The sequence below is a fragment of the Spongiivirga sp. MCCC 1A20706 genome, from assembly GCF_046524175.1.
Classification (GTDB): Bacteria; Bacteroidota; Bacteroidia; order Flavobacteriales; family Flavobacteriaceae; genus Spongiivirga.
In genome coordinates this window covers 692,056-749,726 of sequence record NZ_JBEFZF010000001.1, presented here as the reverse complement: position 1 = coordinate 749,726, position 57,671 = coordinate 692,056, and the positions used below count along the sequence as shown (strand labels likewise).

The 57,671-nt window shown below is 35.5% G+C and carries 62 protein-coding genes (2 of these 62 only partly in view); 49 read left to right on the top strand and 13 right to left on the bottom strand.

What is annotated here, in order from left to right; all coding sequences use genetic code 11:
- The 10 genes from ABN763_RS03505 to ABN763_RS03460 form a co-directional block, all read left to right on the top strand.
- Positions 1–881: the 3' portion of an aspartate aminotransferase family protein gene (locus ABN763_RS03505; RefSeq protein WP_410484031.1), read on the top strand. 253 nt of this gene lie to the left of the window's left edge; only the last 881 of its 1,134 coding nucleotides appear in the window; its start codon lies beyond the left edge, outside the window; the stop codon is at positions 879–881.
- A gap of 2 nt (positions 882–883) precedes the next feature.
- On the top strand, positions 884–1,837 hold the full coding sequence (locus ABN763_RS03500; protein ID WP_410484030.1) for an N-acetylornithine carbamoyltransferase: 954 nt from the start codon (positions 884–886) through the stop codon (positions 1,835–1,837).
- Complete coding sequence (gene argB, locus ABN763_RS03495; protein WP_410484029.1) at positions 1,834–2,625, top strand: acetylglutamate kinase; 792 nt, start codon at positions 1,834–1,836, stop codon at positions 2,623–2,625. Before ABN763_RS03500 ends, argB begins: the two co-directional genes overlap by 4 nt.
- Positions 2,615–3,679: a M20 family metallo-hydrolase gene (locus tag ABN763_RS03490; RefSeq protein ID WP_410484028.1), complete on the top strand. Its 1,065-nt coding sequence runs from the start codon at positions 2,615–2,617 to the stop codon at positions 3,677–3,679. Before argB ends, ABN763_RS03490 begins: the two co-directional genes overlap by 11 nt.
- 76 nt (positions 3,680–3,755) lie before the next feature.
- Positions 3,756–5,033, top strand: a complete 1,278-nt coding sequence (gene argH / locus ABN763_RS03485; RefSeq protein WP_410484027.1) for an argininosuccinate lyase — start codon at positions 3,756–3,758, stop codon at positions 5,031–5,033.
- Positions 5,034–5,252: 219 nt separating this feature from the next.
- The gene (locus tag ABN763_RS03480; protein WP_410484026.1) at positions 5,253–6,179 is read left to right on the top strand and encodes a gliding motility-associated C-terminal domain-containing protein; all 927 of its coding nucleotides are present in this window, start codon (positions 5,253–5,255) and stop codon (positions 6,177–6,179) included.
- Between the two features lie 165 nt (positions 6,180–6,344).
- Positions 6,345–7,706: a hypothetical protein gene (locus ABN763_RS03475; protein WP_410484025.1), complete on the top strand. Its 1,362-nt coding sequence runs from the start codon at positions 6,345–6,347 to the stop codon at positions 7,704–7,706.
- A 95-nt stretch (positions 7,707–7,801) separates the two neighbouring features.
- Complete coding sequence (locus ABN763_RS03470; protein WP_410484024.1) at positions 7,802–8,809, top strand: sensor histidine kinase; 1,008 nt, start codon at positions 7,802–7,804, stop codon at positions 8,807–8,809.
- The gene (locus ABN763_RS03465; protein ID WP_410484023.1) at positions 8,802–9,833 is read left to right on the top strand and encodes a histidine kinase; all 1,032 of its coding nucleotides are present in this window, start codon (positions 8,802–8,804) and stop codon (positions 9,831–9,833) included. The genes ABN763_RS03470 and ABN763_RS03465 overlap by 8 nt, the downstream gene beginning before the upstream one ends.
- Positions 9,830–10,591 (top strand): LytR/AlgR family response regulator transcription factor, encoded by a 762-nt coding sequence (locus tag ABN763_RS03460; protein WP_410484022.1) that lies wholly within the window; start codon positions 9,830–9,832, stop codon positions 10,589–10,591. The genes ABN763_RS03465 and ABN763_RS03460 overlap by 4 nt, the downstream gene beginning before the upstream one ends.
- 247 nt (positions 10,592–10,838) lie before the next feature.
- Here the strand turns inward: ABN763_RS03460 and leuB are convergent, their stop codons facing one another.
- The 4 genes from leuB to ABN763_RS03440 are packed head-to-tail and all read right to left on the bottom strand — an operon-like array spanning position 10,839 to position 15,126.
- Positions 10,839–11,954 carry a 3-isopropylmalate dehydrogenase gene (gene leuB / locus ABN763_RS03455; RefSeq protein WP_410484021.1) on the bottom strand — a complete coding sequence of 372 codons (1,116 nt, stop codon included), beginning with the start codon at positions 11,952–11,954 and terminating at the stop codon, positions 10,839–10,841.
- Between the two features lie 29 nt (positions 11,955–11,983).
- Complete coding sequence (gene leuD / locus ABN763_RS03450) at positions 11,984–12,571, bottom strand: 3-isopropylmalate dehydratase small subunit (protein WP_410484020.1); 588 nt, start codon at positions 12,569–12,571, stop codon at positions 11,984–11,986.
- Entirely contained in the window at positions 12,571–13,953 is a 1,383-nt protein-coding gene (gene leuC, locus ABN763_RS03445; RefSeq protein ID WP_410484019.1) for a 3-isopropylmalate dehydratase large subunit, read from the bottom strand. Before leuC ends, leuD begins: the two co-directional genes overlap by 1 nt.
- Positions 13,954–15,126 carry a 2-isopropylmalate synthase gene (locus ABN763_RS03440; protein WP_410484018.1) on the bottom strand — a complete coding sequence of 391 codons (1,173 nt, stop codon included), beginning with the start codon at positions 15,124–15,126 and terminating at the stop codon, positions 13,954–13,956.
- Between the two features lie 147 nt (positions 15,127–15,273).
- Here ABN763_RS03440 and ABN763_RS03435 point away from each other — a divergent pair, with 147 nt between their 5' ends.
- Positions 15,274–16,818, top strand: a complete 1,545-nt coding sequence (locus tag ABN763_RS03435; protein WP_410484017.1) for a hypothetical protein — start codon at positions 15,274–15,276, stop codon at positions 16,816–16,818.
- Complete coding sequence (locus ABN763_RS03430) at positions 16,818–17,693, top strand: DMT family transporter (RefSeq protein ID WP_410484016.1); 876 nt, start codon at positions 16,818–16,820, stop codon at positions 17,691–17,693. Before ABN763_RS03435 ends, ABN763_RS03430 begins: the two co-directional genes overlap by 1 nt.
- Here the strand turns inward: ABN763_RS03430 and ABN763_RS03425 are convergent.
- Together ABN763_RS03425 and ABN763_RS03420 are read right to left on the bottom strand one after the other, a co-directional pair.
- Positions 17,690–18,232: a hypothetical protein gene (locus tag ABN763_RS03425; protein WP_410484015.1), complete on the bottom strand. Its 543-nt coding sequence runs from the start codon at positions 18,230–18,232 to the stop codon at positions 17,690–17,692. The two genes, ABN763_RS03430 and ABN763_RS03425, sit on opposite strands and share 4 nt — an antisense overlap.
- Before the next feature lie 18 nt (positions 18,233–18,250).
- Positions 18,251–19,120, bottom strand: a complete 870-nt coding sequence (locus ABN763_RS03420; protein ID WP_410484014.1) for an OmpA family protein — start codon at positions 19,118–19,120, stop codon at positions 18,251–18,253.
- 323 nt (positions 19,121–19,443) lie between these two features.
- Here ABN763_RS03420 and hisG point away from each other — a divergent pair, with 323 nt between their 5' ends.
- Genes hisG through hisIE form a run of 10 tightly spaced genes read left to right on the top strand, consistent with a single transcriptional unit; the run spans position 19,444 to position 27,386 of the window.
- Entirely contained in the window at positions 19,444–20,301 is an 858-nt protein-coding gene (hisG, locus tag ABN763_RS03415; RefSeq protein ID WP_410484013.1) for an ATP phosphoribosyltransferase, read from the top strand.
- Positions 20,302–20,311: 10 nt separating this feature from the next.
- Positions 20,312–21,598 carry a histidinol dehydrogenase gene (gene hisD / locus ABN763_RS03410; protein ID WP_410484012.1) on the top strand — a complete coding sequence of 429 codons (1,287 nt, stop codon included), beginning with the start codon at positions 20,312–20,314 and terminating at the stop codon, positions 21,596–21,598.
- Positions 21,595–22,644 carry a histidinol-phosphate transaminase gene (gene hisC / locus ABN763_RS03405; protein ID WP_410484011.1) on the top strand — a complete coding sequence of 350 codons (1,050 nt, stop codon included), beginning with the start codon at positions 21,595–21,597 and terminating at the stop codon, positions 22,642–22,644. The genes hisD and hisC overlap by 4 nt, the downstream gene beginning before the upstream one ends.
- Positions 22,644–23,783 (top strand): bifunctional histidinol-phosphatase/imidazoleglycerol-phosphate dehydratase HisB, encoded by a 1,140-nt coding sequence (gene hisB / locus ABN763_RS03400; RefSeq protein ID WP_410484010.1) that lies wholly within the window; start codon positions 22,644–22,646, stop codon positions 23,781–23,783. The genes hisC and hisB overlap by 1 nt, the downstream gene beginning before the upstream one ends.
- Entirely contained in the window at positions 23,783–24,364 is a 582-nt protein-coding gene (gene hisH / locus ABN763_RS03395) for an imidazole glycerol phosphate synthase subunit HisH (protein ID WP_410484009.1), read from the top strand. Before hisB ends, hisH begins: the two co-directional genes overlap by 1 nt.
- Positions 24,361–24,783, top strand: coding sequence for a GNAT family N-acetyltransferase (locus ABN763_RS03390; RefSeq protein WP_410484008.1), 423 nt, complete (start codon positions 24,361–24,363; stop codon positions 24,781–24,783). Before hisH ends, ABN763_RS03390 begins: the two co-directional genes overlap by 4 nt.
- Positions 24,783–25,517 (top strand): 1-(5-phosphoribosyl)-5-[(5-phosphoribosylamino)methylideneamino]imidazole-4-carboxamide isomerase, encoded by a 735-nt coding sequence (hisA, locus tag ABN763_RS03385; protein WP_410484007.1) that lies wholly within the window; start codon positions 24,783–24,785, stop codon positions 25,515–25,517. Before ABN763_RS03390 ends, hisA begins: the two co-directional genes overlap by 1 nt.
- A gap of 1 nt (position 25,518) precedes the next feature.
- Positions 25,519–26,031, top strand: a complete 513-nt coding sequence (locus tag ABN763_RS03380; RefSeq protein ID WP_410484006.1) for a DinB family protein — start codon at positions 25,519–25,521, stop codon at positions 26,029–26,031.
- A complete protein-coding gene (gene hisF / locus ABN763_RS03375) occupies positions 26,032–26,787 on the top strand; it encodes an imidazole glycerol phosphate synthase subunit HisF (protein ID WP_410484005.1) in 756 nt (251 codons plus the stop codon).
- Positions 26,787–27,386, top strand: a complete 600-nt coding sequence (gene hisIE / locus ABN763_RS03370; protein WP_410484004.1) for a bifunctional phosphoribosyl-AMP cyclohydrolase/phosphoribosyl-ATP diphosphatase HisIE — start codon at positions 26,787–26,789, stop codon at positions 27,384–27,386. Before hisF ends, hisIE begins: the two co-directional genes overlap by 1 nt.
- 57 nt (positions 27,387–27,443) lie before the next feature.
- On the opposite strand, the gene ABN763_RS03365 is transcribed toward hisIE, so the two are convergent.
- Positions 27,444–27,659 carry a hypothetical protein gene (locus tag ABN763_RS03365; protein WP_410484003.1) on the bottom strand — a complete coding sequence of 72 codons (216 nt, stop codon included), beginning with the start codon at positions 27,657–27,659 and terminating at the stop codon, positions 27,444–27,446.
- 118 nt (positions 27,660–27,777) lie between these two features.
- On the opposite strand from ABN763_RS03365, the gene ABN763_RS03360 reads away from it, so the two are divergent.
- Positions 27,778–28,563, top strand: a complete 786-nt coding sequence (locus ABN763_RS03360; RefSeq protein ID WP_410484002.1) for a tRNA pseudouridine synthase A — start codon at positions 27,778–27,780, stop codon at positions 28,561–28,563.
- Between the two features lie 5 nt (positions 28,564–28,568).
- Here the strand turns inward: ABN763_RS03360 and cysM are convergent, their stop codons facing one another.
- On the bottom strand, positions 28,569–29,456 hold the full coding sequence (gene cysM / locus ABN763_RS03355) for a cysteine synthase CysM (protein WP_410484001.1): 888 nt from the start codon (positions 29,454–29,456) through the stop codon (positions 28,569–28,571).
- Positions 29,449–30,240, bottom strand: a complete 792-nt coding sequence (gene epsC, locus ABN763_RS03350) for a serine O-acetyltransferase EpsC (protein ID WP_410484000.1) — start codon at positions 30,238–30,240, stop codon at positions 29,449–29,451. The genes cysM and epsC overlap by 8 nt, the downstream gene beginning before the upstream one ends.
- A gap of 180 nt (positions 30,241–30,420) precedes the next feature.
- On the opposite strand from epsC, the gene ABN763_RS03345 reads away from it, so the two are divergent.
- The 3 genes from ABN763_RS03345 (at position 30,421) to ABN763_RS03335 (ending at position 32,586) form a co-directional block, all read left to right on the top strand.
- Entirely contained in the window at positions 30,421–31,101 is a 681-nt protein-coding gene (locus ABN763_RS03345; RefSeq protein WP_410483999.1) for a DUF2461 domain-containing protein, read from the top strand.
- 80 nt (positions 31,102–31,181) lie between these two features.
- Positions 31,182–31,850, top strand: a complete 669-nt coding sequence (locus tag ABN763_RS03340; RefSeq protein WP_410483998.1) for a terminase gpP N-terminus-related DNA-binding protein — start codon at positions 31,182–31,184, stop codon at positions 31,848–31,850.
- A 16-nt stretch (positions 31,851–31,866) separates the two neighbouring features.
- Positions 31,867–32,586, top strand: a complete 720-nt coding sequence (locus ABN763_RS03335; RefSeq protein WP_410483997.1) for a DUF3307 domain-containing protein — start codon at positions 31,867–31,869, stop codon at positions 32,584–32,586.
- Here the strand turns inward: ABN763_RS03335 and ABN763_RS03330 are convergent.
- Positions 32,563–32,970, bottom strand: coding sequence for a glyoxalase (locus ABN763_RS03330; RefSeq protein WP_410483996.1), 408 nt, complete (start codon positions 32,968–32,970; stop codon positions 32,563–32,565). The two genes, ABN763_RS03335 and ABN763_RS03330, sit on opposite strands and share 24 nt — an antisense overlap.
- 175 nt (positions 32,971–33,145) lie before the next feature.
- On the opposite strand from ABN763_RS03330, the gene ABN763_RS03325 reads away from it, so the two are divergent.
- The 21 genes from ABN763_RS03325 to ABN763_RS03225 all read left to right on the top strand — a co-directional run bounded on the left by ABN763_RS03325 (position 33,146) and on the right by ABN763_RS03225 (position 51,998).
- Positions 33,146–34,042 carry a DUF72 domain-containing protein gene (locus ABN763_RS03325; protein ID WP_410483995.1) on the top strand — a complete coding sequence of 299 codons (897 nt, stop codon included), beginning with the start codon at positions 33,146–33,148 and terminating at the stop codon, positions 34,040–34,042.
- A gap of 163 nt (positions 34,043–34,205) precedes the next feature.
- On the top strand, positions 34,206–34,631 hold the full coding sequence (locus ABN763_RS03320) for a MarR family winged helix-turn-helix transcriptional regulator (protein ID WP_410483994.1): 426 nt from the start codon (positions 34,206–34,208) through the stop codon (positions 34,629–34,631).
- A gap of 757 nt (positions 34,632–35,388) precedes the next feature.
- Positions 35,389–35,598, top strand: coding sequence for a hypothetical protein (locus ABN763_RS03315; RefSeq protein ID WP_410483993.1), 210 nt, complete (start codon positions 35,389–35,391; stop codon positions 35,596–35,598).
- Between the two features lie 106 nt (positions 35,599–35,704).
- On the top strand, positions 35,705–35,863 hold the full coding sequence (locus tag ABN763_RS03310) for a hypothetical protein (protein WP_410483992.1): 159 nt from the start codon (positions 35,705–35,707) through the stop codon (positions 35,861–35,863).
- A gap of 156 nt (positions 35,864–36,019) precedes the next feature.
- The gene (locus tag ABN763_RS03305) at positions 36,020–36,454 is read left to right on the top strand and encodes a MarR family winged helix-turn-helix transcriptional regulator (RefSeq protein WP_410483991.1); all 435 of its coding nucleotides are present in this window, start codon (positions 36,020–36,022) and stop codon (positions 36,452–36,454) included.
- Positions 36,455–36,891: 437 nt separating this feature from the next.
- Positions 36,892–37,464 (top strand): Crp/Fnr family transcriptional regulator, encoded by a 573-nt coding sequence (locus ABN763_RS03300; RefSeq protein ID WP_410483990.1) that lies wholly within the window; start codon positions 36,892–36,894, stop codon positions 37,462–37,464.
- A 182-nt stretch (positions 37,465–37,646) separates the two neighbouring features.
- Positions 37,647–39,461, top strand: coding sequence for an acyl-CoA dehydrogenase (locus ABN763_RS03295; protein WP_410483989.1), 1,815 nt, complete (start codon positions 37,647–37,649; stop codon positions 39,459–39,461).
- A 19-nt stretch (positions 39,462–39,480) separates the two neighbouring features.
- Positions 39,481–40,254: a glucose 1-dehydrogenase gene (locus ABN763_RS03290; protein WP_410483988.1), complete on the top strand. Its 774-nt coding sequence runs from the start codon at positions 39,481–39,483 to the stop codon at positions 40,252–40,254.
- Positions 40,255–40,271: 17 nt separating this feature from the next.
- Positions 40,272–41,486, top strand: coding sequence for an acyl-CoA dehydrogenase family protein (locus ABN763_RS03285; protein ID WP_410483987.1), 1,215 nt, complete (start codon positions 40,272–40,274; stop codon positions 41,484–41,486).
- Positions 41,487–41,499: 13 nt separating this feature from the next.
- A complete protein-coding gene (locus ABN763_RS03280; RefSeq protein WP_410483986.1) occupies positions 41,500–42,558 on the top strand; it encodes a phosphotransferase family protein in 1,059 nt (352 codons plus the stop codon).
- A gap of 7 nt (positions 42,559–42,565) precedes the next feature.
- On the top strand, positions 42,566–42,946 hold the full coding sequence (locus ABN763_RS03275) for a hypothetical protein (RefSeq protein WP_410483985.1): 381 nt from the start codon (positions 42,566–42,568) through the stop codon (positions 42,944–42,946).
- 49 nt (positions 42,947–42,995) lie between these two features.
- Entirely contained in the window at positions 42,996–43,751 is a 756-nt protein-coding gene (locus ABN763_RS03270; protein ID WP_410483984.1) for an SDR family NAD(P)-dependent oxidoreductase, read from the top strand.
- Between the two features lie 28 nt (positions 43,752–43,779).
- The gene (locus ABN763_RS03265; protein ID WP_410483983.1) at positions 43,780–44,544 is read left to right on the top strand and encodes an enoyl-CoA hydratase/isomerase family protein; all 765 of its coding nucleotides are present in this window, start codon (positions 43,780–43,782) and stop codon (positions 44,542–44,544) included.
- A 66-nt stretch (positions 44,545–44,610) separates the two neighbouring features.
- Complete coding sequence (locus ABN763_RS03260) at positions 44,611–45,615, top strand: NADP-dependent oxidoreductase (protein WP_410483982.1); 1,005 nt, start codon at positions 44,611–44,613, stop codon at positions 45,613–45,615.
- Positions 45,616–45,618: 3 nt separating this feature from the next.
- A complete protein-coding gene (locus ABN763_RS03255; protein ID WP_410483981.1) occupies positions 45,619–46,599 on the top strand; it encodes an NADPH:quinone oxidoreductase family protein in 981 nt (326 codons plus the stop codon).
- Between the two features lie 82 nt (positions 46,600–46,681).
- Entirely contained in the window at positions 46,682–47,419 is a 738-nt protein-coding gene (gene fabG / locus ABN763_RS03250; protein WP_410483980.1) for a 3-oxoacyl-ACP reductase FabG, read from the top strand.
- Positions 47,420–47,440: 21 nt separating this feature from the next.
- Entirely contained in the window at positions 47,441–47,905 is a 465-nt protein-coding gene (locus tag ABN763_RS03245) for a MaoC family dehydratase (protein ID WP_410483979.1), read from the top strand.
- A 12-nt stretch (positions 47,906–47,917) separates the two neighbouring features.
- Positions 47,918–48,991, top strand: coding sequence for a DUF2855 family protein (locus tag ABN763_RS03240; protein ID WP_410483978.1), 1,074 nt, complete (start codon positions 47,918–47,920; stop codon positions 48,989–48,991).
- Between the two features lie 5 nt (positions 48,992–48,996).
- Complete coding sequence (locus tag ABN763_RS03235) at positions 48,997–49,896, top strand: haloalkane dehalogenase (protein WP_410483977.1); 900 nt, start codon at positions 48,997–48,999, stop codon at positions 49,894–49,896.
- Positions 49,897–50,157: 261 nt separating this feature from the next.
- Positions 50,158–51,807, top strand: coding sequence for a hypothetical protein (locus tag ABN763_RS03230; RefSeq protein ID WP_410483976.1), 1,650 nt, complete (start codon positions 50,158–50,160; stop codon positions 51,805–51,807).
- Between the two features lie 8 nt (positions 51,808–51,815).
- Entirely contained in the window at positions 51,816–51,998 is a 183-nt protein-coding gene (locus ABN763_RS03225; RefSeq protein WP_410483975.1) for a hypothetical protein, read from the top strand.
- Between the two features lie 55 nt (positions 51,999–52,053).
- Here the strand turns inward: ABN763_RS03225 and uvrA are convergent, their stop codons facing one another.
- Positions 52,054–54,846, bottom strand: a complete 2,793-nt coding sequence (gene uvrA / locus ABN763_RS03220) for an excinuclease ABC subunit UvrA (RefSeq protein ID WP_410483974.1) — start codon at positions 54,844–54,846, stop codon at positions 52,054–52,056.
- 227 nt (positions 54,847–55,073) lie between these two features.
- On the opposite strand from uvrA, the gene ABN763_RS03215 reads away from it, so the two are divergent.
- The gene (locus ABN763_RS03215; RefSeq protein WP_410483973.1) at positions 55,074–55,655 is read left to right on the top strand and encodes an RNA polymerase sigma factor; all 582 of its coding nucleotides are present in this window, start codon (positions 55,074–55,076) and stop codon (positions 55,653–55,655) included.
- A gap of 225 nt (positions 55,656–55,880) precedes the next feature.
- Here ABN763_RS03215 and ABN763_RS03210 read toward each other — a convergent pair whose 3' ends face one another.
- The gene (locus ABN763_RS03210) at positions 55,881–56,555 is read right to left on the bottom strand and encodes an endonuclease III domain-containing protein (RefSeq protein ID WP_410483972.1); all 675 of its coding nucleotides are present in this window, start codon (positions 56,553–56,555) and stop codon (positions 55,881–55,883) included.
- Between the two features lie 59 nt (positions 56,556–56,614).
- On the opposite strand from ABN763_RS03210, the gene bcp reads away from it, so the two are divergent.
- Entirely contained in the window at positions 56,615–57,067 is a 453-nt protein-coding gene (bcp, locus tag ABN763_RS03205) for a thioredoxin-dependent thiol peroxidase (RefSeq protein ID WP_410483971.1), read from the top strand.
- Between the two features lie 106 nt (positions 57,068–57,173).
- Here bcp and ABN763_RS03200 read toward each other — a convergent pair whose 3' ends face one another.
- A protein-coding gene (locus ABN763_RS03200) for a TonB-dependent receptor (protein ID WP_410483970.1) crosses the window boundary here: on the bottom strand, positions 57,174–57,671 show its end. It continues 954 nt past the right edge of the window; only the last 498 of its 1,452 coding nucleotides appear in the window; the start codon falls outside the window, past its right edge; it ends in the stop codon at positions 57,174–57,176.

Sequence of the window (57,671 nt, the reverse complement as noted above, 5' to 3'; positions counted from 1 at the left end):
GTGATAGCTACCAACTATTCCTTTGTAATAGTGGGGCGGAAGCCAATGAGAATGCATTGAAAATGGCGAGTTTTGTTACCGGTAAGTCAAAGGTAATTGCTTTTGAAAATGGCTTTCATGGTCGGACATCGGCGGCAGTAGCTGCAACACATAACTCAAAAATTCAAGCACCCATTAACAATCAGCAGGATGTGGTATTTTTCCCACTAAATGATGTTGAAAAAGTTAGCAATGAATTAGCTAAGGATGAAACTTGTGCCGTGATAATTGAACCAATTCAAGGTGTTGGCGGATTGGACATGCCAGATGCTACTTTTATAAAGCAAGTGGAGTCTTTATGTAAAAAACATAACACCTTACTGATTTTAGATGAAGTACAATCTGGATTTGGTAGAAGTGGAAAGTTCTTTGCGCACCAATTTTGGGATATAGAACCGGACATTATTTCTATTGCAAAAGGTATGGGAAATGGTTTTCCTGTAGGAGGTATTCTTATTTCTGGCAAAATTGAGGCTTCATACGGTATGTTAGGTACTACTTTCGGGGGAAATCATCTTGCATGTGTGGCAACACAAGCCGTTCTAGATATTATTGAAAAAGAAGACTTAATCAATAATGCAAATGACATAGGAAATTACATGGTTGAAGCAGTTTCTAAAATCGATCAAGTAAAAAAAATAAAAGGAAATGGACTGATGATCGGACTCGAATTTGATTTTGAGATTGCAAATCTCCGCCGGAAATTGATTTATGACTATCAGATATTCACTGGAGGATCATCAAACAAAAAATTACTTAGAATTCTACCTCCTTTAAACATAAGCAAAAAAGAGATCGATCATTTTGTGACTGCCTTGCAGCAAGCATTAAAAACTAACTAAAAATGAAAAATTATCTAAATATTAATGATGTAAACAATTTGGATGACTTGGTAAACGAAGCCATAGCTGCTAAAAAAGCACCATTTTCAAATAAAGAGCTAGGGCAAAATAAAGTACTTGGGATGCTTTTTTTTAATCCCAGTTTGCGTACCAGATTAAGCACCCAAAAAGCAGCAATTAATTTGGGTATGGATGTGATGGTCATCAACTTTAGATCAGATAGTTGGACGTTAGAGTTTGAAGACGGGACCATCATGAATGCAGGAAAGTCAGAACATATTAAAGAGGCTGCTCAAGTAATTTCTCAGTATTGTGACATTATTGCTATTCGTGCTTTTGCCTTGCTTGATAATAAGGAACAAGATTATGCTGAACAGGTCTTAAGCGGTTTCCAAAAATACGCTTCAGTTCCTATTGTAAATATGGAAAGTGCTACAGCACATCCGCTACAGGGACTCACTGATGTTATGACCATTAAAGAGCATAACAGGAAACCTAAGCCAAAAGTGGTGTTAACGTGGGCACCTCATTTGAAGCCATTGCCGCATGCCGTTGCTAATTCGTTCATTAACTATGGTAGTACTATAGACTGTGATTTTATACTAACATGCCCCAAAGGCTATGAGTTAGATATTGCTACCAACAATAACATTACTGTTAGCCATGACCAAGAAGAAGCTTTTAAAAACGCCGATTTTGTTTATGCTAAAAGTTGGGCTTCAAACAGCGAATACGGAAGCTTAACACTACCAGAAAAGGAATGGGAGGTGACGGCAAAAAAAATGAATCTAACAAGCAATGGAAAATTTATGCACTGCCTTCCGGTTAGGCGTAATGTTGTCGTTGCTGATGAAGTGCTAGACAGTGAGCATTCAATTGTCATTGAACAAGCAAATAACAGAACCTATGCGGCTCAAGCCGTTTTGCAAAGCATACTCGAAGATATAAAAGCATGAAACCTACTTTAAAAGTTGTAAAAATAGGAGGAAACATCATTGAAAATCAAGAGGTATTACCACATTTTTTAGCTGATTTCGCAAAACTGGAAGGGCCCAAAATATTGGTGCATGGTGGCGGTAAGGCCGCGAGTAAGCTGTCAGAAAAAATGGGTATTGTTCCCAATTTGGTAAATGGTCGGCGAATTACAGATGCCGAGACCTTAGAAATAATTGTAATGACTTATGCTGGAAAGATCAACAAAAAAGTTGTGAGCCTTCTGCAAAAAAATGGCGTGAATTCAATTGGCTTAAGTGGAGCAGATGCAGGAATCATAAAGGCGGTAAAACGACAGGTTAGAAAAATTGATTACGGCTATGTGGGAGATATTAAAAAGGTAAATGCAGATATACTGCGACAATTTATTGATAATAGTCTAATTCCAGTGATTTGTCCAATTTCAATGTCTGAAGAAGGACAATTACTAAATACTAATGCAGATACGATTGCATCTGAAGTTGCAGCGGCAATGCAACAACATTATGATACCGAACTGATCTACATTTTCGAAAAAAAAGGAGTTTTAGCTTCAATTGATGATGAAAATTCTGTAATTGAACATATTAATGGTGATAGCTATTTTGAATTACTTGAAAAGGGTGTGATAGCAGATGGAATGTTGCCTAAATTAAAAAATAGCTTCGATGCTTTAAAAAAGAATGTTTCCAAAGTGCTTATAGGTAATACATCACTAGTTACAACCAAAAAGGATATACACACGACCATTACGTATGATAATGAAAAATAAAAACCTACATACAAAAGCGATAGAATTACTATTCAATTTAATTGCTACCCAATCATTTTCATCGGAAGAGGATAAAACAGCAGCACTTATTGAACAATGGTTAAAAGGGTTTGATATTTTATTTACCAGAACCAACAATAATGTCTGGGCTATCAATAAGTATTTTGATTCGTCAAAACCCACCATTCTTTTAAATTCTCACCATGACACCGTAAAGCCGAATGGTGATTATACCCGAGATCCTTTCAAGCCTGAGATTATCAATAATAAATTATATGGTTTAGGAAGTAATGATGCCGGAGGGGCTTTAACTTCTTTATTATCAACCTTTGCTCATTTTTATGAAAAAGAGGATTTAGCTTATAATATTGTGATTGCCGCAACTGCCGAAGAAGAGAGTAGTGGTCAAATGGGATTAAATAGTCTTTTGATAGACCTTCCAGAAATTGACTTTGCCATTGTAGGTGAACCGACATTAATGCAACTCGCTATTGCGGAAAAAGGGTTATTGGTTCTTGATTGCAGGTCTATTGGCACGCCTGGGCATGCCGCGCATATCAAGAATGAAAACAATGCGATTTTTAATGCAATAGAAGATCTACAGTGGTTTAATAGTTTTGAGTTTCCTAAAACTTCTGAAGTACTTGGAAAAGTGAAGATGACTATTAGTCAGATTAATGCAGGGAAACAGCATAATGTAGTACCGGAGGCCTGTGATTTTGTAGTAGATGTCCGAGTGACGGATGCCTACACTAACAAAGAAGTTCTCAAAATTATAGAGGAAAACACCAAATGCAAGGTAAAAGCTAGAAGTATGAGATTAAATTCATCCTCTATATCCATTGACCATCCAATTGTGCAATCGGGAATAGGGTTGGGCAGAACAACTTATGGTTCACCAACATTATCAGACCAAGCGGTGTTAAGTTGCCCCTCTTTAAAATTGGGCCCTGGTGATTCCACCAGATCTCATAGTGCAGATGAGTTTATTTATGTTGATGAGATCAAGCGAGGAATTGATTTATATATTAAGATTCTTGAAGGGATTTTGTAAAAGGAAATAAGAATATAAAAGAAGGATAACATATTTTAAGTTGGTAATTCAATCCCCTTCTTTAAAAAATAAGATAATGAAACTTTGGGATAAAGGAATAACAGTTGATAATAAAATAGAAGCATTTACCGTAGGTAAAGATCGAGAATTGGATAAGTTCATCGCAAAATATGATATTATCGCCAGTAAAGCACATGCTACGATGCTTCAAAAAGTAGATTTAATATCACAAACGGATCTTACCAATTTAACTGAGGGTTTAGATGAACTACTAAGACAAGTTGAATCTGGAACTTTTACCATTGAGGAACAATTTGAAGACGTACATTCTAAAATTGAGCATTTTCTGACTGAAAAGTATGGGGAGTCCGGAAAAAAAATTCATACGGCACGATCTAGGAATGATCAAGTACTAACCGCATTGCATTTATATGTTAAAGAGGAGATAGATCAAATTAAAAATCTAACCAAATCGCTTTTTGAAACATTGCTAGTCAAAGCAGAGCAACATGAAAATGACCTGTTACCAGGGTATACACACTTACAAGTTGCAATGCCTTCTTCTTTTGGTTTATGGTTTTCTGCTTATGCAGAAAGCTTTATTGATGACCTCTATTTACTGGAAGCTGCCTTTAAAATCGCCGATCAGAATCCACTAGGAAGTGCAGCCGGTTATGGCAGTTCATTTCCCATAGACCGCGAACTTACTACTACCTTATTAGGTTTTAATCATTTAAAGGTGAATGTTGTTGCGGCTCAAATGGGTAGAGGTAAGCTCGAAAAGTCATTTGCTTATGGTATTTCAAGTCTAGCAGGAACGCTTTCTAAATTTGCGATGGACATTTGCCTATACAATAGCCAAAATTTTGGTTTTATCACCCTAGATGACGCATTTACAACAGGGTCTAGTATAATGCCACATAAAAAAAACCCCGATGTTTTCGAGCTGATTCGAGCGAAGTGTAATGTACTACAAGGACTACCCAATCAACTAATACTTTTAACTACGAATTTGCCTAGTGGTTATCATCGCGATCTTCAGCTTTTAAAAGAATTGCTTGTTCCTGCAATTAACAACATGAAAGACTGCTTGGAAATAGCAGATTATGCAGTAAAAAATATTCAAGTAAACAAGGAATTGATACATGATGAAAAATACGATGATATGTACAGCGTTGAAAATGTAAACAGGCTTGTTTTGGATGGATTATCATTTAGAGAGGCTTATAAAAAGGTTGGAAATGAAGTTTTTTCAAAAAAAAATAAACCTTCAAAGCAACTCGCTCATTCTCATATAGGTAGCATAGGTAATTTATCTTTAAATCGTATAAAAGATAAACTTAACATATTGTAAATATCTGTTATTCAGTAAATTAAATTTTGTTTTTAATCGATATACTCTTCGCTTAAAACGAATAATTATTTGGCTTTTTCATAATAAATAGTATTTTGGCACTTCCAACCAGTAAGCAGAAATGATCAAAATAGAGTGAGCCCTAAAACTCTGATTCTTGGTCTCTATTGTTAAATATGCACACCTCCTACATGTGTATATGATAACTAAGGTTATAGTATGTTAAGAAAAAGAAATCGCTTTTTGGGGCATTTTTATGCAACTTCTTTGTTGTGCTTTATGTTTGCGACGGTACAGGCGCAGTTAATTGGCAAACCACAATTATTTTTCTCTGATGTTTGCCCGGTTGTGGGTAGTGAAATTGAATATGAGTTAGCCTTCGAAATAGACCCAACTCGTTTTTCGGATAATAATACGTTTTCCGTTGAATTATCAGATGCTGATGGTGTTTTTTTAGTGGACTTAGTTGAAGTATTGACTACCGTTTCTGGAAGTAATAATGAATCCATAGTATATGTGAGGTTTAAATTTGGTGAACCTCTTTATGGGGATAACTATAAAATTAGAATAGAATCATCTTCTCCGACCGCGATTAGCATTCCCTCCGAAGCTTTTTCTGGATACACCATAGCTAACGAACAGTTGATACTTAATAATGATGAAGATGTTGAGTTAAGTTCTTTTAAAACTGCTATTAGTGTTTTGGTGAACGGTGACGACAATTTTAAATACCATTGGTTTAAAGATGGTAGTTTTTATGCAGAAACCGATGGTGTTGAACTTGAGATTACTGAGCCAGGATTGTATTATGTATCTACCTTTTATGGAGACTGTACCGGCTTAGACTTTTCCAATGTAATTAATGTGACACAGGCTCAACCTAAAAGAATTCAAACAATTGTTTCCCCTAATGGTGACAGTTATAATGATTATTGGGAGTTACCCAAAGAGTATGCTAATAACAAAGACATTCGGGTTACCATACTAAATCAAAATGGAACGATTTTACTGGATACTAATTCGTATGATAATAACTGGCCTTTAAATAATGGAGGTAGTTTAAAGGGGGCTGGGAATGTGGTTTTTTATATCATTCAAGACAAAGGAAAGCTATTACATAAAGGGGCTGTTACCATAGCACAATAACATAACATAAAACATGGTTCAAAAAGCAAGCTTACATAAGTTTGCTTTTATGTTTTATGACATTTTCAGTTCACTACAAAAAACTGACGGTTCACTACATATCATTTTTAGGTGTTAATGATTAGGACTACTTTCGAGGCATCATTAATCAAAAAACGAACAATTATGAAACCACTAATCAACCTAAAATCAAGAATGTTTGCTGTACTTTTAGTGAGCTGTTTGATTTTTTCAATTCCTGTTTCTTCACAGTACTCAAAGAAGAAAACAAAGCGTTCTTATTCCATTAACAATAGTGATAACGGTAAAACGACTATTAAATATAGTAATGGTAAAAGTCGTTTCGAATTAGAGTATGAAGGAGACATTACCTTATCTGATGATGATAGTGATATTGTTGCTATCTCGGCTGGTGGGTATTTTGACCTGCGCAAATCTACATTTGGCAATCGAAGACGAATTGTGATCGAATCTGATCGAAATGGTCGTTTGGTAAAAGAGTATTATGTTGGTAGAAAGCAACAATCCTTTTCTCCTGAAGGAAAAAAATGGTTAAAGGAAGTATTGACTGAGGTCGTAAGATCAACAACTATTTCTGCTGAAAAACGGGTGAATAGATTTTATAACAAAGGCGGTATCGATGCTGTTCTTGAAGAAATAGAACAAATAGATAGTGATCATGTAAAAACCGCTTATTTTGAGCATGCTTTAGCTAAAAATCTAAACAATTCAGAGCTCATAAAGGTTATAAATACCAGCGGCAGGGAAGTAGATTCAGATCATTATCTTACTAGAATACTTGTAAGTAATCAAGAATCCTTTCTAAATAGCGAGGTTGCTACAGCGGCTTATATAAAGGCAAGCAGCAGTATAGGTTCTGATCATTATAAAACAAAAGTTCTCAAAACTGCTATAAAAAATGGAAGCATTAATAATGATCAAATAGAATCATTATTAGAGATGACTCAAGATATTGGATCCGATCATTATTTAACACAGGTATTACTTACTGTGATGAAGGAACGAGATCTTGATAGCCAAAATACGGCCAATGTTATTAGACTAACCAAGTCAATTGGATCTGATCACTATAAAACCCAAGTATTAACTAAAGCACTGGGTCAACGCAACATATCCAAAGAAGCATACGATAGTTTTCTTACTACCATATCAGATATAAGTTCTGATCACTATATGAGTACGGTTATTGGTAAATTAATGGATACCAATTTTGAAAATCAAAATTTGGACCGCTTATTAGATATAGCAAGTGATAACATCAGTTCGGATCACTATTTGTCCTCAATGCTAAAAAAACTAGTTAAGAATAATCGGTTAACCGATGAACAAATAATTAAAGTGCTAAAAGCAACTAGATCAATTGGTTCAGATCATTACGCCTCAAGTTTTTTAGTGTCATTAGCGCCAAAAGTAAACTCAGAAAGCACCCGTCAAGCATATCGGGAGGCGGCAAAAAATATTAGTTCAGATCTTTATTATGGTCGAGCTTTAAAAGCTCTGGATTAGCATCTTTATTTACTATTCAAAGTAATCAATAGTGTAAAATTATTGATTACTTTGGTAGTATGAAGGCTTCTTTTTTACTACAAAACCAAGTCGTTTTGCGTAATTCTTTTCTTATCGCATTTACAGGGAGTATACTTGGTGTGGCTGTTTTTTATTATTTAGCAATAAGTGAGGATATCACAAATTCGCTAAAAGTAGGTTATATCATTGCGGCAGTTTCTGGAATAGTTTCTGCATTTATAGTGTTTAGAACTTCGAAATTTCTTGATGCCAAAATACCATGGCACTCGAAAACCAGTGGTAGACTATTGGCGGGCATTTTTTTTAATTCTTTATTTGTTTACTTGTTTATCTGGTTAATTGTTTTTCTATATACCTCCTATTATGAACCGATTAACGATCAAGAAGCTATTTATTTTTTTAAACTGAAGCTTGTAATTTTAATTGTAATACTTGTATTTCTGTTTACAATTATTTATTTCGTTTTTTACTCGTACCACTACTATCAATATGCCCAGATTAGTGCACTCAGGCTAGAACGTAAACGGATAGATCTTCAATTAGACGCCTTAAAATCACAACTTAGTCCACATTTTCTTTTCAATAATCTAAATACCATTTCGTCTCTCTATCATAAAAGTGCTGATAAAGCAATACACTTTGTTAGACAAATGGGAAGATGTTACGAGTACACCCTTAATAGTTATGAAAAAGTTTGTGTATCCGTAAAAGAGGAATTGGTTCTGGTAAATTCTTATTACCACTTAATGCAAACCCGATTTGAAAACCAGCTTAAACTCTCGATAGATATTGATAAGACTGATGAGAATAGATTAATACCTACTTTATCAATTCAGTTGTTAGTTGAAAATGCCATCAAGCACAACCGAATTATAGACGATAGTCAATTGCATATTGAGATCTTTAGTAAAGGAGATGCTATTCAAGTCTGCAATAACGTAACCAAAAACCCCGATGCGGTAGAGTCCTTTAAAATAGGGTTAAGCAATATTGAAAAGCGATACAAATTACTAACTAAAAAAGGAATTTCTTTTGAACAAGGAGATCGCTTTTGTGTGACACTACCACTTATTGATGAATAGTTTTATACACCACCCCATTTTTAGGATACTTGCCCCGCTTTTTAGTGGTGTAATGGTGTATGTACTAATATTAATGATTAACAATGATGTTGGGCAAATTACCCAACAGTTTTTTGGCGAAGAATTATATGTATGTGTACTACTATCGTACCTGATCCAAGAGTCGACACGCTTGCTAATAAGTATTTTTAGCCGTTTTAAGAAAGTTGGGAGTAATTTTCTGAATTACTCAGTACTCGTGGCAATCACTTTGATGGTATCAGTAATCCTGGTGACTTTTGGAATGTATTTTTATTACAAATTTGTTCAAGGTTTTGAGCCAAGCTTTAAGGAGTTGACAACCTTTAATGGCATTTTCATTGTCATTTCATGTATTTATATTCTTTTATACGTAAGCCACCAATTTCTAACCAGTGTGAATACTAAAAAAGTTGAAAAAGAACTTTTCTTGAAGGAATTAATAGTGGAAGATTATCATCAGTTTAAAAAGGGTGTTAATCCTTCTTTATTATTTGAGTGCCTAGAATCATTAATTACCATTATCGAAGATGAAAGCGAGTTGACTGATGATTTTGTAAATCATATGGCAACAGTTTACCGATATATATTGTCACATGCCAAAAAGCAGTTAGTATCGATTACTATTGAACTAGAGGTGCTGCAATCTCTTGTTTCATTATTTAATTATTTACCATATAGAAACTGTGAGCTAACAATTGAAGAGTTTACTCAAGATGGGTTAGTGGTTCCAGGTTCTTTACTGTCAATGGTAGAAGAGATAATACGAAGCACTATTGCTAACAAGAAAAAAACGCTGTTTCTAAAGATAGATAAAAGAGATGAAAGAGTAGTGTTATCTTATACTCCTCATGAGCGTTTAATCAAGGTTTTTAATCATAACAAGTTGAACGACATTAGCAAGGTTTATGAATTATATACTGATGAAGAATTAAAAATGAACCGCCTTACGGATCAAATTTCTATTGAATTTCCATTGTTAACAATAAAAGAAACCGCTATATGATGCAAGTACTTTTAATCGAAGATGAACAGCTTGCAGCTGATAAAATCGAACACTATTTAAAAAAATATAATAGTGACTATCATGTAGTTGCACACTTAAAGAGTATTGAAAATGCTGTAAGTTGGCTAAAAGAACACCAGCAAAATATTGATCTGATATTTATGGACATACAACTTCAAGACGGTCTTAGTTTCGAGATATTTGGTCAAGTTGAAGTAAACAAACCAGTTATTTTCACAACTGCTTTTGATGAGTATGCAATAGATGCTTTTAAAGCTAATGGTATTGACTACATTTTAAAACCGATTACATTCACCGCTCTTTCCACTGCATTGAGGAAGTATGAAGGTTTAAGAGCACAATTCAGTAACATCTCAGTAATTGAAGAGGTAATAAAAGATATTGAAAATACGAAGTTTAAGGAGCGATTTTTAGTAAAATTAGGTAACCATATTCATTCTGTGAAAACCGACCAAATTGATCTGTTTTATGCTGAAGGGCGTACAGCTTATTTGGTTACGCACCAATCGAAACGATATATTGTAGATTACCGTTTAGAAGATTTAGGAAAGCTGTTAAATCCATCTAGCTTTTTTAGGGTTAACAGGAGCTTTATTTTGAATATTAACGGGATACGTGATGTAATGATATATAGTAATCACCGACTTAAAATAAAAACCAAAGCGACCATTGATAGCGAAATAGTAGTAAGTCGTGAAAAGGTAGCTGCTTTTAAAAAATGGTTCGAAGGTGAATAAAAAAGAGTCAGGCTCCTCAGCCTGACTCCCACCTAAAACAAACCCATAACGTAGGTTTAATGAGTAAAATAGGGATGCCTTTAAATCCTAATAGTTAGTTACTTGATGTAATTTACTCAATACATACGACAAATGGGTGTCTAGTCAAATTTATGACTAATTGACTAATAGCTAAACGGGGGAGTATTTCTTATTTTAAATATACGTTTTTTTTCTAAATACCTGATATAAAACTGAATAAGTTATACTAGATAATAGTAGATTGACCGAGATTTAGATTATCTAAATTAATTTTGAAGTCTTCATTATTCAGTATTAATTCCGCTATAAAGTCGCCCACTCTGGTGGTAGTAAAACTATTATCCTTATTAAGATCTGGGGTACTAACTTTAAGTTCTAAAGATTTCTCTACTGCTTGACGTACTAAATTTGCTTCATCTACCATTTCAAACTGTTCTAATAGCATCGCAGCTGATAAGATTGATGCAATGGGGTTAGCAATATTTTGCCCTTTAGCCTGAGGATATGAGCCATGAATCGGTTCAAATAAAGCACTGTCGTCACCTATCGAGGCTGATGCTAAAAGCCCAATCGAACCACCAATTACGCTTCCTTCATCGCTGATGATATCACCAAACATATTTTCGGTTAAAATAACATCAAACTGTTTTGGGTTTAAGATCATTTGCATTGCTGCATTATCCACAAAAAGAAAATCTAATGTAACATCAGGATACTCTTTTGAAACTTCACTCACAACACGGCGCCATAATCTAGATGATTCTAGTACATTGGCTTTATCTACTAAAGTGAGTTTTTTTCTTCTTTTAAGTGCGGCCTTGAATGCCTGATGAGCAATTCGCTCAATTTCATAATCTGAATATTCACAAAGGTCAGACGCTGTTTTCCCATCTTCACTTAACTCCTTTTTGCCAAAATAAATTCCGCCTGTGAGCTCTCTATATATAGTGAAATCTACACCCTTAATAAACTCTGTTTTTAAAGGTGATTTTTCTAATAAGGTTTCATAAGCCTTTACAGGTCGTATGTTGGTGTAAAGCCCCAAAGTCTTTCTAAGGGCTAACAAACCTTGTTCAGGTCTTACCTTTGCATCTGGGTTATTATCATATTTAGGATCACCAATCGAACCAAACAGAATTGCATCTGCTGCCTCACATATTTCAATAGTCTCTTGGGGTAATGGATTTCCTGTTTCGTCAATAGCAATAGCACCAACGAGCGCTTCCTTATATATAAATTCATGGTCAAAAGCATCTGCAATTGCATTTAATGCTTTAATAGCCTGGTTAGTCACTTCAGGACCTATGCCATCTCCTGGTAGTACAGCAATCTTTAATTTCATAACAATATCGCCCAATGCGATTTTAAGGATTAAATTCTGGAAGCTTCAAAAGCTTCTATTTTGTCTTTATTACTTATTAAATAGTCAATATCATCATAACCATTAATAAGGCATACTTTTTTATAAGGATCTATTTCAAAGGTACAATTCAGGGATTCACCAACAATTTCTAAGGTTTGATTCTCTAGATTAATTTGAAGTTGTGTAGAAGGTTCGTCGGTAACCTTAGCCAATATTTTTTCTAGTACTTCGGGATTTACCTGTATTGGTAAAATACCATTATTAAGAGCATTTCCCTTAAAGATGTCGGCAAAAAAACTAGAAACAACTACTTTAAATCCATATCCTGCAAGAGCCCATGCAGCATGTTCGCGACTACTGCCACACCCGAAATTATCACCAGCAACCAAAATACTACCACTATATGACTCGTTGTTTAAAATGAAATCTTTATTTACGGATCCATCTTTATTAAACCGCCAGTCTCTAAATACATTGTCTCCAAAACCAGCTTTATCAGTTGCTTTCAAAAATCTAGCAGGAATTATTTGATCGGTATCGATGTTTTCAATGGATAGTGGTACCGCAGTAGATACCATCGTTGTAAACTTCTCCATTAATTAAGTTGTTTTGTAATATCAATTATTTTTCCTTCTATAGCCGCAGCCGCTGCCACTAATGGACTTGCCAAAATAGTCCTTGCACCTTGACCTTGCCTTCCCTCGAAATTTCTATTGGAGGTTGATACACAGTATTCTCCCTCCGGAATTTTATCATCGTTCATGGCTAAACAAGCAGAACAACCTGGTTGACGTAATTCAAATCCGGCTTCTGTGAAGATTGTTGACAAGCCTTCTTTTATGATTTGTTGTGCTACTTGTTGTGAGCCAGGAACGATTAATGCATGAACATTTTGAGCCTTTTGCTTACCTTTAATATAATTTGCTGCTACTCGAAAATCTTCAATTCTGGAGTTGGTACAGCTACCAATAAATACCCAATTAATTGGCTGTTCTAAAAGTGACTGCCCTTTTTTAAAACCCATATAGGCTAATGATTTTTCAAAAGAAGCATCAGTAAATTCAGGAATATTTTCGTTTATTTTCATCCCCATACCCGGATTGGTACCATAAGTAATCATGGGTTTAATGTCAGCACCGTCAAATTCATATTCTTGATCAAAGATGGCATCATCATCGGTAAGTAGGGATTTCCAATAAGCTAGTTTTTTATCCCATTCTTCACCATTAGGAGCAAATTCTCGGTTTTTTATGTATTCAAAAGTCGTTTCATCCGGGGCAATCATACCTCCACGAGCCCCCATTTCAATACTCATATTGCAGACAGTCATACGACCCTCCATACTCATATTTTCGAAAACCTCACCGGCGTATTCACAAAAATATCCTGTACCTGAGTTTGTTCCTAACTTAGCGATGATGTACAAAATAACATCTTTTGGCAATACGCCGGATTTGAGTTTTCCGTTTACAGTTACGCGTAGTTTTTTAGGTTTTTTCAATAGCAAGCACTGACTAGCAAATACCTGAGCAACTTGACTGGTACCAATACCGAATGCAATACTACCAAATGCACCATGTGTTGAAGTATGGCTGTCTCCGCATACTATGGTCATTCCTGGTTGGGTGACACCCAATTCAGGGCCTATGACATGTACAATACCGTTGTACTTATGGCCAAGGCCATAAAATTCAATATCATTTGCTTCACAGTTTTCAGCAAGTTGTTTCAATTGTTTTCTCGATAAAACGTCTTTAACAGGTAGATGTTGATCTTTCGTAGGGGTATTATGATCAGCTGTTGCAAGAATTTGTTTTGGCCTAAATATGGGAATATTCCTTGACTTCAACTCCGCAAATGCTTGAGGGCTTGTTACTTCGTGTATTAAATGTTTATCTATATATAATATTTGCGGGCCGTTTTCTATTTGATCGACCACATGGCTATCCCAAACTTTATCGAATAATGTTTTTCCCATTTAGGCAACTGCATTTACTTCTACATTACATGATTTAATGATTTCATGAATGTCGTTATCATCAATTTCTTTCTTTCGATCTGCAAAGCTTAAAAACTCATTATATACTTCATCTAATTGGAGTTTAGTAAGCTCATAACCTACCTTTTTAGCACGATAGGCGAGGGCTGCACGACCACTACGAGCAGTAAGTACAATAGCAGATTCTGTTACGCCTACATCGTGTGGATTAATGATTTCATAGGTTTCACGATTTTTGATCACACCATCTTGGTGAATTCCTGAGCTATGTGCAAAGGCATTAGCACCTACAATTGCCTTGTTCGGTTGAATAGGTACTCCCATTTTATCAGAAACCATTTGACTAGTCCCATACAAATAGGTGGCATCAATCTTAGTATCTAGATTTAAATATGGATGTTGACGCAGTACCATCACCACCTCTTCTAATGAGGTATTACCTGCACGTTCACCAATACCATTTATTGTACACTCAATTTGTCGGGCACCATTCTGAACCCCACTTATTGAGTTTGCTGTTGCAAGGCCAAGATCATTATGACAATGACAAGAAAGAATTGCTTTGTCAATTCCCCGTACGTTTTCTTTTAAATATTTAATCTTCGAACCATACTCAGCAGGTAGGCAGTAACCGGTGGTGTCTGGAATGTTCAAAACGGTTGCTCCTGCTTTAATTACCGCTTCGCAAACTTTAGCTAAAAATTCATTATCAGTACGACCTGCATCCTCTGCAAAAAACTCTACATCTTCAACATAGCTTTTAGCATGAGTCACGGCAGCAACCGCTCGGCGAATAATCTCATCTTGATCACAATTGAATTTAAACTTAATATGAGACTCTGAAGTACCTATACCAGTATGAATTCTCGGGCGCTTTGCATATTTCAAAGCATCTGCCGCAACGTCAATATCCTTTTTAACTGCCCTTGTAAGTCCACATACAGTAGTGTTTTTTACAAGTTTGGAAATTTCTGTGACGGAGTGAAAATCTCCTGGACTCGAAATGGGAAATCCCGCTTCAATCACATCAACTCCAAGTGCTTCGAGCCGTTCAGCAATTTCTAGCTTTTGAGGAGTATTTAATTTGCATCCTGGCACTTGTTCTCCATCTCGAAGTGTAGTGTCAAATATTTGAACGTGGTCTTTTGCCATCAGGAAAATATATTTTCTATTTCTAATACTAATTTATACTTTGGACACCCGAATAAATGAAAACACTTTTAATCTTTTACAACGTTAAAACAATAGTATTTTAATGTAATATATTGATTATCAGATTTATAAATACACATTTTCATTATGACTAATGGTCAAAAAGACGCATTATTTACGTTGATAAAATCGCTTTCAAAGTCAGAAAAGAGACAATTTAAATTGTATGTAAATCGACTTGGTATGAATGCGGATGCAAAGTTTTTGGCATTATTCAATCTGTTAGAAAAACTAAAACAGTATGATGAAAAGCAAATTTTAGATAGCGGAATTGTCAAAAAACAACAGTTATCAAATCTAAAAGCACATTTATACAAGCAAGTTTTAATTAGTTTACGCTTAAACCCTGTTCATCAGAATATTCGATCTCAATTGCGAGAACAACTTGATTTTGCATCAATTCTATATCATAAAGGACTTTATAAGCAAAGTTTAAAAATGCTCGATAGGGCTAAAACTGCAGCATTAGAACACGAAGAGAAAAATATTGCCTATGAGATTGTAGAACTCGAAAAGGTAATAGAGTCGCAGTATATTACCAGAAGTATGAGTAATCGTGCCGAAGAGTTGGTTGAGCAAGCAAAAACATTAAGTAGGCAAAATGTATTGACTAGTAGGCTATCAAATGTGTCATTGCAGTTGTATGGGCTGATGTTAAAAACGGGTTATGTAAAGAATGATGAAGAATTGCGAGTAGTAAAGCAGTTTTTTAGCGATAAACTGCCTAACTATGATAGTAGCTTGCTTGGATTTAGAGAAAAATTGTGGCTATTTAAGGCACATTTATGGTATAGCTTTTTAACTCAGGATTTCCTTTCCTCCTATCGGTACGCTAAGAAATGGGTCGACCTTTTTGACGAGTCACCAAAAATGATCAAACTAAATCCAGTTTTCTACCTTAAGGGACACCATTATTTATTAGAATCGTTGTTTTTTATTAAAAACCAATCTCAGTTTAAAGAGGTACTCGAAAAGCTGGAAAGGCTAAGAGATAATCAACGTTTTCTTGTTGATGATAATATCGAATCACTCTTGTTTTTGTATACCTATAGTAATAAGCTTAACTATCACTTTTTAAGCGGAACCTTTGGTGAAGGAGTACCTATCGTTGATGAAATTTTGAGTGGATTGAAAAAGTACCGATCACGCATTGATGAACATCATATTATGGTGTTTTATTACAAAATTGCATGTTTATATTTTGGTGCAGGCGATGGCAGAACGTGTATAAAATACTTGCAGAAAATTATTAGCAACAGATCGCTTAAGATGCGGGAAGATTTGATGTGTTTTGCCCGAGTACTTAATTTGGTTGCACATTATGATGCTGGAATAGACTACAATTTAGAAATGCAAATACGTATTACGTATAAGTTTTTACTTAAAATGGACAATTTGCAAAAGGTACAGAAAGAAATGATTCGTTTTCTTCGCAGCTTCGGAGATTTTTACCCTCAAGATCTTAAAAATGAGTTCAAAAAGCTGCATGCTAAACTAAAGGAGTACGAAAATCATCCTTATGAAAAGAGAGCCTTTTTATATTTAGATATTATCAGCTGGTTAGAAAGTAAAATTCAGAACAAATCAGTAGGTGACATTATTAGAGAAAAAGCGCTGGCGCTTAATAAATAATGGGAGCTAATTCCAACAGTCATTTTACTCGTATTGCCGAACTTAACTTGGCGATGCTCTTAATAAGCACTTCTGGTGCGTTAGGTCGCTTTGTTAATTTATCGCCACCAATTACCATTTTTTACCGTGCACTTTTTGCAATTGGTATTCTATATCTGTTTTGTAAATTTCGAAAACTTTCTTTTAATATTCCTTCAAATAAAGATCGATGGACAATTTTTTTTGGGGGGCTGTTTTTAGGAGGGCATTGGGTTACTTATTTCTATGCCTTGCAATATAGTAATGTTGCAATTGGGATGTTATCTATTTTTACATATCCTGTAATAACGGCCTTTTTGGAACCACTGTTATTAAAAACAAGATTACAACTTATTCATTTGCTGCTTGCACTTTTAGTTTTGGTTGGAATTTATTTCCTAGTGCCAGAATTTGATTTTTCGAATGACTATACAAAAGCCGTTGCTTTTGGTGTGTGTTCTGCATTATGTTACGCAATAAGGAACATATTAATGAAGAAACAGATAGCTGTTTACAATGGGTCGGTATTAATGTGGTATCAAATTTTGGCTGTAGGTATTTTGTTGACACCGGCTCTTTTTGTTTTTCATAATGAGCAACCCGAACCCAATGAATGGTGGGCAATTGTGCTACTGGCACTGCTAACGACAAGTATCGGGCACACTTTGTTCTTGATGAGCTTCCGTCATTTTTCAATAACAACGGCTAGTTTAATTAGCAGCGCGCAGCCCGTTTATGGTATTGTTATTGGTATTATTTTTTTAAAAGAAATACCAAGTATCACCACTGTTTTAGGCGGCTTACTTATACTAAGTACCGTTATTATTGAAAGTATTAGATCAGGAAAAAAGGCTTAGCTATTTTTTAGTTTATTTGCTTGATCCACCCAATTATCACGTTCGATTCTACCCGGAAAAAACTGAATAAGATCGGTAACATCATCGATATCCTTTTTGGTAAAATTACTTATTTGATCAAAAGTGTAAATACCAATGCCATTAAGTTTTTTCTCGATAAATGGACCAACACCGCTTATTCTTTTCAAATCATCTTTTTGAGATTCGTCGGCTTTGCCGAAGCTTTCAAAGTTCAAACTAGGTTTTTCGGTAGCAACTTCTAGAGGTTTTACTTCTTGAATAGCAATTGGTTCGGGATCTTTTTCAACCTTAACCTGTGTCTTTTTACGAAGTTTTTGTTCTGCTTCCACTTCAGCTTGCTTTATGTTTAGCTGATCGTTAAGACTCTTTTTTTCAGAAGCGCAATCATCAATAGCTGCTTTTAATTTTCTTTTATAATACCTTCTGGCAAAGAAGTAGCCTATTAAAAAACAAATTAAGCAGAGAATAAATAAGACTATGTATTCCCAGGTGGATACTGGATTTAATTGATCTAGCATAATATAATGGTTGGAAAGTTAATTAACTATAATTTCTATTCTTCTATTTTTCGCTCGTCCTTCTTCTGTGTCATTAGATGCTATCGGAACGGCTTCTCCTTGAGAGGAATTTTTCAATTTATTGGCATCGATTCCCTGAGAAATAAGGTAGTTCTTCACGTTTAAGGCACGCTGAGCACCAAAAAAAGTATTTGATTCTGCACTACCAACGTTATCAGTATGTCCAATAATGTTAACTGTTTTATCAGGATTTCTATCGAGATAACTTTTTAACTCAGCGGTAAACGCTTTTAAAGTATTATCAGGAACAAATTCTTTTGATCCGAAGTCAGCATACAGTGTCTTGTTGGTAATACTTTTATCGATTTCTACCTTACGTTCTTTAGTGATGGTATTGACTAGCATTTCAATGCCACCATTGTAAGTACCCTCGTCGCTATATTCGTAACCTTCCTGATTTGCTTTTACCAAAATGCGATCAGCATTTATTCCATGATCAACCAACAGTCGTTTTATAAATGATGCTCGCTGTAATCCATATGAACCATTGCTATCGGCTTCCCGACTTTTATAAAAGCCCTTTATAATTAACTCTTTATCTTGATTCTTATTTAAATAATGAAATATCGAATCCTTAAAGCGCATAAGGCGCTGAGGGATAAAAACGGAACCATTTTTATTATTAATTTGAAGTTGATCATCAAATTGAAAAATAATGTCTCCATTGTCAGCTAGAACCGACAAATTCTGATTTGATCTTATTGTTTCGGCTTCTTCTAACTGAACTGGGCGTTCAATACAGAGATTTTTAGTTTTACATGTGTAGTACCATATTCCAAAGATTGACCAGCCTAAGAATATTGCAAAAGCTAATAAAAAATTTCTCATTACAAGGAAGTATTGTTAGGTGAATACTGGCTTAAATTCATTACTTGACCACAAGGTAATTATTTAAAAACGAACCTGTTATGGTTTTTTTGGATTTTTTTAAGAAAATTGTCTTTGGGGTAGTTTGTGATTCAACCAAATAATGACTTACTTTGTCTTTTAAATGAGAAAGACTAATTTACATCATCACCATTTTCATACTTGCTCTCAAGCGAGGTGAATTTGGTATGTTTAAAATTAACATATTAAACCCGTTTGAGATATCAAGCGGGTTTTTTTATTTAAAAAATGCTTGGTTTCTCAGTTTAACCAAAAAAAATGAAATGACAAAAATTAGAATTGCTGTACAAAAATCAGGAAGGCTGAATCAAGAATCACTCTCACTATTAAAAAGTTGTGGTGTATCTATAGAAAATGGAAAGGACCAGTTAAAAGCAGCTGCTCGAAATTTTCCACTTGAGGTATTTTACTTACGCAATGGTGATATACCACAATACTTAAGAGATGGTGTAGTTGATATTGCAATCTTAGGGGAGAATACCTTAATAGAGAAAGGTGCAAATTTAAGTATTATTGAACGCTTGGGATTTTCAAAATGTAGAGTTTCGCTTGCTATACCTAAAGGAACAGCATATAATGGTTTAACCTATTTTGAAGGAAAGAAAATAGCTACTTCCTATCCCAATACCGTAAAGGACTATTTAGCTGAAAAAGGCATTAAAGCTGATCTACATATAATAAACGGATCCGTTGAAATCGCCCCTAACATTGGTTTAGCAGATGCTATTTGCGACATTGTTTCTAGTGGAAGCACCTTATTTAAAAATAATTTGAAAGAGGTGGAGGTCATGCTTACTAGTGAAGCTGTTTTAACTGTTTCACCAAAAATTTCTGATGAGGCGCAGACCATTCTTAATAAGCTTCAATTTCGTATTCAATCCGTATTAAAAGGCCAACGTAGTAAATACGTTTTATTAAATGCACCAAATGATAAACTTGAAAAAATTATATCATTATTACCGGGAATGAAAAGCCCAACAGTATTGCCTTTAGCCCAAGAGGGATGGAGTTCGGTGCATTCTGTCATGAATAAAGATAGCTTTTGGGATGTAATTGACGAGTTAAAACAAGCCGGAGCAGAGGGCATTTTAGTTTGTCCTATTGAAAAAATGGTTTTTTAAAAGGTAGGTAATGAATAAAATTTATAATCCGAAAAAGGAAAGATGGAGTGGGATTCTATCTCGTCCTACTAAAACCGTTGCAGATATAGAAAGTACAGTGACCAATGTATTTAATGATATTAAAGAGAATGGTGATAAAGCGGTATTAAACTATACTAAGCAGTTTGATAAGGTTGAATTAGAAAATATTATTGTTTCTGAGGAGGAAATAAAGAATGCAATTGAAGAAGTTTCGACAGAATTGAAAGAAGCAATACAGCTCGCTAAACAAAATATTGAACGATTTCACGAGGCTCAGCTGGCTCCACCAGTTAGAGTGCAAACTACTTTCGGAGTGGAATGCTGGCAAGAAAAAAGACCTATACAAAAAGTCGGTTTATATATTCCTGGCGGCACTGCACCTTTATTTTCAACGATATTAATGTTAGCAGTACCTGCAAAAATTGCAGGTTGTAATGAAGTTATTTTATGTACCCCGCCAGATGTTGAAGGAAATATCAATCCGGTAATACTATATACTGCCTATTTATGTGGTGTAAGAAAAATATATAAAGTAGGGGGCATTCAGGCAATTGGTGCAATGACCTTTGGTACAGAAACGATCTCCCAAGTGTATAAAATTTTTGGACCAGGAAATCAATACGTGACAGTTGCTAAGCAATTAGCTACAAAGTATGGTGTAGCAATCGATATGCCCGCAGGTCCTTCAGAATTATTAGTGGTGGCCGATGATGTTGCTAAACCTTCATTCATAGCTTCCGATTTATTGAGTCAGGCAGAACATGGGGAAGACAGCCAAGTAATTTTAGTATCTACTTCAAAAGAATTAATAGAAAAGGTAGAAGTTGAAATCGAAAAACAACTAGAACAGCTTCCTAGAAAAGAAATAGCCGCTAAAGCCATTGAAAACTCAAAGCTTATTTATGTGGAGTCAGATGAAATAGCAATGGAATTAATAGACCAATATGGTCCTGAGCATTTTATTGTATGTACCGCAAATGATGAGTTTTATGTAAAAAACATAGGTAATGCAGGTTCTGTTTTTATTGGTAACTACACGCCTGAAAGTGCAGGTGATTATGCTTCAGGAACGAATCATACGTTGCCCACGAATGGATATGCTAAACAATACAGTGGCGTTAACTTAAATAGCTTTATGAAGAGTATGACTTTTCAAAAAATATCGAAGGATGGGATTCAAAATATTGGTAATGCTATTGAATTAATGGCAGAGGCTGAAGGTTTGCATGCACACAAGAATGCAGTAACATTACGATTAAAAAGTCTTGAAGAATGAGCTTAAATTTTAACGTTAACCGCTTAGTGAGATCAAATGTTGCAAAGCTACAACCTTATAGTTCAGCTCGGGATGAGTTCAAGGATTTTGATCAGGATATGGTGTTTTTAGATGCCAACGAGAATCCTTTTGAAAATGGAGTTAACAGATATCCTGATCCTCAACAACGTAATTTGAAGTCCGTACTGGCTGATCAGAAAAATGTAGATACGAATCAAATATTACTAGGCAATGGTTCAGATGAAGTGTTGGATTTAATATTTAGGGCTTTCTGTGAACCCAAAGAAGATGGTATTATCACCTTACCGCCCACATATGGCATGTATAAGGTATTGGCTGAAACGAATGATATTGAAAACAAAGAAGTACTATTAACATCCGATTTTGAACCTGATGTTAATGCTATACTTCAAACGGCTAATGAAAAGTCTAAGTTGCTATTTCTCTGTTCGCCTAATAATCCAACAGCGAACAGTTTTTCAGCATCTAAAATTGAAAGGCTATTGAATGAATTTGATGGGATAGTGGTAATTGACGAAGCCTATATCGATTTCTCACCAAATGAAAGTTGGGCCATCAAACTTAATCAATATCCTAATTTAATTGTAACACAAACACTCTCCAAAGCTTATGGCCTGGCGGGAATACGCCTTGGAATATGCTTCGCTTCAGCTGAAATAATTTCGGTTTTAAATAAGATCAAACCGCCTTACAATGTGAATGAGCTGACCCAACAGCGCGCACTAAAACGAGTAACTGATCTTGATAGTATTAAAAAGGAAGTTGAAACAATTTTACAGGAAAGAATAAAAATTGAAAAGAGCTTATCTCAAATTCCTTTTGTAAAAAAAATATATCCTTCTGATGCCAATTTTATTCTTGCTAAAGTTGATGATGCGAACACTCGTTATCAACAACTACTCAATAAAGGAATTGTAGTAAGAAACAGAAGCACCCAACCTTTATGTGAAGAAACCCTTCGTTTTACGGTTGGAACAGAAAAAGAAAATAATTCACTAATCACAGCTTTAAAAGCACTTATATAATGTCAAAAAAAGTACTTTTTATAGACAGAGATGGTACCATCGTTCTCGAACCAGAAAACTATCAACTAGATACTTTAGAAAAACTAGAATTTTACCCAAAAGCATTTCAATATTTGGCTAAAATAGCTTCCGAACTTGATTTTGAAATTGCAATGATCACCAATCAAGACGGTTTGGGAACATCAAGTTTTCCAGAGGAAACTTTTTGGCCGACTCAAAATTTTATTATCAATGCTTTTAAAAACGAGGGAGTCATTTTTGATGAGGTATTTATCGATAAATCCTTTCCGGAAGATAATGCTCCTACCCGTAAGCCCCGAACCGGTTTATTGGGAAAATACCTAGGCAATAAAGATTATGATCTTGAAAATTCCTTGGTAATCGGTGATCGTTTAACTGACATGGAATTAGCCAAAAATATAGGAGGAAAAGGCATTTTCATAAATGATCATGAAGCTTTAGGAAGTGAAGAACTTTCAGTTAAAAGGGAAGAGCTACAACAAACTATTGCTTTAGAGACAAATGACTGGAAAAAAATTTATGAGTTTTTAAAACTTCAAGAGCGTACGGCTTCAATCGAGCGAATAACAAATGAAACAGATATTAAAATTAAGCTGAATCTCGATGGAACTGGGAAAAGTAATATTGATACGGGAATCGCTTTTTTTGATCATATGCTAGATCAAATAGCAAGGCATGGTCAAATGGATTTAGACATTCAGGTAAAAGGCGACCTTGAGGTTGATGAACACCACACAATCGAAGATACCGCGATTGCATTGGGAGAAGTATTTAGCGATGCTTTGGGTAATAAATTAGGTATTGAACGATATGGATTTTGTTTGCCAATGGATGACTGTTTGGCACAAGTTGCGATAGATTTTGGAGGTAGAAACTGGTTAGTTTGGGAAGCTGAATTTAAGAGAGAAATGATTGGAAAAATGCCCACTGAGATGTTTTATCACTTTTTTAAATCGTTTACCGATGGTGCCAAAGCAAATCTGAATATAAAGGTAGAGGGTACAAATGAACATCATAAAATTGAAGCTATTTTTAAAGCGTTTGCTAAAGCAATAAAAGTAGCAGTAAAGCGTGATGTTGATAAAATGATTTTACCCAGTACTAAAGGAATGTTGTGATGAAAATTGTAATAATAGATTATGGGGCAGGTAATACTAAAAGTATTCAATTTGCCATTGAAAGGTTGGGATGGAAATCGATTTTGAGTGATAACCCTAACGAGATTATAAAAGCAAATAAAGTCATTTTCCCAGGAGTCGGTGAGGCAAGTAGCGCAATGTCAAAACTTAAAGCTACCGGCTTAGATAAACTAATTCCGCAACTAACACAGCCAGTATTGGGTATTTGCTTAGGAATGCAGTTAATGTGCAATTCATCTGAAGAAGGAAATACCAAAGGGCTGGGGATTTTTGATATTGATGTTGTGAAGTTTAATCATGGTGTAAAAGTCCCACAAATTGGCTGGAATCTTATTTCGAACTTAAAATCTCCATTATTCTATGATCTAAATGATAAAGAATATATGTATTTGGTGCACAGTTTTTACGCTCCAATTTGTGAAGATACTGTAGCCACTACTGATTATGGGATATCGTATACTACTGCTTTGCAAAAAGACAATTTTTATGGAGTGCAGTTTCACCCGGAAAAGAGCAGTAAAGCAGGTTCGAAAATATTAAGCAACTTTTTTGAACTATGATGACCGAAAGTGGTATCGAAATTACAAACGACAAATCACTCGTCAATGTTGAATATGTTCATCAATACTTGTCAAAAACTTCGTATTGGGCGAAAGGTAGAAGTAAGGAAGATGTTATTCAATCAATAGAAAATTCTATTTGTTTTAGTGTACTCGATAGCAATAAAAACCAAATAGGATTCGCCAGAGTGGTAACAGATACAGTTGTTTTTGCCTGGATAATGGACGTCTTTGTAGACAAACGCTATCAGGGGTTAGGTATTGGAAAACTATTGATAAAAAACATGCTAAGTCATCCATCATTAGCTGAGGTTAACGGCATTGGATTAAAGACTTTTGATGCACATGGCTTATATAAAAAGTATGGTTTTAATATTGTAGAAGATCCTGAAATTTGGATGTTTAAAAAAATCAAGTAATGAGAATAATACCTGCCATAGATATTATAGAAGGTAAATGTGTTAGACTCTCTAAAGGAGATTACAGCACTAAAAAGATATATAATGAAAACCCGCTTGAAGTTGCTAAAGAATTTGAAGCAAGCGGTATTCAATATTTGCACTTAGTTGATTTGGACGGTGCAAAGAGTAAGCATATAGTCAATCATGGAATTCTGGAACAAATTGCATTAAAAACAAGTCTAAAAGTCGATTTTGGTGGCGGGTTAAAGACTGATGATGATTTGAGAATTGCTTTTGAAAGCGGAGCGAATCAGATTACCGGGGGCAGTATAGCTGTTAAGAATCCAGATGTCTTTAAGAATTGGCTACAACAGTATGGAACAGATAAAATAATTCTTGGAGCTGATGCTAATAATGAAAAAATCGCGGTTTCTGGTTGGTTAGAAGAAAGTGATGAAGAATTGATTCCTTTTATTCAACAGTATCAAAAGGAAGGAGTTCAATATATTATTTGTACGGATATTAGTAAGGATGGGATGCTAGAAGGACCTAGTTTTGATCTTTATGATAAGATCATAAAGCAATGCAATAATAATTCAACTATAAAACTCATAGCCTCTGGCGGGATATCAACTTTTGATGAATTGCCTAAGCTTAAAGAAATGGGTTGTGAAGGAACCATCATAGGGAAGGCCATTTATGAAGGCCGTATTTCTATGAAACAGCTAGAAGGATTTATTTTAAATAATTAAAATGGAACAATTAGTAGTCTTGGAATTTAAAGAAAATGCCATTTTTCGACTAAACGAATCCAACAGGATGGTTGCTATTGCTTTTGAAAACCTTAAAGAAGAACAGTTATGGACTCGTCCTAATGGCATTTCTAATAGTGTTGGAAATCTGATTTTACACTTATGCGGAAACATTACTCAATATGCCATTTCTTCTTTAGGGGAAACGCGAGATGTACGTGATCGGGATGCTGAATTTAATGCTACGGAAGGTTTTACCAAAGATGAATTGTTAAAAAAACTTATCAATACGGTCCAACAAGCGAAAGACGTTATCAATAAATCTACCATTGGGCAACTGATAAAGAAGAGAGAAGTACAAGGTTTTAATTTTTCAGGAATTGGCATTATTATGCACGTTGTTGAACATTATTCCTATCATACAGGGCAAATAGCCTTTTGGATAAAACAACTAAATGGGGCCGATTTAGGTTTTTATGATGGAATGGATTTAAATACTAAAAACGAAGACTAGATGCTGACAAAAAGAATAATTCCTTGTTTAGATATAAAGAACGGGCGTACCGTTAAAGGTGTTAACTTTGTAGATCTACGCGATGCAGGAGATCCGGTCGAGTTGGCTGAAATTTACGCCGAAAGTGGAGCCGATGAATTGGTGTTTTTAGATATTTCGGCCACCGAGGAAAGAAGACGAACTTTAGCTAATTTGGTATTACGAGTTGCTGAGAAAGTGAACATTCCTTTTACTGTGGGTGGAGGTATAAGTGCGGTCGAAGATGTAGATGTTTTGCTAAAAAACGGAGCCGATAAGATATCAATTAATTCATCTGCTGTAAAGAATCCACAATTAATTAACGATCTCGTTGCAAAATTTGGGAGTCAGTGTATCGTTGTAGCAATTGATGCTAAAAAAATAGATGATAATTGGAAAGTACATTTAGTAGGAGGGAAGGTACCAACAGAACTTGATCTTTTTGAATGGGCTAAAGAGGTAGAGGAACGCGGTGCTGGAGAAATTCTGTTTACATCAATGGATAATGATGGCACCAAAGATGGTTTTGCTAATGACGCGCTGGCAAAACTATCTACTTCACTGAACATACCGATTATTGCTTCTGGTGGCGCAGGTAATATGCAACACTTTACCGATACTTTTGAAAAGGGTAAGGCTGATGCTGCTTTAGCAGCAAGTGTGTTTCATTTTAAAGAAATTGAAATAATAGATTTAAAAAAAGAACTAAAAGAAAACGGGATTCCCGTAAGACTCTAATGAAAATAGATTTTAATAAAAATACTGATGGTCTGGTGCCCGCGATCATTCAAGATGCGGATACTAAAAATGTTCTCATGCTGGGCTATATGAATCAAGAAGCGTTTGATAAGACTTACGAAACCAAGAAAGTAACGTTTTACAGTCGTACAAAACAACGATTATGGACAAAGGGAGAAGAAAGTGGTAATTTTCTGAATTTAGTTAATATGCAACTCGATTGTGATCAAGATACCTTGTTGGTTTTTGTTAATCCCGTTGGTCCAACTTGTCATACAGGTACAGATACTTGTTGGGGGAGCAAAAATGAGCTGCAGTATGGATTTTTATCAAGTTTGGAAGACATTATTCAAGACCGGAAGGAGAATTTAGATCAGGAAAATAGTTATGTAGCCTCCCTTTTTAAAAAAGGAATTAACAAGGTTGCGCAGAAAGTAGGAGAAGAGGCAGTTGAAGTGGTGATTGAAGCAAAAGACAATAATGATGAACTATTTGTAAATGAATCCGCTGATTTGTTGTTTCATTATTTGATATTGTTACAAGCCAAAGGGTTTAGCTTGAATGATATCGTAAGCGTATTAAAAGAACGACATCGTTGAATAAAAAAGCCGGAAATTTCATATTGAAACCTCCGGCTTTTTTTGACCTCTATTGGTTTAAGCACTTAGTACTTTAGGGTCGTTTAAAAATTTACCGTTTTTAGATTCTCCCAAGATAACGACGTCTTTCGTCTTTTTATACTGTTGGGCAGATTGTAACATTTGAGCCTCAGTTTCGCGCATAATCTTTACGCCACTAGATGCTCCTCGGTTACGTAGCTCTATATAGAAGCCATCCATTAATTTGGTTGGTTTTGTTGCGGGTCTTCCCATAACTTATATTAATTAATTTTGCGCAATATTGTGTTAAAAAATCGACATTTCCTAGTAATTAACGACTAATTAACAGCAATTTATCCCCATAATTGTCAACTAATCACTGCAAACCCTTATGAAACAACGGTTTTACTATCTCATAAAAATTCAATTTTTAGGCTTTCGATATCATGGCTGGCAAAAACAGCCAGGCGGTTTGAAGACGGTTGAGGGTATGATAATCAAAACTTTACGATTTGTGTTGGCTGAAAAAAAATTTAAAGTTCTTGGTGCAAGCAGAACCGATGCAAAAGTATCTGCCAATGAGGCCTTGTTTGAACTTTTTGTTGATGAACCTTTACCAGAAATACTTGGCGATTTTTTAGAAGTAGTAAATAAAAATCTACCTCCTGACATTAAAGCATTAGCGATTGAAGAGGTTGATGCTACTTTTAATATTATACAGCATCCCAAATTAAAGGAGTATATATATGTATTTTCTTATGGAGAAAAGTTGCACCCTTTTGCGGCACCCTTAATAGTATCGTATCCCCAAAAATTGGATATAGATTTAATGAAAAATGGAGCAAAGCTATTTATAGGTAACCATAATTTTAAGTCGTATTGCGCTCGAGCTAATGAACATAAAAATTTTATCAGAACAATACTGGAATGCAAGATCGTTGAAAATAATGAGTATGCTGCTAACTTTTTTCCTGAAAAAAGTTATTTATTATTAGTCAGAGGGAAAGGGTTTATGAGAAATCAGATTCGCCTAATGATGGGTGCCTTATTTAAGTTGGGAGCCAATCAGATTGATCTTGACTTTATTAAACGCAGTTTACTTCCTGATTCTGAAGAAAAAATCTCTTATATCGCTCCAGCTTCTGGGCTTATTCTTAATAAGATAGAATTAGATTAATACTACTAAATATTAAAAAGATCAGATGACAAATAGCGATCACCTCGATCGCAAACTATTGATACTACAACACCAGACTCTAATTCCTCGCATAAACGCAAAGCTGCAGTGGCAGCTCCACCACTACTCATACCCGCGAAAATGCCTTCCTCTGTTGCCAATCTTTTCGCCATAACTCTCGCATCTGCTTCGCTAACTTCTAAAACACGATCAACTTTTGAGGCATTAAATATTTTTGGTAAATATGCTTCCGGCCATTTACGTATTCCTGGAATTCTGGAGTTGTCAGTTGGCTGGACACCTACAATTTGGATATCAGATTTTTGCTCTTTTAAGTAAGTAGAAGTCCCCATAATTGTTCCGGTAGTGCCCATTGATGATACAAAGTGCGTTATGGTTTTATTGGTGTCCCTCCATATTTCAGGCCCTGTTGTTTTATAATGCGCTTTCCAGTTGTCGTCGTTTGCAAATTGATTAAGCATTACATAACCTTCATCTTTCACTTTTGCTTCGGCATAATCACGTGCACCCTCAATGCCAATATCAGAAGAAGTCAAGGTGACCTTTGCGCCGTAAGCTCTCATGGTCTGAACACGTTCTTTGGTAGAGTTCTCTGGCATTACTAGCTCGATGTTTAACCTAAAAATACCAGCAATCATGGCTAGAGCAATTCCAGTATTTCCGCTAGTTGCCTCAACAAGTTTTGTGTCTTGATCTATTTCCTTTCGGTCAAGTGCACTTTTGATCATGTTATAAGCAGCACGGTCTTTTACACTACCACCAGGATTATTTCCTTCTAACTTAAAGTATAAAGCTACTTTAGGGTTGGTATTTAAAGAGGTTGATTTTACTAATGGCGTATTTCCTATTAATTGAGCAATACTATTATTCATTAATTTGAGTTTTTACTCGTATTTCCGGAGTATGAGAGACAATAGAGTTAGCAGGAATTGATTCGGTTAACCAAACATTACCACCGATAATGCTATTTGCACCAATAACGGTTTGACCGCCCAAAATTGTTGCATTAGCGTAAATAGTTACATTATCTTCTACTGTTGGGTGTCTTTTCGTATTTTCTAGTTCTTTTGAAACGTATAAAGCTCCTAGTGTAACACCTTGATATAGTTTTACATTATTTTTAATTACTGTAGTCTCACCAATAACTACACCTGTTGCATGGTCTATGAAAAACGAGTCTCCAATAATCGCTCCAGGGTTAATATCGACTCCCGTTTCGCGATGTGCATACTCAGTCATCAGTCTGGGGACCAATGGAAATCCTTTTTTATATAATTCATGACTTAATCGGTATATAGCAATCGCATAAAACCCGGGATAGGCCATATATACTTCCTCTATTGATTTCGCGGCGGGATCGTTTTTTACAATTGCTGAGGCGTCAAGATTAAGTTTTTCTAGTATTGTTGGAAGTTGATGTATATAGGTATCCCATGCTTCGTTACACGGTTTATTGGTTTCCCAGCATGCAAGCGAAACTAAATTAGAAAATTCAACACCTAGTGTTTCAAAAACTTCTTCGACATCGGTTTGCGTATCAAAGAGCATTAAAAATAGTTTTTTGGTAAATGCCTCTGTAGTAGTTTTTAGCTTAAAATTAAGGTTAGGTTGTTGTTTATGCTTGCGTATTTGTTCAATGATTTGCTGCGAGCTCATAATCTTATTTTGTAATAATAAAAGTAGTTATAATGAGAAATGAAACTGTTATGAAAATGGTAAAATAGTCTCGCTAAAAATGATAAATCATCAGTGTTTTGTTGTAAATGAAACATATGTCTTTTGTCGTATTGGTTTTGGTTTAATTTCATTTTGTATTTTCAAGTTTTAAATAATTATATGAGTACCGCAATACCAAAGACCACGTTTTCTTTTTTTAAGAAACTAGAAAAAAATAATAATCGAGATTGGTTTAACGATCATAAGCCGGAATTTAAGGATATTGAAAAAGAGGTAAAAGCATGTTATGCTGAGCTAATGGAAAAAATGCGTTCACATGACGATATAGAATCGATGAAAATGTTTCGTATTTATAGAGATGTTCGGTTTTCAAAAAATAAGGCTCCGTACAAAACACATTTCGGGGGTAGTTTTAAACGTGCTACTGCTCGATTAAGAGGCGGTTATTATTTGCATCTTCAACCTGGCGGATCGTTTATAGCCACTGGATTTTGGGATCCGGATAAGGAAGATTTGTTTAGAATTCGAAAAGAGTTTGAAACTGATGATGAAGAAATACGGAGTATATTGGCCAATAAGAAGTTTAAGGATGTTTGGGGAGGCTTTGTAGGTGATACTGTCAAAACTGCACCTAAAGGATTTAGTAAAGAGCATCCTGCGATCGACCTTATTAAACGAAAGCAATTTATTTTCACTAAAGAGTTTACCGATAAAGAGGTATTGTCTTCTGATTTTTTAGATGTAGTGAATAATGCTTTTAAGCTTGTTCGACCTTATTTAGATTTTATGAGCGATGTATTGACGACAGACCTTAATGGTGTTTCTCTTATTAAAGATTAATTATAAGTAAAATTGCTAATATTTGGTTATTATAAGTTTTTATACTTATATTTGATTATTATTAGTTTTAAAGCTTATAAATGAAGCCAAAAAGTGCGGTAATAACCGCTGATATAATCGATTCATCAACTTACGACCCACAATCGTACGAATTTATTATTGGCCAACTTAAAGCAGAAGCACGTCTCATACAAGAAGACTTTAAAGAAGCTGAGGTCCATTTTGAAATTTACAGGGGTGACAGTTTTCAGCTGGTTATTAATGATGCACATAAAGCTTTGCAAGCAGCAATACGTATCAAGGCTGCAATTAATAAAATTGTGTTGATCTCCAAAAAATCAAAATCAGCTAGCAAAATGGTCGATATTCGTATGTCAATCGGTATTGGTGCCATCGATTATGAAGCAGACTTAGTACGTGAATCTAATGGCCCGGCCTTTCATTATTCAGGTCGGGGTTTTGATACCTTTATAAAAAATAGTAATATAAAAACCTTAGTGAACACCGAAAATAACAATGTAAATAATGAATTTAAAACAAGCTTAAAGTTTTTTGATTACTTGGTAGATAGATGGTCTATTGCTTCGGCTGAAGTGGTTTATTACTTATTACAGGGTTTTACCGAAACTAAAATAGCCGATATGTTAGGAATAAGTCAAGCAGCTGTAAATCTAAGAAAAAAGGCAGCTGGTTGGGATGAAATTCAATCACTGCTAAATCGTTATGAACAAGTAATTAAAGCGATTTAATAACATAACCAAACTTATGAATATTCTGTTACAACTACTTCTTGCTCATGTGATTACTGATTTTGCACTGCAATCGCAGAAGTTGATAGATCATAAAAAAAAGTATCGAGCTCGTTCGTGGTTTTTGTGGGTACATGCTCTTCTGGCAGGTGTATTGAGTGTTTTATTTCTAATGGACATTAAGTACTGGTATGTGGGTTTAATCATTAGTATCACTCATTTTTTTATCGATTTATGGAAGCTTCATAAGAACAATGATAATTTGAAATATTTTCTATTGGATCAATTATTTCATATCCTGATAATCATCGTTTCTTGGTTGTTAGTAATTAATGGGTTTAAAGAAGTACTTCCGCTATTTAAAACCGTACTTCAATCAAATCAAATTGTAGGCATCATATTGGGTTATATACTTGTAATTTTTCCTGTTGGTTTCATCATAGGTCGCGCAACGCAACGTTGGCGAAAAGAAGTGGAGGTAGCAGGCGAGGAGGCAAGCCTTGAAAAAGCCGGTCGTTATATTGGAATTTTTGAGCGTATTCTTGTTTTTACATTTGTGGTTACCAATCAAATGGCAGCAATAGGCTTTTTAATTGCAGCAAAATCGATTCTTAGGTTTAGCAATAAGGAAGAAGTAAATGCTCGGAAACAAACGGAGTATGTTCTTATTGGTACTTTAATGAGTTTTTCCATATCGATTGTAATTGGGATATTAGTCCGCGTAGTATCGTTCTAACAACTGCATATTACTGATAAGCCGCTCTTTTACCAGGTTCATCATTCTTTTGTTTAAAGCAGAAGAGTTTTCAGCGTACTTTTGATATTCAATAATAGTAAATTGTCCTATTACCATCCCCTTTAATGAATTTCTGAACTTAACATCCTTTTGCACCGCATTCTCTATGTAGTTGATTTTTTCTTCATGAGAAAGATCGTAAAACAAGTTCTTGTGTTTCTTAATGTAGTTTCTAAAAACTTCGATGAAAAGAGGTGATTGTAACTTTACAATAGGGCGCAAAGTTTCATTTTGAAAACGCTCTCCCACACTCATATTCTCATAAATCTTGGCCGACAATATTTCTGGGCGAATACGCATAATGTCATTTGGTCGATCATTCATAGTAAAACGTTTTGTCTAAAATTACCCAATAAAGGCTCGGTCTCACTTTGAAGTTGAATTAGTTTTTAACGAGTTTATAAACACAGTTGCGGTACATTTTATGAATTAGTACTTTTAACCTTCTTTATTCACTAAGAAGTTCTAACACTTAAGAACAGTTAACCTAAATAATCTTATGAAATTTGGAAAAGTAGAGGATCCTTCAATAATCGATTTTAGTTTACCACCCGATCATCCTGATACTAAAAAGGTATTGCAAGGGGTAAAAAAAGGTCAAGAATTAAAAGTATATGTTGGTTGTGCAAAGTGGAACCGACAGGATCTTAAGAATTTCTACCCAAGAGGCACAAAAGACGAGCTCGAATATTACTCCACTCAATTTAATAGTATTGAATTGAATGCTACTTTCTATCGCATTTTTGACGGGGATCAATTTGAAAAATGGAAAAGTAAAGTGCCAAACGGTTTCAAATTTTTTCCTAAACTAAATCAAGAGGTTAGCCACTGGAAACGCCTCAATGAGGTAAAAGAACCAGTAAGACAGTGTATTGATGCTGCGGTACGTTTAGAGGATCATTTAGGAACCCTTTTTTTGCAAATGAATAACAACTTTACGCCAAAGGATATCGATCGGGTTGAAAAATTTGTAGAAGAATGGCCCAAAAACATCCCATTAGCAATAGAGTTTAGACATACCAAATGGTTTAGTGATGACGATATCGCAGAACGGATTTATTACTTATTAGAAGCCCATAATATTGCCAATGTATTGGTCGATTCTGCAGGAAGGCGTGATATCATGCATATGCGTCTCACTAATAACGAGGCCTTTGTTAGGTATGTGGGAGCAAATCACCCGTCAGATTATCCTAGATTAGATGATTGGGTTGATAGATTAGAGAAGTGGGTTGAACAAGGGCTAACCAATATCCATTTCTTTATTCATCAAAACGTAGAGAAAGAATCCCCTTTATTGGCAACTTATTTCATTAAAAAAATTAACGAGCAGTTTAATTTAAATCTTCATGTTCCGCAGTCTCCTAACAAAACAGGGGGCGATCTTTTTAGCTGATAATAATTTAAAACAAAGACATAATTCAATAATTAGGTATGCAACGACGCTCACTTCGAGGGCGTCGTTTTTTGTTGTTCAAAGTTGAATTTTAAAATTTGTTTAACACAAATTTTGTTATACACAGATAAATTTATACATTTGAACCAAACTAACCCAAATTATGACCCCAAAATCTGACCTGCAGTTAGCTGACGATATTATGAATACCGGTAATTGGATTCAAGCTAAAATCACTTCGCATTTAAGAAATTACGGCCTTACTTATATTCAGTACAATACAATAAATGTGTTATCAAGAGTAGGAGAACGACCTATGAATGTTGGTGAGTTAAAGGAAAAAATATCATATGGTAATGCAGATATTACTCGCTTGGTAGATAGGTTGATTGCCAAAAAACTCGTTGAGAGAGATCTGTCCGTAACTAACAGACGACAGATGGAAATAAAATTATCAGTTAAAGGTAAAGAAGTCATTGAAAGAATAAATAAAGAGGTGAAGCAATTGGTAAACGTTCTTTTTGAAAGTTTGCAAAACAATGAGGCACCACCATCAACCAAAAGTTTAATTAAAAAAATAAGACAATGATTGTGTATAATGTATTTCTCATAGCCATGCTTATTTTAAGCGGAGCGCTGCTTGTGAAACAAATAAAACAATGGCGAGATTGATCCCAAATCTTTGCTCGTCATCTACAAAGGACTAATGTAGTCCGTTTCTAGTTGTCAGGCGTTCAGGTAAATCTGCTTATACTTAAGTACATTTACTTGGACGCTTATTTTTTTAAGATCATTTCTTCTTTTTATTTCACCTCTGTAACCACTATATTTTCTTCACAGTTCCTGAAAGCATTGGTTGGAGGTATATGAATTAATGGTTTTGGTTAGAACACTAGCATAAATAGTGTCATTCGAACAAAAGATGATTCACTTTGTTATGTAAGCCTACTACAGCACGTGGATATTATTATTAAATAGGACAACTGTATTAAGTAGTATTCGCTTCCAAAATAGAATCAACTTTAATCTGCTTTATCGAGTTATGCAATCCGATATCCTGCAAGATTTTATCGGTTAATAACATGTTGATAACTCTTCAATCCCACTGTTCATAGGTATTTCGAAAGGTAATATTTTTCAAAATCGCACCTTATTTTCTTCAAAAAAGAGTTTTTCACCGAAAATTGACGGGATTTCATCTAAATGTTCGACACAAATTTTGTAGCAGACATTTTATCGGATATGTTTGAATTGTGTTTGCAACAATATTTATTTAAACTAATACTTTAAGATAGTCGTAATAAATCATTGCAAAACAAAACAAACTAAACCCTAAATCAAACATAATGTATTACCTAGAAGTGCTCTTATCTAATATGCTTGCGTTGTTTTTATTGGCAGCCTTCTCTTTTGTGTTCTACGCGGCAATGCTAATTTTCACAAAAGAGTTTAGAAAAGCATACAAGAGATATTCAAAGAACTTTGCTGTGAATTCGATTAATGGCCTTTCAATATTTGGAAGAAACTTAATCACAAGGTTAAACCCAACCATTTAACCTTTTGTATTACCAATCTTGACCAGTGCTGTTATAGAATGGTGAGACACTCCCAAATCGTTTCACCATTCTTTTTCAACAATTAATCTTAACCTATTACAAACTTATGCGAGTAAAAAAATTGATCGCACTTATTTCGCTTACTGTAGTTGCCCTGCTATTGTTTGCATCTTGTGCTCCCGATAGTATAGCGGATGGCTATACTCCAAAAACCGAAAAATTGTTATCAACTGAGTTGAAAGCGAAACCACCAAAGTTTGGTTAAACAATTTGTTAAATAAAAACTTAAGGTTTTGTTTTTAAATATTTTTAAATCAGTTGATTACATAAAATTTTTCATTTCACCTAAATATTAAATGCTTTTATCCAATTGTTAGTCACAAATTTTGTAGCTAACAATAAAAGTTAGTACGTTTAACCTATGAAACACAACTTGCCCCATAAAATTGAACAGCAGCTTGCTTCGCATATTATGCGAACCGGTAGCTATATTGAAGCTAAAATTGTAAATCATTTAAAGCAATATGGTCTTACAATGACACAGTATAACATTCTTGAGATGTTGTTTAGATCGAATCCGTCTCCAATGTCAGTTGGAGGTATAAAAAGGAAAATTCCGCATACTAATTCGGACATAACTAGGTTGATCGACCGATTGGTAAAAAAGAAATTGGTTAAAAGAACCCTTTCTGCAGAAAACAGAAGAAAAATGGATGTCGTTCTTTCTAAAACTGGTTATGATATGATCAAAAAACTTATTCCTGAAATAAAAATGATCATGTCTAAACTTTATAAAACGAGTATTGATGAAACGGAAGCAAAAAAAATGATGGAAATGTTAGAGCGTATTCGTTAACAATAATCCCCCAACTTAACCTGTTGTGAAAGGATGGTAAGTGTTCCCCAAATCAACTTACCATCCTTTTTTATGGAACAAACTCTCAAAAATAGATCTAAAAAGAATATTTTTTCTATTCAAAATAACTCTTAAGTACAGTTAATAACTAAGTGTGAAAGAATTATGAAATGATTTGGATTTGAGTTATAAATTGTCAAACTTTGACAGTATAACCCCCATCACCAAAAACAATGTCATACACACCGTACAAAGATTATATGGGTAACCCGCTTTACCTAGAAGTTAGTTTCACAGAAATGCGCTACAGTTTCGAGAAATCTTTATATGATTTGCTACATCAGAATGGAATAGTGCTACAAAATATTTAGATTTTTAAAATCGTATTTTAAGGATCGCTAAAGAAGGCAGTTTTCAAGTCCTACTATCTATTCAAATTGGATAATTTAAAAAGAAAAATACGCTCTTATACTTCGGTCTCTGATCAGGATCTTACCTATGGTCTTCAATTTTATAAAGAAAAACATTTTAAAAAAGGAGAGTTCATTATCAAACCTGGTCAGTTTGTGAATCATTTTTACTTTCTTGAAAAAGGTTGTGTATGTTATTACACAGAGGATGATCTGGGAATTCATGTAATGGAATTTTTTACAGATAATACTTTTTTTACGGACTTATACTCCTATATAGAGAATGTTCCTTCTGAAAATTATGTAAAGGCGACGGAGAATTGTATTGTTCAAATGATCTTGAAAGAAGATGTAATTAAATCTTACAATTTTTCACATGATCTAGAACGTTTTGGTAGAATATCTATGCAAGAAGCATTTGTAAAGATATTTCAAAAAACAAATGATTTGAAAACACTTACGAACCAGGAACGCTATATAAAATTATTAGATAAAAGACCGGATCTTTTTCAGCGTTTACCCCAATACTTGATTGCTTCTTATTTAGGAATCACTCCCGTTGGACTTTCGAAAATTAGAAAGCGAGTAGCAAGAAAATAAGCAATTAGTGTCAGTGCCCCTAAGACAAGAAATTCCTTTTTAAAATAAAGCAAAGACACTTATCGAGATTCGAAACCATCATCGATATCAAATCGTTATTTATTAAACAGGTTTAATAAGAATCCAACAAAATATCCTTTACTTTATTGTTTAGTTAGTAATACTTAATAAAAAGCGTTGTTATGGCATCTACTTATATTGACATGGAGACGTTGAAATTTCTACTTTATGAAGTTCACGACTTAGAAAGCATCTTATCAAATGATCGATTTGTTGATCACGACCATGAATCATTAGACTTATTTCTTGATTCTGTCAAAGAATTTTCTGACAGAGAGTTATTCCCATATTTTAAGGAAATGGATGAAACTCCAGCTCATCATAAAGATGGTACCGTCATCGTTCATAAACAGGTTGATGTCATGATGAAAAAAGGAGGTGAAATGGGTTTGATTGCTGCTCCATTCGATTATGAAGCTGGGGGACTACAAATACCGTTTATGGTTCACACAGCAGCTACGTATATCCAGGATGCTGCTAACAATCATTTACCCGGTTATGCTGGTCTTACTCAAGGAGCCGCTGAGCTAATTGTCCACTTTGCCAATAAAGAGCTTAATGAAGCCTACGTTCCTAATATGTTATCCGGACAATGGGGCGGAACCATGTGCTTAACAGAACCACAGGCAGGAAGCTCATTATCAGATATTGTAACAAAAGCCACACCCGCTGCTGATGATCATTATCATATTAGCGGACAAAAAATATTTATTTCAGGAGGTGATTATCAATATGCAGAAAATGTAGTGCATTTAGTACTTGCTAGAATAGAAGGGGCACCTGCTGGAACAAAAGGAATTTCATTATTTGTGGTTCCTAAAAATCGAATAACGGAAAATGGTAATTTAGAGTCAAACGATGTAACAACAGTAGCTGATTTTCAGAAAATGGGTCAAAAAGGTTACTGTACGACCCATTTAGGCTTTGGTGATTCTGGCGATTGTAAAGGCTGGTTAGTAGGAGAAGCAAACCAAGGTTTAAAATATATGTTTATGATGATGAACGGGGCTCGAATTGGTGTTGGTCGAGGTGCTGCTGCGATTGCTATGGCTGCATATCAGGCTTCATTGCAGTATGCTAATGAACGACCACAAGGACGTAAGCTACAAAGTTCCGGTAAGAAAAACCCTAACGAAGGTCAAAGCCTAATTATAGAGCACCCTGACGTGCGTAGAATGTTGCTACTTCAAAAATCAATTGCCGAAGGTTCTATTAGTCTCATTTTATTAGCTGCAAGATATCAGGACATACTAGAATCTTCTAAAAACGAAGATGAAAAACAGAAAGCCAAACTCTTATTAGAAATTCTTATTCCCATTGTAAAAACCTTCCCTTCGGAAGCTGGTGCACTAAGTGTAACAAACGGACTTCAGGTACTAGGAGGCTATGGTTTTTGTGAAGACTTTATTTTACAGCAATACCATCGTGATATTAGAATTTTCTCTATTTATGAGGGAACTACCGGTATACAGTCTCAAGATTTACTAGGTAGAAAAGTGCCAATGGAAAATGGAAAAGCACTGCAACTATTATCCGCTGAAATAATGGAAACTATTGGTAAAGCGGCAAATTACAACGAGTTGGCTCCTTATGCGAAGAAACTAGGTGAAAAACTAAAATTGGCACAAGAAGTAATAGGCTCTTTAATGCGATATGCGCAAAAAGGAAATTATGAACGTTATTTAGCGGATGCTAACTTATTTATGGAGTTCTTTAGTCATATTACCATTAGCTGGTTATGGCTTGATATGGCAACTCAAGCTAGTATAAGTCTTGTTTCTGGTGATACTTCACATTCGGCTGAGTTTTATGAGAGTAAAATTCATGCGATGAAATTCTATTTTAAATATGAGCTTACCAAAACTACAAGTTTAGCGGAAGCATTAATGGATGACGAAACCTTAACGGTGAAGACAGATAAAAAAGTCTTTATCTAAAATTAAACGATCATACTAAATGAATATAAAACAACAATTTGACCTTCATGGCAAAATCGCGATTATAACGGGATCGAGTAAAGGTATTGGCAAAGCAATAGCAAAAGGATTAGCAGAAAACGGAGCTCATGTAGTCATAAGCAGTCGAGACCAAGACGCTTGTGAGGCTGTAGCAAATGAGTTTAAAAATGAAGGGCTAAAAGCAACTGGTATTGCCTGTCATATTGGAAAAGAAGACCAGAGAAAAGCACTTGTGGATAAAACTATTGAACAGCTTGGTGGGATCGATATTTTGGTCAACAATGCTGCCATTAATCCTGTTTTTGGACCGATTGAAGAAGCTGATGAAAGTGTCTTTGATAAAATTATGGATGTAAATGTAAAAGCTCCTTGGATGCTGTCAAATTTGGTATTGCCCAGTATGCGGAAAAGAAAAGGCGGTAGTATTATCAACATAGCATCTGTTGAAGCGCTAACTCCTGGTATGGGACTAGGCTTATATAGTACTAGTAAGGCTGCAATGTTAATGCTTACCAAAAATCAAGCAAAAGAGTGGGGGCAACATGGTGTGCGAGCAAATGTGTTGTGTCCGGGATTAATAAAGACAAAATTTAGCCAAGCATTATGGTCCAACGAGAAAATTCTACAAAAGGTAGAGCGCGCATTGCCATCGGGTCGTATGGGGATGCCAGAAGAAATGGAAGGAATAGTCTGTTTATTGGCATCTGACGCGGGTACATATATGACAGGAGGTGTTTATACAGCTGATGGAGGTTATATGATTGCAGGTTAAATAAAAAACAACCACTAATGAATTTTGAATATTCAGAAAAGTCGAAAGCTCTTCAACAAAACCTAAAAATGTTTATGGAAGAGCATATTCTTCCCGTAGAACATGAAGTATATGCTTTCAACACAAATCCTGAAAACTATTGGAAACGTTGGCCTGGCCTTGACGCCTTAAAAGAAAAAGCAAAGAAAGCAGGTTTGTGGAATTTGTTTTTACCAAGATCTTATGGTGAACTAAGTCCAGGATTATCAAATTTAGAGTATGCTTCTCTAGCCGAAATTATGGGCCGTGTACTATGGTCTTCTGAAGTATTCAATTGTAGTGCGCCTGATACTGGAAATATGGAGGTATTAGCTAAATATGGGACTAAGGATCAACAAAAAAAGTGGTTAGATCCTTTAATGAAAGGCGAAATACGTTCCGCTTTTTTGATGACAGAGCCTGAAGTCGCATCTTCTGATGCAACCAATATAGAAACATCTATAACACTTGATAGTGATGACTATGTGATTAATGGTCGTAAATGGTGGTCTTCCGGTGGTATGGATCCTCATTGTAAAATAGCGATTGTAATGGGAAAAACGGATGCGAATGCTCCAAGACATCAACAGCAAAGTATGATTTTGGTTCCTATGGATACGCCTGGGTTAAAAATTATCCGTCCATTACCTGTTTTTGGTTTTTATGATTCTCCTGAAGGGCACGCAGAGATCATTCTGGAGAATGTACGAGTGCCTAAAGAAAATATGTTACTTGGTGAAGGACGAGGTTTTGAAATAGCGCAAGGGCGTTTAGGGCCGGGTAGAATACATCATTGTATGCGTTTATGTGGTATGGCACAACGCTCATTAGAATTAATGTCTAAAAGAGCTGCGGAGCGTATTGCCTTTGGCAAAACATTCAAAGATTTCAGTAGTATTCGCCAAGAAATAGCACAATCAAAATGCGATGTGGAACAGGCTAGATTACTTACGCTATCTGCTGCTGATAAAATGGACAAGGCGGGAAATAAGGAAGCTAAAGATCTTATTGCGATGATTAAAATTGTTGCACCCAATATGGCACTTAAGGTGATCGACCGAGCGATACAGATTCATGGAGGGAAAGGTGTAGGACCAGATACACCACTTGCACACTATTTTGTAGCTGCCCGCATGCTTCGATTAGCCGATGGTCCTGACGAGGTGCATATGTATCAATTGGGTAAAAGTGTTATTAAAAAATATGCTAATTAGTTTTTGGAGTTAAATGAGTAAGCAACAGGTAAGGCAAGGAGAGGAGTTAAATGAGGGTAATTTAAAACAGTTCCTTTTTGAAAATAATATCATTAACAATGTAAAAAGCGAATTAGGAGTAAAGCAATTTACTCATGGTTTTTCTAATTTAACATATTTAATATCAATTGAAAACAACGAGTATGTCCTGAGGCGACCTCCGTTTGGAGCGATTAAACGTGGCCATGATATGGGGCGTGAGTACAAGGTTCAAAGCGGATTAAATTCGGTGTTTTCAAAAGTTCCCAAAATGTATGCTTATACTGAAGATGAGGCGGTTATCGGTTCTTCTTTTTATTTAATGGAAAAAGTTGAGGGAATTATTTTAAGTTTTCAGCAAGCGAAAAAATTGAATATTCCCGCTGGTGATTTTAAAACCATTGCAAATTCTTGGATGGATACCTTTGTGAGCTTGCATCAAGTGGACTATAAAAAGGCAGGTTTACATGATTTGGGAAAACCGGAAGGATATGTAGAACGACAAGTAACCAACTGGGGAAAACAATATCTTAAAGCTTCGACTGATGATATTACACTAGCAAATAAGGTGATGCAATGGATGGAAGATAATCAACCAACTTCTTATGATCACAGTTTAATACACAATGACTATAAATACGATAATGTGGTATTTGCAGATAATAGTTGGGGTGAAGTAAGTGCCATTCTCGATTGGGAGATGGCCACTTTGGGTGATCCTCTTATGGATTTAGGTACTTCACTAGGTTATTGGACAATGGCTTCTGATAACGACTTTGTGAAGCAAGGGATTCCTTCTCCAACAGTTTTTGAAGGTAACCCTGGCAGGAGTGAAGTAGTTGAGATGTATACCCAAAAAAGTGGATTACCCATTAACAACATCGTTTTTTACTATGTGTACGGTCTTTTTAAAATAGCGGTAATCGCTCAACAAATATATTACCGATATAAACATGGTTATACTACCGATCCACGCTTTGCAAATTTGAATAAGGCAGCCGACTTATGTTGCAAACTGGCTCTCAAATCAATTCAAACGAATAAAATAGACTAATAAAAGAATGAAAGATTCTTATTTAGATCCAAGTACCGATGCCATTCAACAGCTAATGGCGCTACCAGATAATCAACCATTGCATATGCTTAATTATTTAAAATACAATGATATGGTAGGTGATTCTGGAAAAACGGGTAAAGCACTATATAAAGAATATATGGAAAAAGCAATGCCATTTTTTGCAAAAGTAAAGGCTAAAATTGTCTTTAAAGCCAAGCCGAGTATCATGATTATTGGTCCTGTTGAAGAAGATTTGTGGGATGAAGTACTTGTTGTAAGCTATGGCAGCAAAAAAGACTTTCTTGCTATGGTAAGCATGGAAGGTTATCCTAGTCATATTAGGAAAAAGGCATTAAAAGATTCTAAGCTAATTTTTTGTAAGTAAAAATATCATAAATCTCTTTTCATGATTAGAGAAAAACAACAAACATTACATGGAAGTAAAAGATAAAGTAGTCATTGTAACCGGATCAGGATCGGGAATTGGTGCAGCAACAGCAAGACATTTTGCAAATCACGGAGCTCAGGTAATAGTCTCTGATTACTCGCTTGAGAAATCAAATACTGTTGCAGATGAAATAGCCGAAGCTGGAGGGAAAGCGATATCTATAAAAGCAAATGTGGCCAAATTTGATGAAGTAGAAAGTTTAGTGAATCAAACAGTCGATGCTTTTGGCCAATTAGATGTGATCGTTAATAATGCTGGTATTGGCCCCAAAAATCTTGCTAGAGTGGGAGATTCCTCTTTAGAAGATTGGGATCGGGTCATTGCAGTTAATCAAACGGGGGTTTTTTATGGTATGAAAGCAGCATTACAGCAAATGATGAAACAAGGTCATGGTAATATCGTTAATGTTGCCTCTTTGGCAGGCTTGAAAGCTTCACCAAATAACATTTCTTATAGTGCCAGTAAGTTTGCGGTGGTCGGAATGACGAAGTCAGCTGCCATGGAGTATGCAACGAAAAACATTCGAGTAAATGCTGTTTGTCCGGGTTATACTGAATCTTCCTTGCTCAATTATTTAAGATCAGCCAGAGAAGATATGGATACTATTTTAAAGAGTGTTATCCCGATGAATCGCTATGGCAAGCCGGAAGAAATAGCTGATGCAATCGTTTGGTTAGCATCAGATAACACCAAGTTTATTACAGGACAAACGATCACATTAGACGGTGGTACATCATTGTAAGTAGTTGATATCTAATTTGGACAACAGAATGAATACTATTCAAATTGAAAAAAAGGAACATTATACAATTGTTCAACTAAATCGTGGTAAGGTAAATGCTATTAATCACGAGATGGTAAAAGAACTTACCGTCACATTTACTAAGCTAGAAAATGATCATGAGGTAAAAGGAGTAATATTAACAGGAACTCCTCATTTCTTTTCCGCCGGACTTGATGTGATTGAGCTTTACGGATATGATGAAGAACAAATCGAAGCATTTTTTAAAGCTTTTGGCCAACTTCATATTCAAATGGCGACCTTTAAAAAACCTATGATTTGCGCCATTACGGGACATGCTCCCGCAGGGGGCTGTGTGTTTGCCATAACAGCAGATTATAGGATTATGGCTGAAGGAGATAAGTATACCATAGGCTTAAACGAAGTTGCCGTTAATATACAGATATCGAACAACCTTATCGATGCATATTCTTTTTGGATAGGTAGAGGAAAGGCACATGAAGCAATCCTTGATGGTAAATTATTCAAAGCGCAGGAGGCATTGTCTTGCGGCTTAGTAAATAAAGTAGTCGCATTAGAAGAAGTATTGCCAATGGCTGAAAGAAAAATGAAACAGTTTCTAAAAGCAAATGAAACTATCTTAGTAAATACAAAGCAAAAATTACGTAAAAGTTGGCTTAGAAACTTAGAAACTGACGGAGGCAAGGATTTAGGAGAAGCAATAGAATTATGGTGGAGCCCTGAAATAAGAAGTAAAATGAAAGATTTTGTTGAAAGCCTTCAAAAGAAATAATATTCAGTAAATATTCGAAGGTTGTAAAGCACAACTGATCGAAACGAAATCTAAAAACAATCAGAAATGAACAAACAGCTAATATTTAAGAAAAGACCAATTGGTATGCCAGAGGCTGACACCTGGGAACTTGAAAGTAATCCTATTGCTGAACCAGGTGAAGGAGAGGTTTTAATACAGCATCACTATATATCACTAGACCCTGCTATGCGGGGTTGGATGAATGATACAAAGTCATACATCCCTCCTGTGCAAATAGGCGAAGTTATGCGTTCCGGTTCTATTGGTATAGTTGTTAAGTCCAATAATCACCCTAAGTTTGAAGAAGGTGATGTTTTAACAGGCTGGGGTGGTGTACAACAATATGTGGTGACTAATGGAGAGAACTGGTATAAAGTTGATACGAACTTAGCGCCAATGCCAATGTATATAGGTACACTAGGTATGCCCGGAATGACCGCATATTTTGGAATTACAGAAGTTGGAAAAATCAAAGAAGGAGATATCGTGTTAGTTTCGGGCGCGGCCGGAGCTGTTGGAAGTATCGTAGGTCAAATCGCAAAAATTAAAGGTTGCAAGGTTATAGGTATTGCAGGTGGTGCGGATAAGTGTAAATATCTTATTGATGAGCTTGGTTTTGACGGTGCAATAGACTATAAATCAGAAAATCTGGCAACCGCTTTAAAGAGAGAATGCCCTAAAGGGATTGATGTGTATTTTGATAACGTTGGAGGTGAGATTCTAGATGTAGCCTTAACAAGATTACGAATGCATGCCCGCATTATTATATGTGGTGCGATATCACAATATAACAATAAAACGGCAATAAAAGGACCGAGTAACTATTTGTCGTTATTGGTTAACAGAGCCACTATGCAAGGTATGGTGGTGATGGATTATGCCAAAGACTACGCAAAAGCAGCTCAAGAAATGGGAATGTGGATGATGCAAGGCAAGCTAAAAAGCCGGGAAGATGTGTATGAAGGCATTGAAAATTTTCATGATACTTTTAAGCGACTGTTTACCGGAGATAAAAAAGGAAAACTAGTATTAAAAGTAAAAGAAGATTAAACCTTGAAGGCAATAGTTTGTAAGCAATTTGGTCCTCCGTCTGAACTAAGTTTTGAAGAAGTTGCGAGTGTAACTCCAGGGGAAAACGAGGTTTTGGTATCAGTAAATGCATGTAGTGTTAATTTTCCTGATACGTTAATTATTCAAGGTTTATATCAATTTAAGCCAGACTTACCATTTACACCTGGTAGCGATATTTCAGGAGTTGTAAAAGAAGTAGGAGAAGGAGTTAAACATGTCAAACCTGGTGATGAAGTATTTGGTTTTGTAGTAAATGGGGGCTTTGCAGAAGAGGTTATTGTTCCTAAAAATGCTTGTTTTAAAAAGCCCCCGCAGATGGACTTTCCGATTGCAGCCTCGTTTATGATGGCATATGGAACATCGTATCATGCATTAAAAGATCGTGCAAAGCTTCTAAAAGATGAAACCTTGCTGGTACTAGGTGCTTCTGGAGGTGTAGGGCTTGCTGCGGTAGAATTGGGTAAATTAATGGGAGCTAGGGTAATAGCTGCTGCGTCTTCTAAAGACAAGCTCGAATTATGTAAGAAATTCGGTGCAGATGAAGTTATTAACTATAAAGAAGAAGATCTAAAAGCACGCATTAAAGAACTTACCAAAGGCAAAGGTGCTGATGTCGTATATGACCCAGTTGGCGGTTCCTATTCTGAACCCGCTATTAGAGGTATGGCCTGGGAAGGACGCTATTTAGTGGTTGGATTCGCCGCGGGTGACATTCCTAAAATCCCTCTCAACTTAGCTTTATTGAAAGGATGTGCTATAGTAGGCGTATTCTGGGGAAGCTTTGCCATGAAAACTCCGGAAAAGAATATGCAAAATACCATGGAACTAATGACATGGTACGCCCAAGGTAAATTGAAACCACATATTCATAAAATATATCCCCTAGAAAATGCTCCCGATGCTCTAGAAGAGATGATGAACCGGGAAGTGAAGGGAAAAGTGGTCATTGGAGTAAGCTCTTAAATAATAGTTACTTGGATTGTTATGATGAACTTATTTCAACATCTCATCGCAATAACTAATTAGCTAATAATAAATAATAAAAATGAGATTAAAAGACAAAGTAGCTATTGTAACTGGTGGTGCCAGAGGTATCGGAAAAGCCGTTTCAACCTTATTCGCTAATGAAGGGGCGACGGTTATTATTTGGGATCTGTTGGATGCAGGTGTTGATACAGTCAAAGAAATAAATGAAAGTGGAGGAAAAGCCAAGTTTCATAAAATTTCGGTTACCGATAAGGAAGCGGTGAATAAGGCTGTTGCCGATATTCATTCAAACTACGGTAAGATTGATATTTTGATCAATAATGCCGGTATTACTAAGGATAAAACCTTAATGAAGATGAGCGAAGATGAATGGGACGCTGTTATAGATGTAAACTTAAAAGGTGTTTTTATTTGTACCCAGGCCGTTGCTCCGTACATGAAAGAAGCAAAATATGGCCGAATTGTAACCGCCGCTTCTAATGTAGGTCTACGTGGTAATTTTGGCCAAACCAACTATTCGGCCACCAAAGCAGGTGTAATTGCAATGTCTAAAACCTGGACAATGGAATTGGGTAAATATGGAATAACAGCAAATGCATTGGCACCTGGTTTTACATTAACCGAAATGGTTGAGAAAATTCCGGTAGAACATATGGAAAATATTAAGAAACAAATTCCGCTGCAAACAGCGGCCCAGCCAATTGATATAGCATATGGTTACTTGTATTTGGCATCTGATGAAGCGCGTTATGTTTCAGGTATTTGTCTAACTATAGATGGTGGAATCTCTCGTTAATACGTGCTAAATGAAAACCTTATGAATAAACTTGTTTTTGCTAATATCGAAGAATTTAGAGACTATGAAGGTCAATCGCTGCCATTGGGAGATTGGATTACTGTTACCCAAGAAATGATCAATGCTTTTGCGGAAGCAACTCATGATTTTCAATGGATTCATATCGATGTAGAAAAGGCGAAACAATATTCACCGTTCAAGGCGCCAATTGCACATGGTTTTATGTCAGTTTCTTTACTGTCTAAAATGCTGGGTGATGCAATAGAAGTTAGTAGTGTCAAAATGGGAGTTAATTATGGATTGAACAAAGTTCGTTTTCCACACCCTGTTGTGGTTAACAGTAAACTTCGGTTAAATGGTAGTATTGAAAAAATAGAAACCTACGGAGAAACAGGGGTTAAAATTACCTGGAACTGTACTGTTGAAATAGAAGGAGTTGACAAGCCTGCTTGCGTCGCAGAGTTTGTATCTTTAATGTTTGAATAACAATTCCTGAAAATGAATACCAATCCAACATTTTTAGTTAATAAATCCAATCTTTTTGATAGTAAGGTTTTCCATTTAGAAAAACCAGAATTGAAAGCTCAAGAAGTTCTATTTGAAATAGAACGTTTTTCGTTTACCAGTAATAATGTTACGTATGCTGTGGTAGGAGATAAAATAGGATATTGGAATTTTTTTAGGGCAACTGAACCAAATGGAATTATTCCTTGCTGGGGATATGCAAAGGTAGTCGAGTCCAAAATCGAATCTTTGAAGATCGGAGATGAGTTTTATGGTTATTGGCCAATGAGTAGTTACTTAATAGTCAAACCGGAGAATATTAAGCCCTTCGGTTTTATTGATGGGACTACCCATAGAAAACCATTGCCACCTATTTATAACTTTTATGCAAAAAAACCAGCGTCTTTTTCTGATGTCGAAAAAGGATATTACTCCATAATAAAGCCTTTATTTACCACAGCATATTTAAACTATTCATTTTTAAAGGACGAAAAGTTCTTTGGAGCTGATCAAATACTTCTAACAAGTGCTTCCTCAAAAACTGCATTGGGTATTGCCTATATGTTGTTTTCGAATAAAGAGCAACATGGCAAGAAAATAATCGGATTGACATCTTCTAAGAATAAAGTTTTTCTTCAGGAAACAGGCTTGTACGATCAGATTTTTTCATATGATGAATTAGATAACATTCCCTCTTTAAAAACAACAATGGTAGATTTAGGTGGTAATATCGAGCTGCTTTTAAAAATCACTAACCAATTAAATGAACATCTAAGGTTCACCTCATTAATAGGTTTGGCCGATTGGAAATCGGCCGGAGATATGAAACAAGTTCCTAATTCAAAATTCTTTTTTGCACCTGATTATGCTACTAAGTTGTTCCAAAAACTAGGGCCAGATGTAGCAAATGAACAAATAAACAAAACTCAAGAGAACTTTACAGAACTAGCTCAAAACTGGATCGATCTAAAGTTTGTGCATTTTGAAGCAGGAATAAAAGATTTATATCTGAATATGCTAGATGGCAAAGTAGATCCTAGCAAAGGCTATGTTGTATTGGTAAATTAAAATCAATGGAAATCAAAAACACCCCGGATTCACATTTCGATAATCTAAGTGATTATCCTTTTAGTGCGAATTATTATGAGGTTGATAAAGACCTTAGAATGCATTATGTTGATGAAGGGAATGGTCCTGTTGTGCTATTGCTTCATGGTGAACCAAGTTGGTCGTATTTGTATCGAAAGATGATTCCAATATTAGTTGAGAATGGTTACAGATGCATCGCTCCGGATTTAATTGGCTTTGGTAAATCCAGTAAAATTGTAGGTAAGGAGCATTATTCATTTCAATCCCATTTATATTGGCTGCAAGGGCTTTTAAAGAGCTTATCACTATCAAATATTCATCTTTTTTGCCAGGATTGGGGTGGTCTTTTAGGGTTGAGAACGGTGGCAGATTTTCCTGATTGGTTTGATACGGTAATGGTGTCTAATACTTTTCTGCCAAGAACAGGTATTGAGGCAAGTCCCGCTTTTTTAAGATGGAGAGATTTTTCGCAAAATACTCCCTTTTTTGATTGTGCTGGTGTATTGCAAATGGGAACGGTAAATACAATTAAAGGAGATGTGTTGAAAGCATACAATGCACCATTTCCTGATGACAGCTATAAAGATGGCGCTAAGATATTTCCCGCTTTGGTTCCCTTTGACGATCATGATGTTGCAGGCGAAATTCCTAATTGTGACAAAGCATGGGGAATTCTAGAAAAATGGGAAAAGCCATTTCTTACTTTGTTCGGTGATTCTGATGATATCATGAAAAAAGGTGATTTGTTCTTTCAATCTAAGGTTCCAGGTGCTAAGGGACAACCGCATAAATTAGTTGAGGGCGCTGGTCATTTCATTCAAGAAGATAAAGGAGAAGAATTAGCTAGGTATCTTGTTGAATTTATTACCGGAAATAGCGAATGAATTCAATGTATAGTGTTAGTGCTATTATGTTAAAATATGAGCACTCAATGTCTCTTCGAGCTGCGCTAAGAGGTATTTGCTTAGTTTATTTTTAAAAATGTTAATCGCAATGAATACTATCTTATTGTGATTACAATTATTTTTCATGCTGCATAAATATATCCTTTAAATTAGTAACAAATTACAAATTTACAGACTGATAAAGTAGTCTATGCTATATTTACATTGACACACATGACAACCACTAATTTATAAAGACACATGATAAAACGATACTGGAAAAAAGGAACTAAGCAAAAGTTTATTACCATTCTCTTGTCACTGGTGGTCTTAATTAGCTTGTTTATTTTACGAGATGACTACCAGCCTGGATTGCTCTTTCTGCGCAAATACCTTTTTGTCATTCTCGTTGTAGGCTTCATTCTTTTTTTGGGAATTCGATCATTCAGAAAATCAGCAAGTACGGGAAAACGACTACTTATTTTAGTAGGACTGCTTGCCTTTGGAGGATTGATTTACTTAGTGGGGTGGAATATGGGGATGTATCGTTACATGCAAACGTATAATGTATTTAAAAACCTGAATCTTCAAGAAATTAAAGAACTACCCTTAACGCAGAATGAACGTATTCAACCATTAAACAACATTGTGACAATGGCGTATGAATCAATTGGAGAGACGCAGGAAGTCTCATTACCACACTTAGTCCGGGTAGATGGAACTAATCAATGGACCATGGCAGTACAACCTGCTAAGGAATATGTTTGGCAACGCATAAATGATAATACCGAAGAGATTTTTTCAGTATCAAGTACAACCCCTTCACCACGTTTTTCAAAGGACAATCGAATTGCAGTTACATTTTCTATAGGGGAATCACTGTCCTTTAGCAGAAATACATACAACGCAGTTGTACAGCGTTTTAATTTCTTTCAACTATTCAATATGGAACCCAGCGACGTTTTTTATATGAAAAACGACCAAGACAATTGGGTTCAAGTGGTTAGTTTAATTAAATGGAAGGGTTTCTTTTTTCCGTACCCGTCTTTCGGTGGGGTGATGGTGGTTGATTCGGGTGAACACGACTTTAATGATTATGTAGAGCGAATTTTAATAGGAAAGGGAACCTATATTAAGCCCGAAGAGATGTCAAAATACGAGTATCTACAGGGGCAAAACACATTAGCTGAAAAGGTTTCACAATTGCAAGCAGAATCACTCAAATTTTTAGGTGGATTTTCCGATCCGCTACCATGGAATATGGAAACTGCGGTCAAAATTCCTGTTTTGGCTGATGATCAAAATCAACAGCCCTTCGTAACTGATTTTGATTTTAATGGCATCTCAAATGAATACAGTGGTTTACATCATTGGTTTGGTCTAGAACCGGTAGGCGAAGAGCGTACTAGTTTAAGTTATAGCGTTTTTGTTCCAGCAGATGGTAGAGATAAACTGTTTTATTATGATCATGCGACAACCAAAGAAGGTCTTGCAGGAGTTTCGGCAATGCCGCTAAAAGTTATTGAATCAAAAAAGGAATTTGATTGGACGGTAAATAAACCTGTTGAGTTTAGACCTTATATAAAAGAAATCGCCGGACGAAAAAGAATGTTTATGTTAACCACAGTTGCGGCTAAACGACAGGACAATGTAAAGTTCGATGGCTCTGCAACACCAGATTTGGCATTGGTTGATGCGGAATATCGCGATGTGGTTTGGATTGACGCCAAACACCCTTCGCAATGGGAAAAAGCATTGTATGATCAATTGGGTGAAACTTGGAGAGCGTCAAGGGATTTTAAGGAGGATCCAAAAGTAATGCCAATGCCTGGTAATGAAGTTCAAGGTGATTCAATTCCTTTACAACAATTAGATAGTGTTAACCCAGGTGTTATTGACTTAACCCAATAAAATTTATAATGAATAAATCTTCAAAAACAGGATTAATTTATACCATAGTCGGTATGTTGTGCACTACGGCAGGAATGTTTTTAATGCTTGGTGAATTTCCTGGTTGGGCTTATTTATCGCCTTGTATTTTAGGATTTTTAATTGCGTCTTACGGATTGTTTATCGTGTTAAAAAGCGCACGGAAGGAATAGTATAGTTTGATCCGTTGGTTTTTAATAGGATAACCGAGGTAAAAATTCATATCAGTTATGACACTAACTTCTCTTTTAAAAAACTTGCAGTGTAAGACTCCTTATTTTTAACTAACTCTTCAGGAGTACCAAAGGCAATAAGATTACCGCCTTTTTCACCACCTTCTTGTCCTAGATCGATAATGTGATCCGCACATTTTATCAAGTCCATGTTGTGCTCTACAACGATAATACTATGACCTTTTTCGATAAGTGCGTCAAATGATTTTAGTAACTTTTTTATATCATGAAAATGAAGCCCAGTAGTCGGCTCATCAAAAATGAAAAGTGCTTTGTCTTTAGTATTCCCTTTTACTAAAAATGAAGCAAGTTTGATTCGTTGCGCTTCACCACCAGAAAGTGTCGAGGACGACTGGCCTAAAGTAACATAACCCAGCCCAACATCTTGTAGTGGTTTTAATTTATTCGTAATCTTATCCTGTTTATGTTCAGAAAAGAAGTCTATTGCATCATCAATAGTCATCGATAGCACATCATCAATATTCTTACCATTAAATTCAACTTCTAACACTTCTTTCTTAAATCGCTTTCCATTGCAAGTCTCACACGTTAAGTGAACGTCGGCCATAAACTGCATTTCAATGGTCACTTCACCTTCACCTTTACAGGTTTCACACCGACCACCATCTACATTAAAACTAAAATGCTTTGGTTTGTAGTTACGTATTTTAGAAAGTTTTTGATTGGATAGCAAGGCTCTAATATCATCATAAGCCTTGATATAGGTAACGGGATTTGATCTAGATGAACGACCAATAGGATTTTGGTCTACAAATTCAACATTTTTAATATTGCTAAAGTTACCATCAAGATTTGTAAATTGACCGGGTTTATCTCCATAACCACCAACCTGTTTCAAAATAGCAGGATACAATATCTTTTTCACCAAAGTACTTTTTCCACTACCAGAAACTCCAGTTACAGCCGTAAGGGCTCCCAATGGGAAATTAACAGTAATGTCCTTTAAATTATGCTCTCTAGCACCTTGAATTTCAATATGGTATTTGGTAGATCTTCTTTTTTTAGGGATTTCAATAGCAATTGACCCTTCTAAATACTTTGCTGTTAACGAAGAGGACTTCTTGATTTCAGAAAAGGTTCCATGCGCTACAACCTCACCGCCATGGGTCCCGGCTTCAGGACCGATATCAATAATGGTATCTGCCGCAGCCATAATATCTTCATCATGTTCTACTACTATTACGGTATTGCCAAGATCTCGAAGCGATTTTAGCACATTGATTAACCGTTCAGTGTCTTTGGGGTGTAATCCAATACTGGGCTCATCTAATATATACATTGACCCAACTAAACTGCTCCCTAGGGAGGTTGCCAAATTAATTCGTTGCGATTCTCCACCGGATAAGGTGTTAGATCGTCTATTCAATGTTAGATAGCTGAGACCAACATTTGCCAAGAACGAAATACGATTGTTTATTTCTTTTAAAAGCCGTTTTGCTACTTGTTGATCATGATCATTTAGTTCAAGGTTTTTGAAAAATTCTGCTAGATCAGCAATTGGCATTTCCACTAGGTCGGTTATTGTTGTATCTGCGATTTTTACATATTGTGATTCCTTACGAAGTCTTTTACCGTAACAGACATCACATTTAGTTTTACCACGATAGCGCGACAACATCACGCGGTTTTGTATTTTGTAACTTTTTTCTTCCAAAAACGCGAAAAATTGATGCAGTCCTTCAAAGTATTCGTTCCCTTCCCAAACAAGTTTTTTCTGCTCTTCTGTAAGTTGATAAAAGGGTTTATGAATTGGGAAGTTGAACTTGTGAGAGTTATTAACCAACTGGTCACGATACCAGCTCATGCTTTCTCCACGCCAAGGGAAAATCGCATTTTCATATACTGACAAACCGGTGTTTGGAATTACCAGATCAGCATCGATACCGATGACATCACCGTATCCTTCGCATTTAGGACAGGCCCCATAAGGATTGTTAAAACTGAACAAGTGCACATTAGGTTCTAAAAACTGCATGCCGTCAAGCTCAAACTTGTTGCTAAACTCTTTAGTCGAGTTATCTGCTAATTGTTGAATAACGCAAGTGCCTTTTCCTTCAAAAAATGCCGTCTCAATGGCATCACCTAATCGATTGTAAAAATCTTCTTCATTTCTAACAATTATACGGTCAACTACCAATGACAATTTTGAAATATCTACTTTATCAGCAGAAAACTCTTCAATTCGAGAAACTTCATTATTGAATAAAACACGCGCATAGCCTTGCTGCTGTAATACTTTCAGCTTTTCCTCAAGTTTTCTTCCTTCCTCTAATTTAATGGGTGCCAACAGTAAAAGCTTTTCGCCTTGGTCAAAGGTTTTTACAAAATCTAAAACATCTGAAGCAGTATGCTTTTTCACTGCGTTTCCGGAAATAGGAGAGTAGGTTTTACCAATACGAGCAAACAACAGTTTTAAGTAATCATAAATCTCTGTTGTAGTTCCTACGGTAGATCTTGGATTTGTTGAGTTAACTTTTTGTTCAATGGCAATGGCAGGGGCTATTCCTTTGATATAATCGACTTTTGGTTTGTTAAGTCTGCCAAGAAACTGCCTAGCATATGACGACAAACTCTCCACATAACGTCGTTGACCTTCTGCATATAAGGTATCGAATGCTAAACTAGATTTACCCGAGCCTGATAAACCGGTAATAACGACTAGTTTATTCCTGGGAATAACAACGTCTATATTTTTAAGGTTATGGAGCTTTGCTCCCTTTATTATAATGTTTTGTTTAGGGTCTACTGTCGAAATTTCTTGATGCATTTCTCAAAAAAGATAAGCTTCAAAGGTACATCATTTCATATTCGATAAAAAGTGTAGTTCATCTTAAAAAACAGAAAAAAAGCCGCTCATATTTGTATTTCTAAAAATAATGTTATTATATTTGGTTCATATCAATAAAATTTATAAGCCTATAAAGCACATTTACTTTAGCAATTAATAATTATTGGCACGCCTCAAAACGCCATCTTAACTTAAAGTAATGTGATATGGGAAAAGAAGTTCTTGATTCCACGCTAGTTTCTGATTATATCAGAGGAAATGAATTAGCAATCGAAGAGTTGATTAATAGACATCAACAGCGAGTTTTCAGTTTTATTTATTCAAAAGTTTTAGACAGAGATGTAACCGAAGATATCTTCCAAGATACCTTTATTAAGGTTATAAATACACTAAAACGTGGTAGTTACAATGAAGAAGGGAAGTTTCTTCCTTGGGTAATGCGTATTGCTCACAACCTTGTAATCGATCATTTTAGAAGAAGTAATCGTATGCCTAAATTTGAGGATAACGGTGAATTTAGCATTTTCTCTGTTTTAGGAGATGGTTCATTGAACGCTGAAAAACAGATAATTAAGAATCAGGTGGAGAATGATGTAAAGCGTTTGATTGAAGAATTACCAGATGATCAAAAAGCCGTTCTTAAAATGCGTATTTATCAAGATATGAGTTTTAAGGAAATTTCCGATAAGACAGGAGTTAGTATTAATACTGCCCTTGGTAGAATGCGTTATGCCTTAATTAACCTTAGGAAGGTAATTGAGAAGCATAACATAATTTTAACCAATTAAAATAATAAATTAGATAGTTTGGCGTTATTGGTGTATATTAATAGCACTAAATACATTTTATGCCAAACATTTACTCTAAGAATTCTTCAGAAATGAAAAACCTTAAACCGAAACGAGAAACACTAAGTTTCTTGTTAGGTTATTCGAAAGCACTGAAGGTGGTCAAGACCAAACGGATGACTTTCGATCTTATTCTGAACTGAATTTGACGTTACAAACAGCCTCTTATTTACTAAGGGGCTTTTTTTTGTTCTTTTTATAATAATCATTTAGAACTGTTTTCCTGCCTATTGTTTTAGTGATAATATCTTTTTCAAGATCCCATCCTCTTGCAGGACTGTATTCACGACCATACCAGATTATTTGTAAGTGCAGATTGTTCCATTTTTCCTTTGGAAATAATCGTTTAGCGTCCTTTTCGGTTTGAACCACATTTTTACCATTGGTAAGATTCCAGCGATACATTAAACGGTGAATATGAGTATCAACAGGAAATGCAGGTATACCAAAGGCTTGTGATAATACCACCGCTGCTGTTTTATGTCCTACCGCAGGAAGTGCCTCTAAATCTTCATAATTTTGAGGGACCTTACCATCGTGCTTGTCGATTAGAATTTGTGAAAGACCATGTATTCCCTTTGATTTCATAGGAGATAAACCCACAGGACGAATAACATCCCGAATCTCATCGACAGTGAGTTTAATCATGTCATAAGGATTATCAGCCCTTTCAAACAGTAAGGGTGTTATTTGATTCACGCGAACATCTGTACTTTGTGCAGACATTAAAACCGCAATAAGTAATGTATACGGATCTTTATGATCTAACGGAATTGGTATTTCAGGATAAATAGATTCAAGCGTATTAATTATGAATTCGACACTTTCTTTCTTGGTCATTTTTGTTTAATTTTATGTCATTATTATTAAACAATAGTTAAAGTATAAAAATAGGAAATATGAATACATTATCAGTAGGAGACAAGGTGCCAAATTTCAATTCTTTTGATCAAGACGGAAATAGCGTTTCATTGTCAGACTATGCTGGAAAGAAATTAGTTGTTTTTTTCTATCCAAGAGCAAATACGCCGACCTGTACAGTAGAAGCCTGTAATATTAGAGATCACTATAAAGATCTAACAGATGCGGGTTATGAGATTCTTGGGGTCAGCGACGATAGCCAGAAGAAACAAACTAACTTTCGTAATAAATTCGAGTTTCAGTACCCGTTGTTGGCAGATACCGATCGCAACGTTATTGAAGCCTTTGGTGTTTGGGGTCCTAAAAAATTTATGGGCCGTGAGTTTGATGGCTTACATCGCACTACTTTTGTCATTAATGAGGAAGGTGTGGTCGAAAAAGTAATCGATAAAGTGAAAGCTAAGGAGCACGCAGCTCAAATACTAGGATAAAACATCCAAAAATCTAAGTTTGAAAATCCACTGGGTGATATCCTAGTGGATTTTTTATTTTAAAAAGCGGGAAATACAGATTATTAAATAGCTACTTGATAGAAGGCTATCGCTCCACAACTTCTTGGTTAGAATAACCAAACAAGCGCTTGTTTTTGATTAAAACACCAATTCCATCTGGTAACATTTCTTCCCAACCTTCATCTTGTTCTTCTATCATTTTAAGAACCTTACGAGAGAAGATGTTCATTATACTTTCATCGGCATTTTTGATGTCGAGCACTTTTCCGTTGTGTTTGAAGAATTTATAAAGCTCCTTCATTCTAGGATGCACTTTCAGGTTTTCACTGGTAATCAGCTCACCAGGTTGTTCACTTGCCATTGGATATAAAAAGATTTTTAAATCTTTAAAGAATAGCTTACCAAAAGCCTCTAAAATACCACCACTTAAATTGCGATAATATTTTTCATCAAAAATATCCACAAAGTTGTTGACCCCCATAGCCAGACCCATACGATATTTTGTATAGCGGCTGAAATATTCGACCAACTTATAATATTCCTGGAAGTTTGAGATCATAACCGTTTGACCGAGTGAGCAGAG

What these genes read in the sequence shown, in the direction of transcription:
- ABN763_RS03500 (WP_410484030.1), top strand. Translation starts at nt 884, where the DNA reads ATGAAAAATTATCTAAATATTAATGATGTAAACAATTTGGATGACTTG.
- argB (WP_410484029.1), top strand. Translation starts at nt 1,834, where the DNA reads ATGAAACCTACTTTAAAAGTTGTAAAAATAGGAGGAAACATCATTGAA.
- ABN763_RS03490 (WP_410484028.1), top strand. Translation starts at nt 2,615, where the DNA reads ATGAAAAATAAAAACCTACATACAAAAGCGATAGAATTACTATTCAAT.
- argH (WP_410484027.1), top strand. Translation starts at nt 3,756, where the DNA reads ATGAAACTTTGGGATAAAGGAATAACAGTTGATAATAAAATAGAAGCA.
- ABN763_RS03480 (WP_410484026.1), top strand. Translation starts at nt 5,253, where the DNA reads ATGTTAAGAAAAAGAAATCGCTTTTTGGGGCATTTTTATGCAACTTCT.
- ABN763_RS03475 (WP_410484025.1), top strand. Translation starts at nt 6,345, where the DNA reads ATGAAACCACTAATCAACCTAAAATCAAGAATGTTTGCTGTACTTTTA.
- ABN763_RS03465 (WP_410484023.1), top strand. Translation starts at nt 8,802, where the DNA reads ATGAATAGTTTTATACACCACCCCATTTTTAGGATACTTGCCCCGCTT.
- ABN763_RS03460 (WP_410484022.1), top strand. Translation starts at nt 9,830, where the DNA reads ATGATGCAAGTACTTTTAATCGAAGATGAACAGCTTGCAGCTGATAAA.
- leuB (WP_410484021.1), bottom strand. Translation starts at nt 11,954, where the DNA reads ATGAAATTAAAGATTGCTGTACTACCAGGAGATGGCATAGGTCCTGAA.
- leuD (WP_410484020.1), bottom strand. Translation starts at nt 12,571, where the DNA reads ATGGAGAAGTTTACAACGATGGTATCTACTGCGGTACCACTATCCATT.
- leuC (WP_410484019.1), bottom strand. Translation starts at nt 13,953, where the DNA reads ATGGGAAAAACATTATTCGATAAAGTTTGGGATAGCCATGTGGTCGAT.
- ABN763_RS03440 (WP_410484018.1), bottom strand. Translation starts at nt 15,126, where the DNA reads ATGGCAAAAGACCACGTTCAAATATTTGACACTACACTTCGAGATGGA.
- ABN763_RS03435 (WP_410484017.1), top strand. Translation starts at nt 15,274, where the DNA reads ATGACTAATGGTCAAAAAGACGCATTATTTACGTTGATAAAATCGCTT.
- ABN763_RS03430 (WP_410484016.1), top strand. Translation starts at nt 16,818, where the DNA reads ATGGGAGCTAATTCCAACAGTCATTTTACTCGTATTGCCGAACTTAAC.
- ABN763_RS03425 (WP_410484015.1), bottom strand. Translation starts at nt 18,232, where the DNA reads ATGCTAGATCAATTAAATCCAGTATCCACCTGGGAATACATAGTCTTA.
- ABN763_RS03420 (WP_410484014.1), bottom strand. Translation starts at nt 19,120, where the DNA reads ATGAGAAATTTTTTATTAGCTTTTGCAATATTCTTAGGCTGGTCAATC.
- hisG (WP_410484013.1), top strand. Translation starts at nt 19,444, where the DNA reads ATGACAAAAATTAGAATTGCTGTACAAAAATCAGGAAGGCTGAATCAA.
- hisD (WP_410484012.1), top strand. Translation starts at nt 20,312, where the DNA reads ATGAATAAAATTTATAATCCGAAAAAGGAAAGATGGAGTGGGATTCTA.
- hisC (WP_410484011.1), top strand. Translation starts at nt 21,595, where the DNA reads ATGAGCTTAAATTTTAACGTTAACCGCTTAGTGAGATCAAATGTTGCA.
- hisB (WP_410484010.1), top strand. Translation starts at nt 22,644, where the DNA reads ATGTCAAAAAAAGTACTTTTTATAGACAGAGATGGTACCATCGTTCTC.
- hisH (WP_410484009.1), top strand. Translation starts at nt 23,783, where the DNA reads ATGAAAATTGTAATAATAGATTATGGGGCAGGTAATACTAAAAGTATT.
- ABN763_RS03390 (WP_410484008.1), top strand. Translation starts at nt 24,361, where the DNA reads ATGATGACCGAAAGTGGTATCGAAATTACAAACGACAAATCACTCGTC.
- hisA (WP_410484007.1), top strand. Translation starts at nt 24,783, where the DNA reads ATGAGAATAATACCTGCCATAGATATTATAGAAGGTAAATGTGTTAGA.
- ABN763_RS03380 (WP_410484006.1), top strand. Translation starts at nt 25,519, where the DNA reads ATGGAACAATTAGTAGTCTTGGAATTTAAAGAAAATGCCATTTTTCGA.
- hisF (WP_410484005.1), top strand. Translation starts at nt 26,032, where the DNA reads ATGCTGACAAAAAGAATAATTCCTTGTTTAGATATAAAGAACGGGCGT.
- hisIE (WP_410484004.1), top strand. Translation starts at nt 26,787, where the DNA reads ATGAAAATAGATTTTAATAAAAATACTGATGGTCTGGTGCCCGCGATC.
- ABN763_RS03365 (WP_410484003.1), bottom strand. Translation starts at nt 27,659, where the DNA reads ATGGGAAGACCCGCAACAAAACCAACCAAATTAATGGATGGCTTCTAT.
- ABN763_RS03360 (WP_410484002.1), top strand. Translation starts at nt 27,778, where the DNA reads ATGAAACAACGGTTTTACTATCTCATAAAAATTCAATTTTTAGGCTTT.
- cysM (WP_410484001.1), bottom strand. Translation starts at nt 29,456, where the DNA reads ATGAATAATAGTATTGCTCAATTAATAGGAAATACGCCATTAGTAAAA.
- epsC (WP_410484000.1), bottom strand. Translation starts at nt 30,240, where the DNA reads ATGAGCTCGCAGCAAATCATTGAACAAATACGCAAGCATAAACAACAA.
- ABN763_RS03345 (WP_410483999.1), top strand. Translation starts at nt 30,421, where the DNA reads ATGAGTACCGCAATACCAAAGACCACGTTTTCTTTTTTTAAGAAACTA.
- ABN763_RS03340 (WP_410483998.1), top strand. Translation starts at nt 31,182, where the DNA reads ATGAAGCCAAAAAGTGCGGTAATAACCGCTGATATAATCGATTCATCA.
- ABN763_RS03335 (WP_410483997.1), top strand. Translation starts at nt 31,867, where the DNA reads ATGAATATTCTGTTACAACTACTTCTTGCTCATGTGATTACTGATTTT.
- ABN763_RS03330 (WP_410483996.1), bottom strand. Translation starts at nt 32,970, where the DNA reads ATGAATGATCGACCAAATGACATTATGCGTATTCGCCCAGAAATATTG.
- ABN763_RS03325 (WP_410483995.1), top strand. Translation starts at nt 33,146, where the DNA reads ATGAAATTTGGAAAAGTAGAGGATCCTTCAATAATCGATTTTAGTTTA.
- ABN763_RS03320 (WP_410483994.1), top strand. Translation starts at nt 34,206, where the DNA reads ATGACCCCAAAATCTGACCTGCAGTTAGCTGACGATATTATGAATACC.
- ABN763_RS03315 (WP_410483993.1), top strand. Translation starts at nt 35,389, where the DNA reads ATGTATTACCTAGAAGTGCTCTTATCTAATATGCTTGCGTTGTTTTTA.
- ABN763_RS03310 (WP_410483992.1), top strand. Translation starts at nt 35,705, where the DNA reads ATGCGAGTAAAAAAATTGATCGCACTTATTTCGCTTACTGTAGTTGCC.
- ABN763_RS03305 (WP_410483991.1), top strand. Translation starts at nt 36,020, where the DNA reads ATGAAACACAACTTGCCCCATAAAATTGAACAGCAGCTTGCTTCGCAT.
- ABN763_RS03295 (WP_410483989.1), top strand. Translation starts at nt 37,647, where the DNA reads ATGGCATCTACTTATATTGACATGGAGACGTTGAAATTTCTACTTTAT.
- ABN763_RS03290 (WP_410483988.1), top strand. Translation starts at nt 39,481, where the DNA reads ATGAATATAAAACAACAATTTGACCTTCATGGCAAAATCGCGATTATA.
- ABN763_RS03285 (WP_410483987.1), top strand. Translation starts at nt 40,272, where the DNA reads ATGAATTTTGAATATTCAGAAAAGTCGAAAGCTCTTCAACAAAACCTA.
- ABN763_RS03280 (WP_410483986.1), top strand. Translation starts at nt 41,500, where the DNA reads ATGAGTAAGCAACAGGTAAGGCAAGGAGAGGAGTTAAATGAGGGTAAT.
- ABN763_RS03275 (WP_410483985.1), top strand. Translation starts at nt 42,566, where the DNA reads ATGAAAGATTCTTATTTAGATCCAAGTACCGATGCCATTCAACAGCTA.
- ABN763_RS03270 (WP_410483984.1), top strand. Translation starts at nt 42,996, where the DNA reads ATGGAAGTAAAAGATAAAGTAGTCATTGTAACCGGATCAGGATCGGGA.
- ABN763_RS03265 (WP_410483983.1), top strand. Translation starts at nt 43,780, where the DNA reads ATGAATACTATTCAAATTGAAAAAAAGGAACATTATACAATTGTTCAA.
- ABN763_RS03260 (WP_410483982.1), top strand. Translation starts at nt 44,611, where the DNA reads ATGAACAAACAGCTAATATTTAAGAAAAGACCAATTGGTATGCCAGAG.
- fabG (WP_410483980.1), top strand. Translation starts at nt 46,682, where the DNA reads ATGAGATTAAAAGACAAAGTAGCTATTGTAACTGGTGGTGCCAGAGGT.
- ABN763_RS03245 (WP_410483979.1), top strand. Translation starts at nt 47,441, where the DNA reads ATGAATAAACTTGTTTTTGCTAATATCGAAGAATTTAGAGACTATGAA.
- ABN763_RS03240 (WP_410483978.1), top strand. Translation starts at nt 47,918, where the DNA reads ATGAATACCAATCCAACATTTTTAGTTAATAAATCCAATCTTTTTGAT.
- ABN763_RS03235 (WP_410483977.1), top strand. Translation starts at nt 48,997, where the DNA reads ATGGAAATCAAAAACACCCCGGATTCACATTTCGATAATCTAAGTGAT.
- ABN763_RS03230 (WP_410483976.1), top strand. Translation starts at nt 50,158, where the DNA reads ATGATAAAACGATACTGGAAAAAAGGAACTAAGCAAAAGTTTATTACC.
- ABN763_RS03225 (WP_410483975.1), top strand. Translation starts at nt 51,816, where the DNA reads ATGAATAAATCTTCAAAAACAGGATTAATTTATACCATAGTCGGTATG.
- uvrA (WP_410483974.1), bottom strand. Translation starts at nt 54,846, where the DNA reads ATGCATCAAGAAATTTCGACAGTAGACCCTAAACAAAACATTATAATA.
- ABN763_RS03215 (WP_410483973.1), top strand. Translation starts at nt 55,074, where the DNA reads ATGGGAAAAGAAGTTCTTGATTCCACGCTAGTTTCTGATTATATCAGA.
- ABN763_RS03210 (WP_410483972.1), bottom strand. Translation starts at nt 56,555, where the DNA reads ATGACCAAGAAAGAAAGTGTCGAATTCATAATTAATACGCTTGAATCT.
- bcp (WP_410483971.1), top strand. Translation starts at nt 56,615, where the DNA reads ATGAATACATTATCAGTAGGAGACAAGGTGCCAAATTTCAATTCTTTT.